The 56814-nt window shown below is 58.6% G+C and carries 57 protein-coding genes and 2 pseudogenes (2 of these 59 cut by a window edge); 33 read left to right on the top strand and 26 right to left on the bottom strand.

From position 1 onward, the window contains the following. On the top strand, nucleotides 1-669 hold the 3' portion of the coding sequence (locus C5748_RS10905; protein ID WP_342588355.1) for a GDSL-type esterase/lipase family protein. Its footprint begins 234 nt before the window's first position; the window shows 669 of its 903 coding nt (coding positions 235-903); its start codon lies beyond the left edge, outside the window; its stop codon occupies nucleotides 667-669. Nucleotides 670-695: 26 nt separating this feature from the next. On the opposite strand, the gene C5748_RS10900 is transcribed toward C5748_RS10905, so the two are convergent. The 7 genes and pseudogenes from C5748_RS10900 to C5748_RS10870 form a co-directional block, all read right to left on the bottom strand. Beyond that, nucleotides 696-1427, bottom strand: coding sequence for a spermidine synthase family protein (locus C5748_RS10900; RefSeq protein WP_105741983.1), 732 nt, complete (start codon nucleotides 1425-1427; stop codon nucleotides 696-698). 260 nt (nucleotides 1428-1687) lie between these two features. Next, nucleotides 1688-2932 carry an MFS transporter gene (locus C5748_RS10895; RefSeq protein ID WP_105741950.1) on the bottom strand — a complete coding sequence of 415 codons (1245 nt, stop codon included), beginning with the start codon at nucleotides 2930-2932 and terminating at the stop codon, nucleotides 1688-1690. Nucleotides 2933-3037: 105 nt separating this feature from the next. Next, on the bottom strand, nucleotides 3038-3769 hold the full coding sequence (locus tag C5748_RS10890) for an RES family NAD+ phosphorylase (protein WP_280953478.1): 732 nt from the start codon (nucleotides 3767-3769) through the stop codon (nucleotides 3038-3040). A gap of 95 nt (nucleotides 3770-3864) precedes the next feature. Continuing rightward, nucleotides 3865-4364 (bottom strand): annotated as a pseudogene (locus tag C5748_RS10885) (type IV secretory system conjugative DNA transfer family protein); the annotation flags it as partial. Between the two features lie 159 nt (nucleotides 4365-4523). After that, nucleotides 4524-5276, bottom strand: coding sequence for an SDR family NAD(P)-dependent oxidoreductase (locus tag C5748_RS10880; protein ID WP_105741948.1), 753 nt, complete (start codon nucleotides 5274-5276; stop codon nucleotides 4524-4526). A gap of 279 nt (nucleotides 5277-5555) precedes the next feature. Further along, nucleotides 5556-6623, bottom strand: coding sequence for an IS110 family RNA-guided transposase (locus C5748_RS10875; protein WP_105741982.1), 1068 nt, complete (start codon nucleotides 6621-6623; stop codon nucleotides 5556-5558). Between the two features lie 139 nt (nucleotides 6624-6762). Further along, nucleotides 6763-7512 (bottom strand): SDR family NAD(P)-dependent oxidoreductase, encoded by a 750-nt coding sequence (locus C5748_RS10870; protein WP_105741947.1) that lies wholly within the window; start codon nucleotides 7510-7512, stop codon nucleotides 6763-6765. A 134-nt stretch (nucleotides 7513-7646) separates the two neighbouring features. On the opposite strand from C5748_RS10870, the gene C5748_RS10865 reads away from it, so the two are divergent. Both C5748_RS10865 and C5748_RS10855 read left to right on the top strand, forming a co-directional pair. After that, complete coding sequence (locus C5748_RS10865) at nucleotides 7647-8546, top strand: LysR family transcriptional regulator (RefSeq protein WP_105741946.1); 900 nt, start codon at nucleotides 7647-7649, stop codon at nucleotides 8544-8546. Between the two features lie 294 nt (nucleotides 8547-8840). After that, a pseudogene (locus C5748_RS10855) lies at nucleotides 8841-9961 on the top strand (IS110 family RNA-guided transposase). A gap of 359 nt (nucleotides 9962-10320) precedes the next feature. Here C5748_RS10855 and C5748_RS10850 read toward each other — a convergent pair. Beyond that, nucleotides 10321-10638, bottom strand: a complete 318-nt coding sequence (locus C5748_RS10850) for a DNA -binding domain-containing protein (RefSeq protein WP_105741944.1) — start codon at nucleotides 10636-10638, stop codon at nucleotides 10321-10323. Nucleotides 10639-10745: 107 nt separating this feature from the next. On the opposite strand from C5748_RS10850, the gene C5748_RS10845 reads away from it, so the two are divergent. Beyond that, entirely contained in the window at nucleotides 10746-10997 is a 252-nt protein-coding gene (locus tag C5748_RS10845; RefSeq protein ID WP_105741981.1) for a helix-turn-helix domain-containing protein, read from the top strand. A 78-nt stretch (nucleotides 10998-11075) separates the two neighbouring features. Here C5748_RS10845 and C5748_RS29310 read toward each other — a convergent pair whose 3' ends face one another. Further along, on the bottom strand, nucleotides 11076-11750 hold the full coding sequence (locus C5748_RS29310; RefSeq protein ID WP_105741943.1) for a LysR family substrate-binding domain-containing protein: 675 nt from the start codon (nucleotides 11748-11750) through the stop codon (nucleotides 11076-11078). Between the two features lie 75 nt (nucleotides 11751-11825). On the opposite strand from C5748_RS29310, the gene C5748_RS10835 reads away from it, so the two are divergent. After that, entirely contained in the window at nucleotides 11826-12671 is an 846-nt protein-coding gene (locus C5748_RS10835) for a helix-turn-helix transcriptional regulator (protein WP_105741942.1), read from the top strand. Nucleotides 12672-12793: 122 nt separating this feature from the next. Here C5748_RS10835 and C5748_RS10830 read toward each other — a convergent pair whose 3' ends face one another. The 4 genes from C5748_RS10830 to C5748_RS10815 form a co-directional block, all read right to left on the bottom strand. Beyond that, entirely contained in the window at nucleotides 12794-13663 is an 870-nt protein-coding gene (locus C5748_RS10830) for an MFS transporter (RefSeq protein WP_245428991.1), read from the bottom strand. 24 nt (nucleotides 13664-13687) lie between these two features. Next, on the bottom strand, nucleotides 13688-14947 hold the full coding sequence (locus C5748_RS10825) for an AAA family ATPase (RefSeq protein WP_245428988.1): 1260 nt from the start codon (nucleotides 14945-14947) through the stop codon (nucleotides 13688-13690). Nucleotides 14948-15359: 412 nt separating this feature from the next. Beyond that, the gene (gene scpB, locus C5748_RS10820; protein WP_105741940.1) at nucleotides 15360-16049 is read right to left on the bottom strand and encodes an SMC-Scp complex subunit ScpB; all 690 of its coding nucleotides are present in this window, start codon (nucleotides 16047-16049) and stop codon (nucleotides 15360-15362) included. Nucleotides 16050-16051: 2 nt separating this feature from the next. Beyond that, nucleotides 16052-17011, bottom strand: coding sequence for a DUF1403 family protein (locus C5748_RS10815; RefSeq protein ID WP_146119505.1), 960 nt, complete (start codon nucleotides 17009-17011; stop codon nucleotides 16052-16054). 110 nt (nucleotides 17012-17121) lie between these two features. On the opposite strand from C5748_RS10815, the gene C5748_RS10810 reads away from it, so the two are divergent. The 4 genes from C5748_RS10810 (at nucleotide 17122) to C5748_RS10795 (ending at nucleotide 20123) form a co-directional block, all read left to right on the top strand. Then, nucleotides 17122-18207, top strand: a complete 1086-nt coding sequence (locus C5748_RS10810) for a tyrosine-type recombinase/integrase (RefSeq protein WP_105741938.1) — start codon at nucleotides 17122-17124, stop codon at nucleotides 18205-18207. A 78-nt stretch (nucleotides 18208-18285) separates the two neighbouring features. Continuing rightward, a complete protein-coding gene (locus tag C5748_RS10805; protein WP_199194765.1) occupies nucleotides 18286-18624 on the top strand; it encodes a type II toxin-antitoxin system RelE/ParE family toxin in 339 nt (112 codons plus the stop codon). After that, nucleotides 18621-18932: a helix-turn-helix domain-containing protein gene (locus C5748_RS10800; protein WP_105741937.1), complete on the top strand. Its 312-nt coding sequence runs from the start codon at nucleotides 18621-18623 to the stop codon at nucleotides 18930-18932. Before C5748_RS10805 ends, C5748_RS10800 begins: the two co-directional genes overlap by 4 nt. Before the next feature lie 93 nt (nucleotides 18933-19025). Then, nucleotides 19026-20123 (top strand): hypothetical protein, encoded by a 1098-nt coding sequence (locus tag C5748_RS10795; protein ID WP_105741936.1) that lies wholly within the window; start codon nucleotides 19026-19028, stop codon nucleotides 20121-20123. Nucleotides 20124-20245: 122 nt separating this feature from the next. Here C5748_RS10795 and C5748_RS10790 read toward each other — a convergent pair whose 3' ends face one another. The 6 genes from C5748_RS10790 to repA all read right to left on the bottom strand — a co-directional run bounded on the left by C5748_RS10790 (nucleotide 20246) and on the right by repA (nucleotide 25662). Then, nucleotides 20246-20725 (bottom strand): RES family NAD+ phosphorylase, encoded by a 480-nt coding sequence (locus C5748_RS10790; RefSeq protein WP_105741935.1) that lies wholly within the window; start codon nucleotides 20723-20725, stop codon nucleotides 20246-20248. Next, entirely contained in the window at nucleotides 20722-21156 is a 435-nt protein-coding gene (locus tag C5748_RS10785) for an antitoxin Xre-like helix-turn-helix domain-containing protein (RefSeq protein WP_105741979.1), read from the bottom strand. The genes C5748_RS10790 and C5748_RS10785 overlap by 4 nt, the downstream gene beginning before the upstream one ends. Nucleotides 21157-21237: 81 nt before the next feature. After that, nucleotides 21238-21873, bottom strand: coding sequence for a hypothetical protein (locus tag C5748_RS10780; protein ID WP_105741934.1), 636 nt, complete (start codon nucleotides 21871-21873; stop codon nucleotides 21238-21240). Beyond that, the gene (gene repC, locus C5748_RS10775; RefSeq protein WP_105741933.1) at nucleotides 21863-23224 is read right to left on the bottom strand and encodes a plasmid replication protein RepC; all 1362 of its coding nucleotides are present in this window, start codon (nucleotides 23222-23224) and stop codon (nucleotides 21863-21865) included. The genes C5748_RS10780 and repC overlap by 11 nt, the downstream gene beginning before the upstream one ends. 172 nt (nucleotides 23225-23396) lie before the next feature. Further along, nucleotides 23397-24380, bottom strand: a complete 984-nt coding sequence (repB, locus tag C5748_RS10770) for a plasmid partitioning protein RepB (protein ID WP_105741932.1) — start codon at nucleotides 24378-24380, stop codon at nucleotides 23397-23399. A 79-nt stretch (nucleotides 24381-24459) separates the two neighbouring features. Next, the gene (gene repA, locus C5748_RS10765; protein WP_105741978.1) at nucleotides 24460-25662 is read right to left on the bottom strand and encodes a plasmid partitioning protein RepA; all 1203 of its coding nucleotides are present in this window, start codon (nucleotides 25660-25662) and stop codon (nucleotides 24460-24462) included. Between the two features lie 453 nt (nucleotides 25663-26115). Here repA and trbB point away from each other — a divergent pair, with 453 nt between their 5' ends. From trbB to trbI, 10 genes are all read left to right on the top strand, one after another. After that, nucleotides 26116-27087, top strand: a complete 972-nt coding sequence (gene trbB, locus C5748_RS10760; RefSeq protein WP_105741931.1) for a P-type conjugative transfer ATPase TrbB — start codon at nucleotides 26116-26118, stop codon at nucleotides 27085-27087. Continuing rightward, on the top strand, nucleotides 27077-27448 hold the full coding sequence (locus C5748_RS10755; RefSeq protein WP_105741930.1) for a TrbC/VirB2 family protein: 372 nt from the start codon (nucleotides 27077-27079) through the stop codon (nucleotides 27446-27448). The genes trbB and C5748_RS10755 overlap by 11 nt, the downstream gene beginning before the upstream one ends. Beyond that, the gene (locus tag C5748_RS10750) at nucleotides 27441-27740 is read left to right on the top strand and encodes a conjugal transfer protein TrbD (RefSeq protein WP_105741929.1); all 300 of its coding nucleotides are present in this window, start codon (nucleotides 27441-27443) and stop codon (nucleotides 27738-27740) included. The genes C5748_RS10755 and C5748_RS10750 overlap by 8 nt, the downstream gene beginning before the upstream one ends. 5 nt (nucleotides 27741-27745) lie before the next feature. Beyond that, a complete protein-coding gene (locus tag C5748_RS10745; protein ID WP_105741977.1) occupies nucleotides 27746-30190 on the top strand; it encodes a conjugal transfer protein TrbE in 2445 nt (814 codons plus the stop codon). Further along, on the top strand, nucleotides 30162-30959 hold the full coding sequence (trbJ, locus tag C5748_RS10740) for a P-type conjugative transfer protein TrbJ (protein ID WP_105741928.1): 798 nt from the start codon (nucleotides 30162-30164) through the stop codon (nucleotides 30957-30959). The genes C5748_RS10745 and trbJ overlap by 29 nt, the downstream gene beginning before the upstream one ends. A 184-nt stretch (nucleotides 30960-31143) precedes the next feature. Continuing rightward, nucleotides 31144-32307, top strand: coding sequence for a P-type conjugative transfer protein TrbL (gene trbL / locus C5748_RS10730; RefSeq protein ID WP_105741926.1), 1164 nt, complete (start codon nucleotides 31144-31146; stop codon nucleotides 32305-32307). A gap of 9 nt (nucleotides 32308-32316) precedes the next feature. Further along, nucleotides 32317-32979, top strand: coding sequence for a conjugal transfer protein TrbF (locus C5748_RS10725; RefSeq protein ID WP_105741925.1), 663 nt, complete (start codon nucleotides 32317-32319; stop codon nucleotides 32977-32979). A 20-nt stretch (nucleotides 32980-32999) separates the two neighbouring features. Then, the gene (gene trbG / locus C5748_RS10720) at nucleotides 33000-33830 is read left to right on the top strand and encodes a P-type conjugative transfer protein TrbG (protein ID WP_199194764.1); all 831 of its coding nucleotides are present in this window, start codon (nucleotides 33000-33002) and stop codon (nucleotides 33828-33830) included. Nucleotides 33831-33832: 2 nt separating this feature from the next. Further along, nucleotides 33833-34294 carry a conjugal transfer protein TrbH gene (trbH, locus tag C5748_RS10715; RefSeq protein ID WP_105741923.1) on the top strand — a complete coding sequence of 154 codons (462 nt, stop codon included), beginning with the start codon at nucleotides 33833-33835 and terminating at the stop codon, nucleotides 34292-34294. Between the two features lies 1 nt (nucleotide 34295). Then, on the top strand, nucleotides 34296-35606 hold the full coding sequence (trbI, locus tag C5748_RS10710; RefSeq protein ID WP_105741922.1) for an IncP-type conjugal transfer protein TrbI: 1311 nt from the start codon (nucleotides 34296-34298) through the stop codon (nucleotides 35604-35606). A 200-nt stretch (nucleotides 35607-35806) separates the two neighbouring features. Here trbI and C5748_RS10705 read toward each other — a convergent pair whose 3' ends face one another. Continuing rightward, nucleotides 35807-36685, bottom strand: a complete 879-nt coding sequence (locus C5748_RS10705) for a LysR family transcriptional regulator (protein ID WP_158259844.1) — start codon at nucleotides 36683-36685, stop codon at nucleotides 35807-35809. A gap of 248 nt (nucleotides 36686-36933) precedes the next feature. On the opposite strand from C5748_RS10705, the gene C5748_RS10700 reads away from it, so the two are divergent. The 8 genes from C5748_RS10700 to C5748_RS10665 all read left to right on the top strand — a co-directional run bounded on the left by C5748_RS10700 (nucleotide 36934) and on the right by C5748_RS10665 (nucleotide 45770). After that, nucleotides 36934-38151: a sedoheptulose 7-phosphate cyclase gene (locus C5748_RS10700; RefSeq protein ID WP_105741920.1), complete on the top strand. Its 1218-nt coding sequence runs from the start codon at nucleotides 36934-36936 to the stop codon at nucleotides 38149-38151. A gap of 5 nt (nucleotides 38152-38156) precedes the next feature. Next, nucleotides 38157-39170, top strand: coding sequence for an ROK family protein (locus tag C5748_RS10695; protein WP_105741919.1), 1014 nt, complete (start codon nucleotides 38157-38159; stop codon nucleotides 39168-39170). Between the two features lie 44 nt (nucleotides 39171-39214). After that, on the top strand, nucleotides 39215-40309 hold the full coding sequence (locus C5748_RS10690; RefSeq protein WP_158259843.1) for an alcohol dehydrogenase catalytic domain-containing protein: 1095 nt from the start codon (nucleotides 39215-39217) through the stop codon (nucleotides 40307-40309). Continuing rightward, nucleotides 40306-41052 (top strand): SDR family NAD(P)-dependent oxidoreductase, encoded by a 747-nt coding sequence (locus tag C5748_RS10685; RefSeq protein WP_105741917.1) that lies wholly within the window; start codon nucleotides 40306-40308, stop codon nucleotides 41050-41052. Before C5748_RS10690 ends, C5748_RS10685 begins: the two co-directional genes overlap by 4 nt. Then, nucleotides 41049-41864, top strand: coding sequence for a sugar phosphate isomerase/epimerase family protein (locus C5748_RS10680; protein ID WP_105741916.1), 816 nt, complete (start codon nucleotides 41049-41051; stop codon nucleotides 41862-41864). The genes C5748_RS10685 and C5748_RS10680 overlap by 4 nt, the downstream gene beginning before the upstream one ends. Before the next feature lie 48 nt (nucleotides 41865-41912). Beyond that, nucleotides 41913-43217: an MFS transporter gene (locus C5748_RS10675; RefSeq protein ID WP_105741915.1), complete on the top strand. Its 1305-nt coding sequence runs from the start codon at nucleotides 41913-41915 to the stop codon at nucleotides 43215-43217. Nucleotides 43218-43302: 85 nt separating this feature from the next. Continuing rightward, nucleotides 43303-44403: a zinc-dependent alcohol dehydrogenase gene (locus tag C5748_RS10670; protein WP_105741914.1), complete on the top strand. Its 1101-nt coding sequence runs from the start codon at nucleotides 43303-43305 to the stop codon at nucleotides 44401-44403. A 602-nt stretch (nucleotides 44404-45005) separates the two neighbouring features. Further along, nucleotides 45006-45770, top strand: coding sequence for an alanyl-tRNA editing protein (locus C5748_RS10665; RefSeq protein ID WP_105741913.1), 765 nt, complete (start codon nucleotides 45006-45008; stop codon nucleotides 45768-45770). 4 nt (nucleotides 45771-45774) lie between these two features. Here C5748_RS10665 and C5748_RS10660 read toward each other — a convergent pair whose 3' ends face one another. Next, nucleotides 45775-46272 carry a hypothetical protein gene (locus C5748_RS10660; protein ID WP_146119504.1) on the bottom strand — a complete coding sequence of 166 codons (498 nt, stop codon included), beginning with the start codon at nucleotides 46270-46272 and terminating at the stop codon, nucleotides 45775-45777. A 48-nt stretch (nucleotides 46273-46320) separates the two neighbouring features. After that, nucleotides 46321-47034, bottom strand: coding sequence for a GntR family transcriptional regulator (locus C5748_RS10655; RefSeq protein ID WP_158259842.1), 714 nt, complete (start codon nucleotides 47032-47034; stop codon nucleotides 46321-46323). Nucleotides 47035-47294: 260 nt separating this feature from the next. Here C5748_RS10655 and aepX point away from each other — a divergent pair, with 260 nt between their 5' ends. Genes aepX through C5748_RS10625 form a run of 6 tightly spaced genes read left to right on the top strand, consistent with a single transcriptional unit; the run spans nucleotide 47295 to nucleotide 53020 of the window. Continuing rightward, complete coding sequence (gene aepX / locus C5748_RS10650; protein WP_105741910.1) at nucleotides 47295-48293, top strand: phosphoenolpyruvate mutase; 999 nt, start codon at nucleotides 47295-47297, stop codon at nucleotides 48291-48293. 56 nt (nucleotides 48294-48349) lie between these two features. Next, the gene (locus tag C5748_RS10645) at nucleotides 48350-49591 is read left to right on the top strand and encodes an aminotransferase class I/II-fold pyridoxal phosphate-dependent enzyme (RefSeq protein ID WP_105741909.1); all 1242 of its coding nucleotides are present in this window, start codon (nucleotides 48350-48352) and stop codon (nucleotides 49589-49591) included. Next, the gene (locus C5748_RS10640; RefSeq protein WP_105741908.1) at nucleotides 49588-50367 is read left to right on the top strand and encodes a phosphocholine cytidylyltransferase family protein; all 780 of its coding nucleotides are present in this window, start codon (nucleotides 49588-49590) and stop codon (nucleotides 50365-50367) included. The genes C5748_RS10645 and C5748_RS10640 overlap by 4 nt, the downstream gene beginning before the upstream one ends. Before the next feature lie 23 nt (nucleotides 50368-50390). Then, on the top strand, nucleotides 50391-50999 hold the full coding sequence (locus C5748_RS10635) for a CDP-alcohol phosphatidyltransferase family protein (protein WP_105741907.1): 609 nt from the start codon (nucleotides 50391-50393) through the stop codon (nucleotides 50997-50999). A 53-nt stretch (nucleotides 51000-51052) separates the two neighbouring features. Next, nucleotides 51053-52147 (top strand): aminotransferase-like domain-containing protein, encoded by a 1095-nt coding sequence (locus C5748_RS10630; protein ID WP_105741906.1) that lies wholly within the window; start codon nucleotides 51053-51055, stop codon nucleotides 52145-52147. Between the two features lie 12 nt (nucleotides 52148-52159). Then, nucleotides 52160-53020 (top strand): DMT family transporter, encoded by an 861-nt coding sequence (locus C5748_RS10625; protein ID WP_105741905.1) that lies wholly within the window; start codon nucleotides 52160-52162, stop codon nucleotides 53018-53020. On the opposite strand, the gene C5748_RS10620 is transcribed toward C5748_RS10625, so the two are convergent. The 4 genes from C5748_RS10620 to C5748_RS10605 all read right to left on the bottom strand — a co-directional run. Next, complete coding sequence (locus C5748_RS10620; RefSeq protein WP_105741904.1) at nucleotides 52961-54097, bottom strand: aminotransferase-like domain-containing protein; 1137 nt, start codon at nucleotides 54095-54097, stop codon at nucleotides 52961-52963. The two genes, C5748_RS10625 and C5748_RS10620, sit on opposite strands and share 60 nt — an antisense overlap. Nucleotides 54098-54206: 109 nt before the next feature. Next, entirely contained in the window at nucleotides 54207-55427 is a 1221-nt protein-coding gene (locus tag C5748_RS10615) for an extracellular solute-binding protein (RefSeq protein ID WP_105741903.1), read from the bottom strand. 28 nt (nucleotides 55428-55455) lie between these two features. Next, nucleotides 55456-56292 (bottom strand): carbohydrate ABC transporter permease, encoded by an 837-nt coding sequence (locus tag C5748_RS10610; protein ID WP_105741902.1) that lies wholly within the window; start codon nucleotides 56290-56292, stop codon nucleotides 55456-55458. Next, a protein-coding gene (locus C5748_RS10605; RefSeq protein WP_105741901.1) for a carbohydrate ABC transporter permease crosses the window boundary here: on the bottom strand, nucleotides 56289-56814 show its 3' portion. The gene runs 434 nt beyond the window's last position; only the last 526 of its 960 coding nucleotides appear in the window; its start codon lies beyond the right edge, outside the window; its stop codon occupies nucleotides 56289-56291. Before C5748_RS10605 ends, C5748_RS10610 begins: the two co-directional genes overlap by 4 nt.

Raw genomic sequence — 56814 nt, 5'->3', positions numbered from 1 at the left:
AGATTTGACCACGATGCGGTTATCTGGATGATCCTGCCTGCAAATGATTTTGCGGATGATACGCCGACTGCATCAAGGCTGGAAGAAGGCGCGCGTTGGCGTCCGTATCTCGTCAGGAATGACAAATCCGATACGTACGATGTCGTTTATCCCGCCGGGGGTTTTGAAGAGGCGACGCGCTGGGCTATTTTCCGCAGGAATATCTCAGTCGAGTTTTGGATGACCGCGCGCGCCTATTATTATTATCGTGGCCTTTTTGACTGGCTTAGTCACGAAACTGAGGTGACGCGAACGCCTTCCACAAAGACGCCATCGAATTATTTCGACTTTGACGATGAACAGTTCGGCAGGCTGGCATTCGCTGCGCGGAAAATACGACAAGCGGCGGGCGATCGCAGGATAATGGTTGTGACCATACCTCGCTCGGCCGATATAATGCGCTCCAATGAAGAAAGGGGGCTGTCGCCTCTTAATCGGCGCATCACCCAGCTATCGAAAGAACTTGGCTTTGATCATATCGATCTACTTGCAAGTATAAGAAGCACCAAATGGGATAACTATTATATCCCATGCGACGGTCACTGGACATATCAAGGTCACTTGTTTGCTGCCAACCATCTTTATCAAACGCAGTATTATAATTCTGTTCGATCTGGTGTGAAGAAATAGTGGCGATGCGGCAACGTCGGAGAGACTTAACCAGCGCCTCCGGCCTTGCGAGCGAGATAGATGCACTGCCGCGCCTCGCGACCTTGCAGAGGATTGTCGAACACCACGGCTTCGGCGCGCGCTTCGCCGAACGCGGCCCCCAGCACGGCGGTGAAGGCGGCGTCTTCCTGATTGTTGGACCAGAGCGCAAAGACACCGCCGGCAAGCAGGTGCTCGCTAAGTTTCTTCAGGCCCTCAAAGGTATAGAGCGCCGCGTTCGACGGCTTGAGCACTTCGTGTGGCGAGTGGTCGATATCGAGCAGGATGGCATCAAACCGCGAACCGGGATTCAGCGGGTCGAAACCGGTCTCGGGGGACGCCGCCATCGCGAAGAAATCGCCTTGAACAAGCCGGCATCGTTTGTCTGCGGCGAGCACTTTTCCCAGAGGCAGCAGCCCTGACTGGTGCCATTCGATGACCGGCCCCAGAGCATCGATGACGAGCATCGAGCGCACCTTCGGATTTTCGAGCGCGGCGACCGCCGTGTAGCCGAGCCCAAGCCCGCCGACGGCGATCCGCAGGTCATTCCCCGGCAGGCCCTCCAGTGCGACCCTGCCGAGCACCTGCTCGGACGCGGTGAACTTGGATGACATCAGGAACTCGTCGTTCAGCTTGATCTCGTAGATGTCGTCACCGGTGGTGAGATCGCGGCGGCGGCGCAGCACGAGCGTCCCGAATGGGGTAACCTGGTAGTCGAGTTCTGCGAAAAGCGGGCTCAAGCGATAGCTTTCTTTGTTGGGGAGCAGCGAATTGGAGCGATCGGTATGCTCGTGATTGCCATCGGCCGCGAACCGGCCGTGGTTCCGAGGGTTCCGGTGGAAATCGTCCGATGGTCTCCCACAGATCCTCGCGAAAAGCCAGCAACGGCATTTCCTTCCGATCGACGTCGAGCACTTCCGCAAGCTTTCGGCTGAGATTCGCAGCTCACTTAAGGCTGCACCGATTCCGTCGGCTTTCTATATCGTCCGTTCCTCCATCCTCACTTGACCACCACGTGGCCGACCGTAGGACCGTCATCGGCAATTCGATTCAAGCGTGGGAGCAGCAACCAGAGGCACACAGCCGAGATCACCGCATAAGCAACCATCCCCGAGTATTGGGTTTCGATGCTAACGTCGAGATCGAGCAGCAGCCCCATCAGCCCAGGGGCCAGGGCGGAAGCGAAGACCTGGCCGGCGAACGCAACGGAGCGGATCGCTCCCAGATGCCGCGTGCCGAATAACTCTGCCCAAAGCGCGCCAAGCAACGTGGACGCGCTCCCGTTGGTGATCGCACAAAGCAACATGAACGCGGGAACCACATAGGGCGAACTTGAAAAGGCGAGAACACTGATCCCCAATGCCATCGGGATCAAAAAGAATGGAAGGAACCGGCGCGCCGCGTACCGGTCAACCAGCCACCCGGTCAGCAGCGCCATGAGAACGCTCGCCCCGGCATAGACCGGAAACCAGCCGGCGAACCAGGCGAGGCTCCAGCCTTTCACCTCGACCAGATGCGCCTGATGAAAGAAGATGCCTGTCATGGCGAAGGACGGAACGACGATCCCCGAAACGACAGCGAAGAACTCCGGCTTGCGGATAACCTCTGCCCGGGTCCATTCCCGCCGCGCTTCGAATGCGGAAGCATCCGTCGCCTCGCCCGCCGCGACCGCCGGTTCCCGCCGCAGCAGGAAGACGACAAGCGGTATCGACACCAAAACAAGGATTCCCGCCGCGGCAAGCCAGGTCTCCCGCCAGCCATACGCGCCAATCATCGTTACGGCCGCAAACGGCATCACGGCCTCGCTGGCAGGAAAGCCGAGAACGGCAAGCGACATCATCTTGCCGCGCCTGAGATGGTACCAGCGACCCACACCGGTTATTGCGAGTTGGCCCATCGAACCCTGTCCGAAGAGCCGCAGACCGAACAGCACCGGCAACAGCATCCAGGCTGCAGACACGCCGGACATGGCCACGCACATGCCTGCGAGCGCCAGGATCGCGAGGACGGCCAGCCATCGGATACGATAGCGGTCCGCGATCTTGCCGCCCCAGATCAAGATCGCCGCGCTGGCGATCGTAGCGATTGCGTAGAGGCTTCCGAAACCGCCGTCCGTCAGACCGAGCTCGGCCTTCAACTGCGGGGCGAAGATGGCTATGAAATAGGTCTGGCCGAATGCCGACGACATCGTCATCACCACGGCCGCGATCACCAAGCCTGACGGCGCAGGCGGGCGTTCTGTCATTGTATTCTTTCCTTTTGGGAGCAGCTATACGCGGAACCACCGGTGCTGCTTGCAATGCGAGATCAAGCTCTCCGCGGGGTTTACGGACCGTTGAACATGGCAATCTCAGCCATCGATCTCCTTGAACGAGAATTTGGCGCTTTCGACCTGGAACAGCGACGATTCAATCTGTTCCGCACATGAGAGATCGAAGAACGCGACGTTGTAGCCTTCAGCCGAGAAGGCGCTCTTGTAGACGACACCGTCGAAGTCCTGCTTCTGGAACACTTCCGCAAGGATCTGCGTGGCTGCGTACTCGGCGGTGTTGTCGCTCCGGGTGACAGGACGAGAAAAGGCATGATCGATGTTCGCCCATACGATCCGTTCGATTTCGTCTGGTGATAGGTCACCGCTGCGCTCCAGTTCAGCGCCATGAAGCACCGAGCAATCCACCGCCGCCACATCGCGGACCGTCCGGAAGCGGGCAACCGAGACCACCGAGCCGATCCACGGCCTCACTTCCGACATGGCAGCCTCGCGCGTCGTGGCGAAATAGAGGCACGGGATTCCCTTCGGATTGACCCGACCCTCGTAGGCTCGATCCTGCAGCGGCTTCATGCGGCTTTCCGAATGTGGACCGCGAACGCGCCCTCCTTGTTCCGGATCGACAACCCAGTCATGACCGACCTGCGCGCGCCAGAATATGGTCCCTTTGTCGATCAACCTTCTGCGGCCGTGACACGTCCGCGCCACGGCGTTCAGAAAATTCTCAACGTCGGCCGAGCGAAGATATCTGCTTTGGAGCGCGATCTCCTGTGTGAAGCTCCAGAAGGCGTCGGCTGTGCTGAACTGACTCATCATATCGATATGGCCATCGCTCTCATTTTGCCATCCCCACGAGAGCGGGTCCTCCGGCGGGCACGATTGGCGTTCTTGCACTCAGCCGGCGCGATTGGTGTCCGTGAGCCGACGCCCTTGCCGCTTCGGGTCGGCGCAAAGCACAGCACATGCTCCGGGCCATCATGGCGCAGATAGTCGCGGTCGTATCGACCGAGCACGACACCATCGGGACCGACCAGGCCAGCAGCACGGATTTCCCTGTCCTCAGCCCATCGCGCCGATCCGTAGGTGGCAACGTTACGGGCTTCCCGCGCCCGGATGATCGACATCATGATGGCGGCCGCGATGGCGATGAAGCCACCCGATGCCGCGATGATTGCGCCTTCGACGAAGATCGCGGGCGCATAGGCGTCGAAGGAAAACCACCACCAGAAGAAGGCCGGCGGATAGTAGACCGGCCAGCCAGCCAGCTCGAACCACGGATTACCAAGCTGGGGCTGGAAGCCGAGCCGCCACGCCGTCCATTGCGTCGCGACGTCGCGACCCACACCATCACCAGAACAATGGTGAAGACGACGGCAATCTGACCCCAGAGTATTCGGCCTCCACGCATACAGGCTCCCAATCGGCAAAAGAGACGGAGCCGATCAGAGAACAGGCAGTTGTGCGAGAGGCAACAGGAAAGATGAAGCCGGAGGGCTGCCGGACACTATAGCGTATAAATAGGATGGATCACGTCAGTGCAGGCGCTTGGCGCGCTCTTCCGCAACTTTCAACCGTAGAAGCCGCCGGACGCCACAAGCCGGTCGCCGGTAATCCATGCCGCGTCGTCCGAGGCGAGAAAGGCTGCGGCCTTGGCGATGTCCTGCGGCTGGCCAAGCCTGCCGAGCGGTGTCTTCTCGATCATGTCCTTCTCGAAGGGGCTCCCGATGAAGCCGACGCTCTCGATGCCTTCGGTATGCGTGCCTCCCGGCGCGAGGGTGTTGACGCGAATGCCGCGAGATCCAAGTTCGGCCGCAAAGGCACGCGTCAGGCAGTCCAGTGCACCCTTGGTGGCGGAATAGACCGCCATGCCCGGAACCGCGCGGACGCTGTCGATGGAGCCGATGTTGACAATGCTGCCGCCGGACGGTCCGAAGTGCCGGGCCGCCTCCTGGATGGTCTGGATGACACCGAGAACGTTGGTGTCGAACTGGCGGCGAAACTCCTCGACGGTGATGGCGTCGAGCGCCGTCTGGCCGTAGACGGCGGCGTTGTTCACGAGGATATCGAGCCGACCGAAGGCCGACAAAGTCTCCGCAAACAAGCGCTTCACGTCCTCGCCGTTTGCGACGCTTGCCTGGACGGCAATGGCCTGTCCTCCAGCCTCGGTGATCGCCGCCACGACATCGTCGGCCCCCTTGCGGCTGGAGGCGTAGTTGACCACTACCCGTGCGCCCTCTGCCGCCAGTTCTCTGGCGATCCCTGCGCCGATCCCTTTCGACGCACCGGTGACGATGGCCGTCTTGCCTTCAAGTCTCTTCATGTCCGTCTCCAATGAAAGAACTCAAGGGGCAAAAAACGCCTTCATTTGGCGGCTTTTCCCTGGGTTCGGTTATGTTTTGACCGGCATTGGCGCCGGTCGGCAAAGTCTCTCTTTCCGTCGGACAGATCGCGTTTGGCTGTCCTTCGGTTCTTGAACCAGTCTCCAATGCGTGACCCTGATGCCGCTTTCCGGCTTCGGTCACAGAGTGGCGTTCGGCTCCCGGTTTCCCATTCTCCTTGAGGAGCGCAGCCCAGTCTTGCCGGGCTCGCTAGACGCACATCAGGACAACCGGGATATCGTCGACGCGCCTTCCATGGTGGTGGTGCCGCGCGGCTCATAGGCGCGCTGGTCACGCAGGATCTGGAAGGCGATCGTCAAAAGCTTGCGCGCGATGGCCACGCGCGCCTTGTTGGTTCCTTTGATCTTCAGATGCTCGTACTGGGCGTGCAACTGCGGGTCCGAGGCGATGGCGGGGCTGACCGCTTCCACGAAGGCCCAGCGCAGCCACTTGTTGCCCTGTTTGATGATCTTGCCGTGATAAGTCTTGCCGCCGCTCGAATAGGTCGATGGCACAAGCCCGGCATAGGCGGCTAGCTTCTTCGGCGTGCGGAACCGCGCTATGTCATCGATCTCCGCGTCGATCAGCCGGGCAAAGAATTCGCCGAGGCCGGGGATCGTCTTCAACAGCTTCACATTGGCATTGGCTCTGGTCATCGCCCGGATCGTCGCTTCCGACTGCTTGATGCGCACATCGATGTCGCCGATGAAGGCGAGGCCCCGATCGATCTGGATGCGGTCGATCGGCGAGACGTTGACCTGCGCAAGCTGGACACGACCGGCCTTGCCGAACAGATCACCGAGCCTCTTCAACTGTGCCGTCTGCTCCGGATAACGATCGAATACCGTGACGACCCGGTTCTTGGTCATCGTGCGCAGCCGGACATAAAACATCCGCTCCCGAAGCGCGACGCGAAGGTCTCGCGATCTCTCGCTGGGTGCCCAGGCCTCCGGCACCAGGTCGGTTCGGAGCAGATGCGCCAGAACCGTCGCGTCAATCTTGTCGGTCTTGATCTTGGCGTCGGCGATCGCCTTGACCTTCAGCGGATGGGCGAGAACGACATCATCACAAATGTCGTCGAGCCAGTCGTACATCACCATCCAGTTGCGCGTCGCCTCGACAACCGCATGCGCGTTCTCGCGATACCGCTCGAGAAAGCCGCCCAGCGACTGTCGGTCGTTCTTCACTCGGCCCGAGCGTAGCGTCTTGCCGCTCGAATCCTGAACCACCAGATGGCTGTAGGATTTGTGGTAATCGACGCCGATATGGTAATCATAAGAGGCAGTCATGCTTCCAACTCCCTTGTTGAGATCTTCGAAACCCCAATAAGGTAAGCCGAAAGGCTGGAAGTGTGACTGTCCCTCGATCATCGACTGCATCTCAGTGATCCGTTCTCTCAGCGGGTGCGGCCTCTTTCATGCCACCTCCTTAAAGCTGCGTCATTCCGCCATCGACGACGAGGTCTGTTCCGGTCGAGAAGCTGCTCTCGTCCGATGCCAGGAAGAGCGCCGCGGCCGCGAGTTCCTCCGGGCGTCCGATGCGACCGAGCGGCACGACAGAGGCCGCCTGCTTGCGGAATTCCTCTGCTGCCTCCGGCGATCCGACCTGACATTCGATGATGGGTGTGTCGACCGGGCCGGGGCTCAGCGTGTTGACGCGGATGCCCGATGCCAACAATTCCGCTGCGGCTGTGCGGACGAGCGATCGGATGGCTGCCTTCGTGGCGTTGTAAACGCTGTGGCCCGGCAGGCCCTTGGTCGCCAGGCAGGACGAAACGAGGATGATCGATCCGCCGTTGCCCATCAGCGGAATCGCCTTTTGCAAGGTGAAGTAGGTTCCCTTGACGTTGATGTCGAACATGCTGTCGAAGTGTTCTTCCGCAGCGTCGCGGATCTGGCTGGATGCGATCACGCCGGCGTTGGCGACAAGGATGTCGAGCCGCCCTTCCGCTTCCCGCACTGTCGCGAACAGCTTGTCGAGGCTGCCAAGGTCGGAAACATCGCTCTGTATCGCTTTCGCCTTTTCGCCGAGCTTGTTGGCGGCAGCATCGAGTTCGGCCGGGCGGCGGCCGGTGATGTAGACCGTCGCGCCTTCTCTGATGAAGCGTTCGGCAATCGCGAAACCGATGCCGCTGGAGCCGCCCGTCACGACGGCGATTTTTGAATCAAGCTTGCTCATGAAGTCCTCTGTTGACCATTTAGCAGGGAGGCGTGTGCGATATTGCACAAGTTTTGCCTCCCATTTAAATATGAGGAAAGAAAAATGCGTTTTAAACTGGCGATGAACGCACACCACTTGTGAGAAAACGCACCATGGATCATTGGGATGAAGTTCGGATGTTCCTCGCTGTCGCCGAGGGCGGCACAGTCCGCGCTGCTGCGGAAGCGCTGAAGGTCAACCATGCTACAATCATCCGCGGAGTGGGCCGGCTCGAAGAGAAGCTCAACACGAAGCTGTTCGAGAAACTGGCGACCGGATACCGGCTGACGGATGCCGGAAGTGATATCGTGGAACTTGCCGGACAGATGGCGACGGCGTCGTCACAGATAGAGGCGCGCATCTTCGGGCGCGACCAGGACGTCTCCGGGCCCCTGAGGTTCACGCTTCCCATCTCGTTCGCCACCGATCTGCTGATGCCGACGCTGACGGCGTTCAGGGCGAACTACCCGGACATTGCGCTGGAGATCCTGAGTTCGGGATCGGTCGTGAACCTTGGCAACCGGGAGGCGGACGTCGCGCTGCGCGTGGTGGTCGGCGGAGCGTCGCCGCCCGAAAACCTCTACGGAACGGAACTCTGCGAATTCCATATGGGGTTCTACATCGCCCGCGATCTGGCATGCTCTCGTTCACTAACTCCCGCTTGGCTGCTCGGGGCGAACGAGGCCGTTCCGACGGACTGGGCGCCGGACGCCGGGATCAAGATGGCCTCCGTGCCGATCCGCTTCGCCGAAATGCGCTCACAGTTAGAGGCCGTCCGCGCCGGCATGGGCATCTCCGCCCTGCCTTGTTTCCTCGGCGACGCCGACCCGCTGCTTGCCCGCGTCCCCGGCGGCCCGGTGACACACATTGGCGATATATGGCTGCTGACCCATGGCGACACACGGCGGACGAAGCGCGTGCGGCTCCTCTGCGACGATATCCGCAGCGCGATGCAAGGATTTGCAGGACGCCTTGCGGGGCGATTCGAAGGCGGCGCTTCCGAATTCCTGTGACGTTGAAGGGCGGTCTTTCTGGCGGCCCGACACTTTTCATCGCCTACGTCAGACCGGGGGCTGCGGCGTGTAGCCTTCTGGCGCGAAGCTGCCGCTGGCTGCTGGTAATCGGCACAACCGCTCTCCACCCGACCCGGCGATTCAGAAACTGCCCAAAACCGCTGATGAACTGCGCCAATGAGTCTGGAAGTCGCACCGCGTGCGGCGTTAGAGACCCTATGATGGTCACTTGCCTCGCGGCGTAAGGCTTCTGGATGTTGCGCATTGGAAAATGTGCAATGGAAGGAAGAAGCCATGACCATTTCAACGAAATACATCGGCCTTGATGTTCATCGGGACACGATATCGATTGCCGTCGCCGATGAAGGTAGGGACCCGGAAATCCGGTTCTTTGGGACTGTCGCCAATGATTGCGCAGTGCTGCACAAAGCGCTGGCGAGCATCGGCAAGAACGGTGCGACGCTGAAGGTCTGCTACGAATCCGGCCCGTGCGGGTTTGTGATCTATCGTTTCCTGAAGAGTCTCGGGATCGACTGCGTCGTGATCTCGCCGTCCTCGATGCCGCGTCGGCCGAATGACCGGGTGAAGACCGACCGCCGTGATGCGCAGACGCTGGCCAGGCTCTTGCGTGCCGGTGAACTTACCGCCGTCTGGGTGCCCGACGAGGCGCATGAGGCGATCCGCGATGTGGTGCGGGCACGCCGGCAGGCAAAGCAGATCTGGTTTCGGCGAAGAACACGCTGAAGAGCTTCCTGTTGCGGCACGACCGCCGGTATCAGGGAAAGGCCATATGGAGTCGGATGCACTGGCGCTGGCTCTCGGACCAGCGTTTTGCCTTTGCGCACCAGCAGTTCGTCTATGAAGAATACAAGCGCCGCATCCATGAACTGGAGGAGCGCTGCGCGCGGCTGGAGCAGGTTCTTGAGGAAGCGGTCCTGGATTGGCCGCTGGCCCCGGTCGTCACCGCGCTTCAGGCGCTGCGTGGGATCAGGTTCATCGCGGCCATCACGCTGGTCGCGGAGATTGGCGATCTGCATCGCTTCGACAGCCCGAAAAAACTGATGGCCTGGCTGGGCCTCGTTCCGGCCGAGCATTCCAGTGGAACGCGGACGCGGCGCGGCGAACTCACCCGTACTGGCAACGCCGCCGCCCGCGCCATGCTGATCGAATCCGCGTGGCAGTACCGCTATCCTGCACGGGAGGGGCGAGCGCTGCGGGAACGCAATGCCGGACTGCCCGATCACATCCGGGCCATCGCCTGGAAGGCGCAGACCCGCCTGTGCGCGAAGTTCCGCCATCTGGCCGGAACCGGAAAGCATGCGGCGAAGATCGTGGCGGCGGTCGCGCGCGAACTGGCGGGCTTCATCTGGGACATCGCCCGCCATACGCCGGCGCCGGCCTCAAGGTTGGCCTGACACTCACTTTAACCACTCACGGACGAACGGAAAGGAGAAGATCGGATCGTTGACATCGCGACCTGGCTGGCGTGCTGCGCGCCCTGATTGACGCGGACAATCCTCGATATAGCCCTTGGGCAGTATCTTACGACGCCCGATTTGGAGCTGGAGGAAGGTCCACGACGGAAAAGGGTCGTGCGGTAGCCAATCCGCGGATGAGAGTTTGATCAATCGTCGTCAGAAACAGGCGCGCGCAGCACACCCGCCAGGCCGTTCAATCTCCATCTTGCATCGGATTTTGTTCCGGTGGCAGAATAGCCGTGCGCTCATCCAGACGTGACCATCATGAGAGGGCTATAGCGTAGACGTAGTGCTCATCATCGTCGAGCGTGGCCCGCCATCCTGATTCGCTCTTCGTCCGCAACGGCCTGTTCGAGAAGCCGCCGATAGCCTTTCTTCGTCATCCATTGCGCGCGGGCGAGATGGCTTTCCCAGCAATGGCGCGTGCGGGTTTCCTCCGCGACGGGATCGCGATGAAGAACAATCTGCGCCACCTCCTTCCAGTCCGCCCCGTCCGTCTCCGCGTCCAGTAGACGGAGGTAGGTCACGAAATGCTCTTCGTCGTAAATGGTGATGTCGGCGCCGGTTGGCGCCTCATCGTCAACATCAGGGTCAAGCTTAGGTCTGACACGCATCAGACGCCCTCCTTTTTGGGCTCGCGACATACATAATCTCGAACTGGGATAATCCCAGAACAGGATTAGTGGAACGGCTCCCTTTCATCAATGGAGCGACGTTCCGAATGCAGAAGTCTTTGCGCACGCCCCGACAGCAGCTTCTCCTGTCCCTGCTTATCGAGGCTCGCAAGGCGAAGGGACTTACCCAAGCGGACGTTGCCGCCGCACTTGGCAAGCCGCAATCCTTCGTCGCCAAATATGAGAACGCAGAGCGACGGATTGATGTCATCGAGCTTGTGGATATTGCTGCGGCGCTGGGCGTTTCGACAGCCGCTATACTGGAAAAGATCGAATCGTCTTCCAAAAATGGCGCATGAAGCCCATCAGGCAAATAGCATGCGGCATTGATGCGAGGCGCGCCGTCCGCGCGTCAGTGTGACCGAACCGGCGATAAGCTAGATGGGTTGTGCCGACCGGCTCATCTCGCGTGCAAGAGCAAGCAGGTTTCGCAGCACTGCGTCTCGATTGTAGGGCGACCAGACAGCCGAGAATGCAACGGGCTCGGGCTCGTCGGTTATCGGGAGGAAAACCACGCCGCATGTCGGCGACAGCGAGGTAGCCGCGCCAACGAGGGTGACACCAAAGCCCTGTCCGACCATCGATAGCAGCGAGCTGCGCTCTACATCGAAACGGAGGATCGAAGGCCCGGGCCAACGGCTGGCAAGGCGCAGGACGATATGGTCATGAACCTGTGGCCCGGTGCCGCCACGCCGGACAAGGAAGGCTTCTGCTGCAAGATCGGCCCAGGTGACGCTTGCACGCTCGGCGAGTGAATGGTTCTCCGGCAGGGCGACCAAGAGCGGTTCGCCGAGACGGCCGCCCGCGATCAGCAGCACCCCGAAGGCCAGTTCATAGCCGGCGATGACGAAGCCGATCTGTGCGAAGTCCGCGCCGAGATCAGCCTGCATGGAGGGGATGGCGACATTGACCACGAACAGGTCGAAGACAGTGATGAAGCCACCGAGCAGCAGGATGGCCAGTGCGAGCGGAGAAGAGTTGGGAATGTCGGCGCTGCTCGATGGTGACGAGGATGGCGATGCTTTGGTTGCTGGAATGCAGTTATCGGACATAGCGGTTCCTGTGGTTGAAACCACCGGATAAACTGCATACAGTCCTGTTACTATGGAGGAAGTTATACGGTTACTATGAGCAACACCCTGGAAAGCCGTCTCGATCGTACACGCACGGAACTGGCGGATTTTCTGCGTCGGCGCCGCGAAAGTCTCTCGCCACTCGATGTCGGGCTCCCGCCGGGCAAAAGGCGTCGGACCCCGGGACTGCGGCGAGAAGAAGTGGCGGCGCTCGCGGGCGTCGGCCTCAGTTGGTATACGTGGCTGGAGCAGGGTCGCGACATCAACGTCTCGGCCGCCTTTCTCGATAATGTGTCGCGGGTGCTGAAGCTTGACGAGACGGAACGGCGGCATCTCTTCCTTCTGGCGCACCACCGGCCTCCAGCGATCAACGGGCGGGCTTGGTGCGCGCTGCCGCCGCTGGTTCGTCGTCTGATCGACGATCTGGAGTTGCGTCCTGCTTACGTCATGAACCTGCGCTGGGACGTGATCGGCTGGAACACGGCTGCGGAGCTTCTCTTCGGCTTCGATGGCCGCGATCCCGCGGAACGGAACATGCTGTGGATGCTGTTCGGCGACGACAGCCTGTCGGATCGGATCGTCGAGTGGGACAACCAAGCCCCGCAGATACTGGCCAGTTTCCGGCGGGATTTCGCTCAGGCACCCGAAGACGAGGACATGATCGGGCTGGTTGAAGCGCTTGAGCAGCGGTCGCCCGCGTTTCGCGATCTCTGGCGGCGGCATGACGTGCATGGCCGCTGCCAAGGACGTCGCAGCTTCCTTGTCGTCGGCATCGGTGCGGTCGCGTTCGACCATTCCACCCTCATCGTCGACGAGGAGAAGCACCTGCGTCTCGTGGCCTATGCCGCACTTGCCGGCGAGGACGCCAGCGAGCGGTTCGAGCGGTTGCTTACCTCGTAGCTTCCGTAGACTGCTTGGAGTTTGACTCGCGCCGTCGATCCCATTCGGTCGTGTCCCGATACGGGATAGGCTGCTGCATCGGCAGCCTATGTACGTTGAAGCAACCGCCGCACGTCCCACAATCATTTGCCTCGTTGCAACGTCAGCACGACAATGCCAATGATTGCCGCGCCTGCTCCGAAAATCGCCGTAGCGGTCAGCCCGAACGCGCCGATCACACCGCCGCCAACGAGCGAGCCGAGCGCGATGCCGGAATTGAACCCGGCGATGTTGAGGCCGGCGGCAGCGGCCAGTGCCTTCGGCGCATGGCGCTCGGCAATGCCGATGACACGGGCCTGCATGGCGGGCACTGCCGCATAGGTAAGCGCGCCCAAGGCCGCGATTAGCACCACCATGGCCGGGACGGAATGTACGGCGGGCCAGATCGCCGCCAGCACGATGGCGAGACCGATCAGGACGATCATCACCGCCTTGTCGGGGCCGAGCCGGTCGGTTATGCGCCCACCAACGATATTGCCGATCGCGGCCGCGACGCCATAGACCAGCATCATCGTGCTGACGAAAGCGGCGTTCATGCCCGTCACTTCGATCAGCAGCGGTGAGATATAGGAGAACAGGCAGAACGAGCCTGTATAAGCCAGCACAGTGATGAGCGCTGCGCCGAGCAACCGCCGGTCCAGCAATGCCATCAGATTGTGAAGCGCATCCTTTGGTTCGCCGCCATCTCTGGCGTTAGGCATGAGAAAGGCGAGGCCAAGCACGCCGATCGCGCCACAGATGGCGACACCCATGAAAATTGTCTGCCAGCTCCAGATACCACCGAGGTGGGTGCCGATCGGCACGCCAAAAGCAAGCGCGAGTGTCAACCCGCCAAAGACGACGGCGACCGCGCTGCCCGCCCGCTCCGGGGCCACCAGTCGCGTCGCCGCGCTGGACGCGACCGCGAGAAAGACGCCATGCCCGAGGCCCGAACCGAAACGGGCGGCGAGCATCGACGTCAGATCACTGGCGTCTTCTCATCCGATCTGAGGCACTGCGCCATATGCCCCTCCAAGATATTTCTTGTAGAGGTTGTCGTTTCGGCGGACGGATTGAACGTCCATCAGGCTATAAACATTCGACCGACCAAGTTGATCCTTTTCGGTGAAGACGACCTCCTCCTTGCTGAGATCATCGAGCAGGGATGCCGAGTGACACGACATCCACAACTGGGCACCTGCCGGATTGCGGTCGGGATCATAAAACCAACGGACGATCTCCGGCAGGATTAACGGGTGGATCGACAGATCCAACTCGTCAATGACCGCAACGCCCCCCTTCTGTAGCGCCAACAACAGAAGTGGAAAAATGCGGATGAACGATCGCGTTCCTTGACTTTCCAGAGTCCATGGCATCGGGGCGTGCAAACCTTCGTGCTTAAACAACGCCGTCGGCCCAGACGCTGTCTGGACAATTTCCATCTGCTCGACACCAACATCGATGCGCTGAAGCTCTCTGTTAAGGCTCTCAACCGCTGCCGGATTTTGCGCAAGGAACTGGATAATATCCCTATCCGAAAACTCCGTTCGCTCCATAAGTATGTTGCGGAAGACCGCGCTTGCTGCTTCGGCTAGCACCTTGGACGGCTCGTGCTCGAAGAGCGCAAGGGTGGACACCACGCTGGCGTCGTCCCGCACCTTGTCAATGACTTGGCTGTAGCCGGTCAGGGAAAACGCCCGCGAACCGCGCACGTCCTTGTCGGCACCACGCTCGAACACTCGTTGCCACTTCCCCTGTCCGTGAGGCTTGTGACGGAGGACCTCCCGCCGGACCGTTTTGATAACCCCGTCTTTCGTAAGAAGCTCCAATTCGTAGCGGTAGAGGCCGAAATCGCTATTCCGGTGCGTGGGAGAATTGACAGCCTCGAATGATAATTCCGTCAACCCGCCCATCTCGAGCGCCAGACGAACGGGGCGGTTCATCGATTCCTCGTCGTTGAACCGCTCACACGGCAATGCGCCTTGATTCTGAAAGCTGTCTTTCAGAAACCACGACAGAAACGTGAGCGCCTTGAGAACCGAGGATTTACCGGACCCGTTAGCGCCGAATAGTGCGACGATCTTCGGAGCGCGCTCCTCCGCGCCGGGAAACAGCGGTGAAAACCGCTCTGGATACTCGGGGACATTCCGCGGAATCCGCAGATCGAGGATCTGGGGATCACGGAACGAGTAAAAGTTCTCAATTTCCAGACGATATATCATAGCAACCAATATAGTCACCTGTTCCTGCGATTTCAACGAATTTCTGTCAAACTTCTGATTTTACCACGGCACCCGGCCCTATCAAGACGAGCAGGCGGGGTGAGGCAGAACTGCGGTCCAGCAAGCTGCTACCCCATGCGCAGCTTTCGTTAACGTCAAAAATCGCGTGGCGCTGTTCAGCTGTGCGGAGCCCTCTGTTCAACGAAACGCATGCGAAACCGGCCGCACAGCATGTTTCTCTTAAAGGCGAAGCGTTCGCCGGCATTGCTTTGCTGGCGGATGGGCCAGGGAGACCGTCATCGCCCGTAACGAAGGAACGTTTGCGTCCCTTGCCACCTTCAATAAGAACGACTGTGTCACTAACGAGCTGCCTTACTCAAGCAGACGTTCCTAGCGCTGCGCGCGCGAAAGCACGTCACCCGGTTCCGAGCCTCCCCCATACCATCCGTCAGAGTCCTTCCTCCTCGGAAAGGTCCGGCGACACATTATTGTCCGTCCCAGGATCAGCACCTGCCACCGGGATGCCGCCCGCGAGCAGCTTCTCCTTGCTGAGTAGCCCCGCGTCCTCGAGCGCCTCCATGTCCGGCAAATCGCGCAGGCTGTCCAGGCCGAAATGCGACAGGAACTCCTTCGTCGTCACATAGGTGTAGGGGGCGCCCGGTTGCGGGCTCCTGGGACCGGAGGCGATGAAGCCGACACTGCGAAGGCGGCCGATTAGATCGCGGGAGATCTCGCGCCCGAAGAAGGTCGAGAGCTCCGCCCGCGTGATCGGCTGGTAATAGGCGATGGTGGTCAGCACCAGGGATTCGGACTCCGACAGCGCGACGGCTTTGTCGCTGACGCCGACGGCCGCCCGGATCGCATCGCCAAAGGCCAGACGCGTCCGGTGCTGCCAGCCACCGGCCACCGACACCAGCTCATAGGGTCGGCCGCGCAACTCCTCACGAATATCGTCGATGATCAGGTCGAGATTACACGACTTCCCGATCACGCGCGCCAGTATCTCGCGGCCGACCGGCTCGGCCGAGGCAAAAATCACCGCCTCGACGCGGCCCATCCATTCGCGCCAGCGCAGATCGGGCGGCAAATGCTCGAGATCGGCATCGAAGATCTCCGGCTGTTTAGGAGCGCGCGCCATTGTCACAGGCCATAGAGCCGGAAGGTCGAACGACCGGTGAGCTCGCGCACGGCGCCGAGCGTCTCGAGGCGTTCGAACAATCGGCGGGCGGAGCGCTCGCTGATGGCGTCGGTAGCCGAGCGAGCGGTCTGTGCATCCTCCATCAGCAGAACAAGCAGCACTGTGTCGGCATGCTTGTTGCGCAGTTTCGGCGCCACCTCGAGCAATCGAGCGGCTTTGCGGCATAGATCGGCGTGGAGATCCGAGGCACGCGCCGCCGCCCGCGCATAGGCGGCAGCGCAGGTGATTGGCCAGCGGCCATCGCCGTTGAGGTGATCGGGCGCGCTACGCAAGTCCTTGCGTTTGATCTCGGCGGCGAGCAGCGGCACTGGCCGCAGCCATTTGAGGCGTGAGGCGACGATCGCATCGGCCAGCCACAGCGCCAGCAGCTCGGCATCCGGCCGGAATTTCATCGTCACGGCGACGATCTCAGCTGCCGCCGCCACCGGATTGCCCTCGCCCTTGGCCAGGCGCTCTGCGACGGCATAGACGTCGTGCAGCCGATCATCGATCGGGAGTTGCAGCACCGCCGAGGCGGTCAGCCACCGATCGTCGGCGAGCAGAGTGCGCCGTTCGACCAGCCGGCGCCAGCCGATCAACACCTTCCCACCCGGACCGGGATCGTCGCCCGGCCGGGTCAGTTTGACCGCATCGCGCAACGCGGCCTCGTCTTCCGTGCGACCGAGAAAACCCATCAATGCCGCAGCACTGGTCAGCGCCAGGCGATCGCGCCACAGGCTGCCGATCGGGTGTTCGTCGATCGCCATAGCATGCAGGCTGGCCAGCGCCGCGCCGGCAGCAAAACCCGCGTCTGCCGGGCCTTCCGGCAGCGTACGCAGCCGCAGCGCCGGCGGCATAGCGGGGTAGGTTGGTGGTGCGGGAATCAGCATTCGGGGTGATTTGGCCATACCTGACGCTAGCACAGCACGGCGGTTTAAGCTACTATGTTGAGCACTAACCGCCGCGCCTGTCGAGCTGATTTTGCGTCCAATAAGCTTCCATTATTGGACGTATTCTGATAGGCTTCAAAACCATGGCAAATCCCCCGGAAAACACGCCCAAAATCAACTTTTCGAGTGCCGACGATCTCCCCGAAGTCGTCGATCTGGTCATGGAAATGGGCGCCACACCGCCGCCGTCACGCCTCGAAGCACTCGTCGAGACGGCGACGGCCTACGCCAAAGCCGCCAGCTCCGAGAACACCCGCGAAGCCTATGCCGGCGACTGGCGGCATTTCACCTCGTGGTGCCGCCGCGAAGGCCTTGAGGCAATGCCGCCATCTACCCAGGTGATCGGGCTCTATATCAGCGCCTGCGCCGCCGGCGATCCCAAACGCGGCCTCCCTCCCCTCTCGGTCGCCACCATCGAGCGCCGACTTTCCGGCCTCGCCTGGAACTTCACCCAGCGCGGCCAGCCGATGGACCGTGACGACCGCCACATCGCTACGGTGCTGGCCGGCATTCGCCGCAAGCACGCCAGGCCGCCGCGGCAGAAGGAAGCGGTCCTCGGCGACGACGTCAAGGCCATGGTCGCCACCCTCGGGCACGATCTCAGGGGCCTGCGCGACCGCGCCATCCTGCTGCTCGGCTTTGCCGGCGGCCTGCGGCGCTCCGAGATCGTCGGCCTCGATGTCGTCCGCGACGATCACAGCGACGGCGCCGGCTGGATCGAGATCCTCGACAAAGGCCTGCTGGTGACGCTGCGCGGCAAGACCGGCTGGCGCGAGGTCGAAGTCGGCCGCGGCGCCTCCGACCGGACGTGCCCGGTCGCAGCACTCGAGACCTGGCTCCGCTTCGGCCGCATTGCGCGCGGCCCCCTCTTCCGCCGCATTTTCAAGGACAATAAGACGGTCGATGTCGAGCGGCTCTCCAGCAAGCATGTCGTCCGCCTGGTCAAGCAGACGGTGCTTGCTGCCGGGGTCCGCTCCGACCTTCCGGAAGACGAGCGGGTGCTGCTGTTCGCCGGGCACTCGCTACGCGCCGGCCTCGCCTCCTCGGCCGAGATCGAGGAGCGCTACGTGCAAAAGCAGCTTGGGCATGCCTCGGCCGAGATGACGCGCAAATATCAGCGCCGGCGCGACAGGTTTCGCACCAACCTCACCAAGGCGAGCGGTCTGTAGAAGTCCCCTCCCCTACTGCTGCCTAGCGATCAGGGTTCGACTGCGCTTGTGTGGTGTTATCAAATTTGATAATGTCTGATGATGAGAGAGATCGCCTGGATCAAGGCCGCGCAGAAGGATTTTCGGAAATTCCCCAAGGCCGTCCAGGACACCATGCTGGATGCGGTTACGATCGCAAGCTTTGGGCAGAAGGCGGATTTGGCAAAACCGATGAAGCATCTGGGTTCGGGGGTGATGGAAATCGCCCTGCCCTTCCGCTCCGACGCCTACCGGGTGATCTACACCGTCCAGATTGGCGATGCCCTTTGGGTTGTTCATGCCTTTCAGAAGAAGTCGACCAAGGGCATCGCAACGCCAAAGAAGGAGATCGACCTCATCAAGGCGCGGCTAAAGCAAATACGGGAGATGGAGTCATGAGTGAAGACAAGATCGAGATCGTCAGAGGCAGCGGCAACGTCTACGCCGACATGGGTGATCCCGACGCCGATACCAAGCAGATGAAGGCTTTCCTGGCAGCCGAGATTATCGCTGTCCTGAACAGGCGGCACCTCACTGTCAGAGCTGCGGCGGAACTGACCGGTGTTACACCGTCAGACATCTCGAACGTCCGCAACGCCCATCTCGGCAAGTTCACGATCGACCGGCTTGTGCGGGTTCTGAACCGGCTGGATCGAAAGGTGACAGTCACCGTCGAGAAGACCGGGCGCGGAACTGTCGCTGCCTGATGGGGCCAGGTTGCTCCGTCGGCGGTGCCCTGCCTGGTCAGGACAGCGACACATGAAAGCAGCTTCTTCGCCGCGTACAAAAGGGTACCCGGAATGATCGACCAAGGCCCCATCCGCCTGCTGGACGCCGCCTCGGTGGAGGCCGTGCTCGCAAGCCTCGATCCGGCGTCGGCTGACAGGGACCTGGTTCCCGCCATGACGAAAGCCTTTCCCGGATTCTCGATCACGGCCTCTGCGGTCGACGATTTCTACTGGCGTGGCGATACCCGCACCGTCTTGTCCGACGACGGCACGCGCCTCGGCGACCATCGCGCCTGGGTGGAAAATGAGCTGGCCGCGCTTGGCGGCGACCTGACAGCCTTCTGGAACCGCTACCGATCGGGCGCAAACAAATTCACCGAATGGCGCGGCACCAGTGTATTTGCCTTCGCACCGACAGGCCGCGGCGTCGCCGACTTCGTCCAGATCTCCCTCGGCCGTGAGGTCGAGGTTCTGGCCGGGCCGGTCGTCGATCCCGATTACCGCCCCTACAGCGCAGATGATCTTATCGACCCGTCCTGGGTGCCGCGCGAGCCCGCCACGAACGCCCAATTGCTTTCTGGACCCGTATACCGGCCGCGCGGCCGCACAGGTGGCGGCATCGTCCACATGAAGAGCTTCCTCGGGCGCCGGGCCCGCGTCGAACGCGAACTGCGGGCGGCGCGCCGGCCCGAGCTCGAGAACCGGATGATTCACGAGGTTGGACCCGCCGGAATGCGAGACATCCCGTTCCTGCAGGCCAATCCTGGTTGGTTCGATTTCGTGCCGCGCGAGAACCGCTTCTTTGCCGACTGGGACCGCTCGAGCGCCGCCGCGGACCGCATTTTTGACCACTGGGCCTTCGACATCCACGACTTCGAAGAGCGCGGCCGACGGGAGATCGGCTTCAATCCGCGACCGCTCAATATGCCGTCGGAGCGGCTCCTTGCAGACGAGGCCGTATCGGTCCACCGATTGATGGAGCGGATCGAGACGATCGATGAGGAAGTCGGGCTTCCCTTCGCCTGGTTTTTCCTGATGACGCACGGCCACTGGGGCGATCCGGACGTCGGCCATGCGATCGCCAACGGGGTGCGTGCGGCTCGCGTGCGCCTGCCCGACCGCGACGCCGCGGTGTTGCTAGCCTGGGGCGACAAGCCCTATCTGTTCTGAGCGGGCGTCTTCCGGTATGATTTCACCCTCTCCCCGGAAACGACGCTCGATCTTGAGCGTGCTCCTGGCCGGGCGTGGGACCGCCTCCGCGTCAATAGCACGGCGATAAACGCCCCTCCCCTTCATCCAAACAGGCGACGGTCCCAATAGACCGGCTGGTGCAGGGTGGTCTGAATGGCTCCGAACTCGGGATGAGCGGGGTTGATCAAGACATTGCGATCGAGCCGCGCAACGACACTGGGCACCAGGAGGATAAGACTACGCCGGTCGAGGCACCACGTTTCGCCGAAATCCTTGGTCACCGTCGCCGGCATCGCGTCCCAGCCGGGCAGTGACGGCGGCAAAAAGATCTCATAGCTCAGTCCGCGCGGTACAGTGATTTCGATGAAATGCTGGTTGGGCGGCAGCCTGCCGCTGCCGTGGACCAGTTTCTCCAGAAGAGCCGTCGAATAATGCTCGCTGGTATAGATGATCGGACTGCCCCGCGTATTCCACCGTCCAGGAGCAATCGTCGACCCGGTCGCATTAAAGATGGGATAGGCCCCGGCAGGATCCCCGATCCGAAAGCATTGTAGGGTGCGATCGAGAACCTGCGCTGTCACGCAGCGCTGCCGTATTTCAGACCTGCGAGTATTTCGAGCACCAGTTCAGCGCCAATCTCGTTTTGGATGACCACATCAATTGGGCGCCGGTCTTCCAGCATGGGATGAACCCGGAACAGAAAGTCGCGTGCCTCATCCTCGGTCTGCCAGACATCGAGAGCAAGGTTCCAGACGCGCGCCACCCGCGCAACACGCATGCCCTCATCCGACGACAGCTTCAGCGCACCGCGCTTCCGCCTCTCATAAGTAGCCTTGGGAACGAGGCGGTACTTGAATTGAGCGTCACCCGGTGCCAACAAGCGCGCCACGCGTTCCAGTGCGATCATAGGCAGCCCGTTCTCGATCGACGTCATCAGACCGAATGGCGACCGTGCGGCTGTCCCCTTGGGCGGCAGGCCGAGCACGTCAGCGATGTTTCCAATTGCCAGCATCATCGAACTCCACTTCACATGATGACAAATATAGCCTCATGTGAGGCTCCGTGCAAGGTCGATTGGAGTGGGCGCGAAGATTTATAAGCTGAGCTTGGCCCTCTTCCCAATGACAGATAACGTCGTCGCCTTTTCGGCTCCTGAACGCATTCGTACAACCTCATCCTGCAAACTATTGACGAGGTCGTGGCTGCTGACACCTACCGAAAACGCGGCAAGCGCCGCCAACCTCAGGCCCGCGATCATTGCTGCCTCGGCCGTCGTGCCGGGCGAGACTGGCTCTCTCCATGCACTGGCGTCGTTCACTACTGCCGTTGCGGCCCGGAAGACAGCGTCCGAGTATGTCTCCACGAGTTCGGAGAACTCCTGCAGCTGTCGATCATCCTCGAAGAACCGATCTACGGGAGCTGCCGGCGGAAGCTTGTTCACGGCGGAAGACACCTCACGGGCAACGACTTCGACAAGATCGGCCAGTTCATCCGCGCGCTGATCGAGGTCGGACCACTTTACCAGCCGACTGCCGATCCCCTCCTGAACCGCCAATTCATCATCGGATAGGGCAGCGATGCGAGCGGAAATGCGGAGTCCCCCACCCTCCTCTTCTGAGATCGGCGCCAAGCGAATCCTGAGTTTGCGCGTCGATGCCTCTTCCAGAGCCCTCGCCCGCCTCAAGGCGTCCGCAATGCCTTTCCCAACGGCGCTTTGATCATCCGTCATTTCGAGGTCCTCCTCCAAACCCTGGGGTGCGACGACCTCCAGACAGTGTCCGCCGCAGGGCGTCGCTGATCTCGAGACCAGCTCCTCCTGCGGCTCCGCCATTGTCTGATGAGTTCAGCGGATTGGATTCCTGTTCCATCGGCTTTTTCGCATCCAGCTCGGACCGTAAGAGAGCCATGACCATAGGCCAGGTCGAGAATTTCCCCTCGCGGGCACGGTCGGTTAGACTACGCAGATAACCGCCGGCATTGTTGATCTGCTCGGTACGCTGGTAGATCGCCGCCAGGGTGATCGCCGCGTGCTGCTCGCCCATGACGTCGCAGGCTTCACGCCAGGCGCTGGGACTGATTGCCAGCATCGGCCGGGCCAACTCTACCGTCGCGAGAAAGTCACGCCAGTGCCGGATTTCTCCGCCCTGCGCCAGGTCGCGCAGATTTGGGCAAGCGTCCAGTACGATTCCCAAGGGCAGCTCCCGCTTCGGTAGGCTCCGTACGTTGTCGGTTTCCGCGGCGGTGCCGCCTGCTTCTTTCTTTTCTCGAAAGCTCCCTTTAGATTCAATTTGGGAGTCTGGGTTTGAATTCTGTATGTGGCGACCAGAATGGGACTCATTGGCGTCCATATCCTGTGTTTTTGCGAATGTTTCCAAGACCTCACGTATCTCGGTGTAGAGGCTGTGCAGGTCGGTACAGATGTCATCCACGAGCTGTCTAGACGCGGTGCGCGGCAGACGGCCGATGATGGCCTGATAGGTTTGCTGCACCCTACCCCAATTGCCCGGCACCCTCTCTTCGATGCCCGTGTCGATCAGCTTGACGACATCGCGCCGCAGCAGCGTCAGGCGCTCTTTAGCGACCCGAAATGCGTTCTTCTCAGATTTGACAGCGTCCGCAAGCTCGGCGAACTCCTCGGCCCGCGCCACGATCGGGGACAGATCAAATCCGTAGGCCTGCTCGATCTGGCCTCCCCTGCCCTTTCGGGCGAAGCGCTTGCCATTGGGACTGTCGCGCCGAATGACCAGCCCACATTCGACGAGCACGGCCAGGTGCCGGCGCAGCGTGGTCGGGGGCATGCCGTTCGCCCGCGCGGCCAACTGCTCGTTCGAAGGCCAGACGATCAGATCGCCAGCGGCCGACAACTCTGTCTCGCGATGGAAGGACAGGAGTGCGTTGAGGATTGCCAGCGATCGATCGGTGGCGCCCAGGAGATCTTTCGCTTCGCGGATATGCTGGAACACCTGCCACTTCTGGACGGCAGCATCCTTCGGCATCTCTCGTGCGGTAGCCTGGTTTAGAATCTGGCCGAGCGATATCGACCGCCGCCCGAAGGGCGTCGTTGTGGTATGTGTCTGCATTGTCTTTCACCTATCACTAGGCAAAAGAAGCCAACCCGTCGAAATCGACGTCTTTGTCCTGTTGGGACGCTTGACTGTGATTCGCGGAAATGCGATTCTCTAGGTGCTTAAACTCGAGAAGGGCTTCCGGATCTTATTTCGGGGGCCTTTTTCTTTTGCGATTGCTCCTTGTCTAGTTTCCTTCTGACTCCAAAAACTCCTGGTACAGCCTCTCCAGGTTGGCGGAGAGGAAGTCGCCGAACTTTGGTGCGTCTTTAGCTTTAAGCTCGAGCGTAAAGGCTCTAGCGCCACCTTTTGCGGCCACCTTCACGGCTTCCCCGGCCAGAGACCATTCTCGTCGCTGTGGTGTCGCACCTGCAGCCCTGCGTTTCTTAGGCTGCTTGAGGGATGAGCAGAGAAGCGAAAAGCGCGTTTCAAGTGGATCCGCTTTGAACTGTTCGGACCGCACGATTTCGCTCGCGAACGTTGCCATTTCCGGGTTCAGAACAAGTTTCTTGAGTTCCTCCCAGCGATCACGCCCAATGCCCGTGGCCGGCACGAGCGCATCGAGCACGTCGGCAGGGACATGCTCGACAACAGAGAGCATCCGCGACAGCAGCGTGTCGTCGATCGTGAGAGACTCCTTGATGATGTCCTTGCCAATTCCTGCTTGATGCAGGCGGTTTGCAAACAGGGCCTTTTCAATGAATGTCTGATTCAGGCGGGCATTGTTCTCATGACCTTGAGCGATGATCTGCTCCTCGAGGTCGTTGAGAGGCTTCACCACAGCGCGAACCTTGATCCCAAGTTGCCGCGCTGCCCTTGTGCGCCGGTGCCCGAAAACAATGATGAACCGCCCAGGTTGATCTGGATGCGGTCGCACGAGAATAGGGGAGGACTGTCCCGCCTTCCGGATCGCCTCAACGAACTGCAGAAAATCGGGGTCGTCTCCGGCACGGTCCGCAAAGGGAGACTCGTCGAGGACGTCCGGATCGAGCGAGACAATTGCATCCCCTTCGAGAATCCGCATCGAGTTCTCGGCTATTTCGTCGAGTGACTGCGTCATCAATCGGGATGCACCCTTGCGGGCATAGTCCGCCCGACTCTCCGTTGGCTTCGGCGCCCGCGCTTCGCCCGGAGTTGCTCCAATGGAGGTCAGCAGATGCTTTCGAGCCACGGGTCCCTCCCTCTTTCTACCGCTAAATGTTTGCACTCACTTGCTTTTTTGCCGTTCTGCACGGCTGTCAAAAACATCTTCATTTCCGCCCCCAAGCCTTATGGATCAGCGAAACGATCTCGGCATTGACAGCGTTGAGTGACTCGATGGCGCGATCGTAGGTGGAGCGCGTGAATTGACTGCGCTCCACTTCATAAAGGGTCTGCTTGGTAATCCCAGCGTCAGAGACCGCCGTGGACTTCAGCATCTGGTTTTCGAGGACACGTTTCCCGAACATCGCTTGCATGAAGCCTACCATCTGGGACTGCGGCCCATCTGTTGGTTCATAGCGTGTGACAAGATATCGGAACCACTTCAGACGCACTCTGGCACCCGCGTCCTTTATCGACTGAAGGATCCCACCGAGCATCAACAGGAACTGGCTCATGGACATTACATCCAGCATCTGCGGATGGACCGTGATTAGGACCGATGTTGAAGCCGTAAGAGCAGTCAACGTGAGATAGCCCAGTTGAGGAGGGCAGTCGATCACGACGACGTCGTATCGGTCCTCCACCTCCCTGAGGGCCTGAGAGATGCGCGTAAAGAAGAGCCGACCTTCGGGAGAGCTCTTGCTGGTGGCTGCTAACGGGGTCTCGTATTCATATTCCTGCAGTTCCAGATTCGCAGGCACGATATCGAGGCCGGGAAAGTTCGTGGGCTGAATGATCTCTTTGATCGACCGCCGCTTCTCGTCGTAGCGTATCGCCTCGAAGAGTGAGGGGTTCTTGTCAAGCTCGGGCTGGATGCCGTGAAGTGCAGTGAGCGACGCCTGCGGGTCGAGATCGATCGCTAGAACGCGGTGCCCGGTCAGCGCGAGATATTGCGCCAAGTGCGCCGCGGTCGTCGTCTTGCCGCTGCCACCTTTGAAGTTCACGATCGACACCACCTGCAGCTCCTCGCCGGCACGGCGCCGAGGAACGTAGCGTCTGATGTCCGTGCGGCCGTGTTTGTCGAGGAACTGTCGAAGCTCAAGCATCTGCTCTGCCGTATATGATCGCCTTCCTGAGACAGAAACTTGTGGGGCCGGGCCCTTGCCCTCCAGGTGCAGCTTCTTGATATGGTTTTGCGTCACGCCAAGAAACTCGGCAACTTCTCCCAGCGAAAAAAGGCGCAGCCCCTTCTCGCCGTCCGGAGCATATTGCTCTAAACGCAGCATATTGAGCTTGTCGGAGATCAGTTCCCCTTGCTCAAGAATTTCCTCGTCGAAATCGAGGTCTGTGCCGATAAGTTGCGTCACAATCGTCCTAACCGCTCTCTGAATAACGCTTTTACCCACTCAATGAACGAGAAAGCGTTATTACTATGGGCGATTCCCTCGGACCCGCAAGTTCTTTTTGGTTAACAGCATCTTAATCGGCTTGGACGACTTTCACACCTACCGGCCAACTCTTAAGGCAGCCACCAACGTTTTCAAATGGTTAGCAAAGCTTCCTTGGTTTCCGACCGTCAACTGGCACCTATCAGTTTTGACAGGGTGCCAAGGGGTTCAGGCGGCCCATTTCGTCGCCCGGACCATCGCTCGTCGGCGACTCGGGCCGACTCACCCTGTCAGATTCGATAGGGTGACGATCATCCCTCACGCTGAAATCTTCCCTCCCATTGTTGCAGGGGGAGTTCGAAATGATGACGGGATCCAAGTTTCGCTCGATTTGTGAAGCGCGGTCGAGAGCAGTTCGGCACGAGGGACGAGGCAATGGCTGACCGCCGCTCTCACGCCAGGCTCGTGCGCAAACTCGAAGAGTCGTTCGGCGACGTTATCTGCGCAGCGCTCGCCGACGCGAGCGTGGTCGAAATCATGCTCAACCCGAATGGCCGGCTGTTCATCGAAAGGCTCGGGCAGGGGATCGCGCCAGCGGGCAACATGACACCGGGCGCGGCCGAGATCGTCATCGGCAGTGTCGCTCACGCGCTTGGCTCGGAGGTCGATGACCACCGACCGATCGTATCAGGCGAGTTGCCGATCGACGGTCACCGCTTTGAGGGTCTTTTGCCTCCCGTCGTCGCCGCTCCAGCCTTCACGATCCGGCGGCGGGCGTCTCGCCTCATTCCACTTGGCGACTATGTGCACGATGGGATTATGACTGGCGAGCAGGCGCGTACCATTCAGAATGCAGTGTCATCCCGTCTCAACATCGTTGTTTCCGGCGGAACCGGGTCGGGTAAGACCACCCTCGCCAATGCGATCTTGCAGGAAATCGCACACGAAGGACCAAACCAGAGGCTGGTGATCCTCGAGGACACGGCCGAGCTCCAGTGTGTGGCCGAGAACGCTGTGGCGCTGCACACCTCCGACAGTGTCGACATGGCACGCCTCCTCAAATCCACCATGCGCCTTCGTCCTGACCGGATTATTGTAGGCGAAGTCCGCGACGGCGCCGCGCTCACGCTCATCAAGGGCTGGAATACCGGCCATCCGGGTGGGCTGACCACCATCCACGCCAACAGTGCTCAGTCGGCGCTGCGCCGTCTCGAGCAGCTGACCGCGGAAGCCAGCCAGCAGCCGATGCGCGAAGTGATCGGCGAAGCAATCGATCTGGTCGTCGCCATCGAGCGTACGCCGCGTGGCCGGATCGTGCGCGACATCATCCATGTCGAGCGGTTCGCCCACGGCGAATACCAAATCGAACCGGTTGCGAGCGAGGAGGGGGATCATCATGTCGCGTAATGTGCTGGGGCCGGTCGCACTGATTGCGGTCAGCTTTATTGTCCTGGCGAGTCAGCCCGCACTTGCGGGCGGCGGAGGTGGTTTGCCCTGGGAAGGGCCGTTGCAGCAGATCCAGCAGTCGATTACCGGACCGGTCGCCGGGTTCATTGCCTTGGCGGCCGTCGCGGTCGCCGGCGGCATGCTGATCTTCGGCGGCGAACTGAACGATTTCGCGCGGCGGCTGATGTATGTTGTGCTGGTTGCCGGCATCTTGCTCGGCGCCACCCAGATTGTTGGTCTGTTCGGAGCATCGGGTGCTTCGGTCGGCAATATCGAAAGCACGATTCCATCGACTCCGGAGGTGGGGCGGGGGCATGGCTGAGACGTCGTCCCCTCTCGCCGTCTCGATGATCCATCGCGCTTTGTCGCGACCGAACCTGCTTATGGGCGCGGATCGCGAACTCGTGTTGCTGACCGGTCTGGCTGCGGTGATCCTGATCTTCGTCGTGCTGACCTGGTTTTCGGCGCTGTTCGGTGCCGCGATCTGGATCGGCGTGGTGGCCGCACTGCGCATGATGGCCAAGGCCGATCCTCTCATGCGGAAAGTCTACATCCGACACATCCATTATCGGCCGATCTATCGCCCGACATCAACGCCTTGGCGAAAGGCGTAGTGTTCATGGTCGCGCTTCGATCCTTCCGCCACAAAGGCCCTTCTTTTTCCGACCTGCTTCCGTATGCCGGGTTGGTCGATAACGGCATCATGTTGCTTAAGGACGGAAGCTTGATGGCGGGATGGTATTTTGCCGGCCCCGACAGCGAGAGCTCGACCAACCTCGAACGCAACGAAGTCGTGCGTCAGATCAACTCGATCTTTGCACGGCTCGGCTCCGGCTGGATGATCCAGGTAGAGGCGGTGCGTGTTCCGAGCACCGCCTACCCCCCTGAGGAAGACTGTCACTTCCCCGATCCGGTCACACGCGCGATCGACAGAGAACGCAGGGATCATTTTGAGCGGGAGAGGGGGCACTACGAAAGCGAGCACGCGCTGATCCTCACCTATCGGCCGCCGGAGAGGCGCCGGGCAGGTCTGGTCCGCTACATCTATTCGGACGATGAAAGCCGCGGCGCGGATTACGCCGATACTGTGCTGGATAGCTTCCGGACCTCGATCCGAGAGATCGAGCAGTATCTTGGCAACGTCATGTCGATCCGACGCATGGTCACACGGGAGACGGAGGACGAGGGCGGTTTTCGGGTCGCCCGCTATGACGAACTCTTCCAGTTCATCCAGTTCTGCATCACAGGCGAGAACCATCCTGTACGGCTACCCGACGTGCCGATGTATCTCGACTGGCTGGCGACGGCCCAATACCAGCATGGCCTGTCGCCAATGGTCGACGGGAGGTTTCTTGCCATCGTCGCGATTGACGGGTTTCCGGCGGCAAGCTGGCCAGGAATCCTCAATTCGCTCGATCTCATGCCGCTCACCTATCGCTGGTCGAGCCGATTTATCTTCCTCGACGAACAGGAGGCGCGGCAAAAGCTCGAGCGCACGCGCAAGAAGTGGCAACAGAAGGTCAGACCGTTCTTCGACCAGCTGTTCCAGACGCAAAGCCGATCGCTCGATCAGGATGCGATGGCCATGGTCGCGGAGACAGAGGATGCGATCGCGCAGGCGGCTTCGCAACTTGTCGCTTATGGCTATTACACCCCGGTCATCGTTCTGTTTGACGAGGATCATGCACGTTTGCAGGACAAGGCAGAGGCCGTCCGCCGGCTGATTCAGGCCGAAGGATTCGGCGCCCGTATCGAAACGCTCAACACCACCGAAGCCTATCTCGGCTCGATGCCGGGCAACTGGTACGCGAACATTCGCGAGCCGCTGATCAATACGCGCAACCTCGCCGATCTCGTCCCGCTCAATTCCGTCTGGTCCGGAAGCCCCACAGCGCCGTGCCCCTACTACCCGCCCGCCACGCCGCCCCTTATGCAGGTTGCCTCCGGCTCAACCCCTTTCCGGCTGAATCTCCATGTCGATGACGTCGGACACACATTGGTGTTCGGCCCGACAGGATCGGGGAAGTCCACGCTTCTGTCGCTGATCGTCGCCCAGTTCCGACGCTATCGAGACGCGCAGATCTTCGTCTTCGACAAGGGAGCGGCGATGCTGCCGCTGACGCTTGCAACGGGTGGAGATCACTATGATGTCGGCGGGGAGGGGACTTCGCTGGCCTTCTGCCCTCTGGGCGAACTCGAAACCGAAGGCGACCGAGCCTGGGCGAGCGGGTGGATCGAAACCCTGGTGGCCATGCAGGGCACGCAGGTCACACCCGATCATCGCAACGCGATCTCCCGGCAGATTGGCCTGCTCTCCCAGTCGCGGGGCCGGTCACTTTCCGACTTCGTGTCGGGCGTGCAATTGCGGGAGATCAAAACCGCACTGCATCATTATACCGTCGACGGCCCGATGGGGCAGCTGCTCGACGCGGAAGAAGACGGTCTGTCGCTCAGTTCGTTTCAGACCTTCGAGATCGAACAGCTCATGAATATGGGCGAGCGCAATCTCGTGCCGGTCCTCCTTTATCTCTTCCGCAGGATCGAAAAGCGCCTCACCGGCGCGCCGAGCCTCATTGTCCTCGACGAGGCGTGGTTGATGTTGGGCCATCCGACGTTCCGCGACAAGATCCGCGAATGGCTCAAGGTGCTCCGCAAGGCCAACTGCGCCGTGGTGCTTGCCACCCAATCGATTTCCGACGCGGAACGCTCCGGCATTATCGACGTGCTCAAGGAGAGCTGTCCGACAAAGATTTGTCTGCCGAACGGGGCGGCGCGCGATTCGGACACGCGCACGTTCTACGAACGCATCGGCTTTAACGAGAGACAGATCGAGATTGTCGCATCCGCCACGCCCAAGCGTGAATACTACGTTGCAAGTCCAGAAGGCAGGCGTCTGTTCGACATGGCGCTTGGTCCGGTCACGCTGTCATTCGTCGGGGCATCAGGAAAAGAGGACCTCAAGCGCATCCGGGCGCTCGCGGACCAGTTCGACGGTGAATGGCCCGTCCATTGGCTTCATGAAAGGGGGATCGGCAATGCCTCTCACATTCTCATCCAGGCTTAAAGTGGCGGTGGGTGCGCTCATCAGCATTACCCTGCTTCCGGCACAGATTCAGGCCGGCGCGGTAACGGGCCAGGCGACCGAGTGGACCCAGTTGCTCAACAACAGCGAACTGATCGCACTCACCGGCCAGTCGGCCGAGCAGATCCAGAATCAGGTGACCCAGATCACCCAACTGGCTGAACAGATCCAGAACCAGCTCCGGATCTATGAGAACATGCTTCAAAACACGGCCCAGCTGCCAAACCATATCTGGGGACAGGTCGAGAACGACCTCAACCGATTGCGCGGACTTGTGCAGCAAGGGCAGGGCATGGCGTTTTCGATGGGCAACATCGATGACGTGCTCAAATCCCGCTTTGAGAGCTTTTCCGATTTCAAGACAGGCCTAGCCAATGGCAAAAGCTTTTCGACCAGCTATCAGAGCTGGTCGGACACCAACCGCGACACCATTGCCTCGACCCTGCGGGCGGCGGGTCTCACCGCCGACCAGTTTTCCAGCGAGGAAGCGACCATGGACCAACTGCGGTCCATGTCGCAATCAGCGGATGGGCAGATGAAAGCTCTTCAGGTCGGCCATCAGATTGCGGCCCAACAAGTCGCACAATCACAAAAGCTGCGCGGTCTCGTATCCCAGCAAGTAACGATGATGGCCACCTGGCACCAATCCGAACAAGCCGCGCGCGATCTCGCCCAGACCCAGCGTGAGCGGTTCTTCAATTCATCCGCGCCTTCGACATCGGGCGGTCAAGTCATGGAGCCGCGCTGGTGAACAGGAATCTGCTCGTCTTCATCGCTCTCGCGTTTGTAGTCGCGATCAGTGTGGTGATCTGGCTCATCCGGGATGTACCTTTGCCATACACGCCCGCCCCGCAGGCACCGGCGCGACAGCCCCTTGACACGACAGGTGGCCAGCAGATGCAGCCACGTTGGTCCGATCCGGCCGGGGAGGGGGAATGACCCGCCATTCCGGTATTTTCCTTGTCGCGCTAACGACGGCCCTTATCGTTGCCGCTCCGGCGCTTGCCCAGGATGGCTCCCTTCTGACCTCGCTTGAAAATGAGGTTTCCGCAGCGACGCAAGGCTGGGAAACCACAATCATGCAGGCGGCACGCTCCTTATTCTGGATTCTCGCGGGCATCGAGGTGGGTATCGCGGCGGTGTGGCTGGCGCTTGGCGCAGCCTCCCTCGACACATGGTTCGCTGAGTTGATTCGCAGAATCTTGTTCATTGGCCTGTTTGTTTTCATTCTCGAGCAGGGTCCGGGCTTTGCGCGGGCCGTCGTCGACAGCCTGTACCAGATCGGTGCGGATGGCGGCTCGGCTTCGCCGGCAAACGTCTTCAACGCTGGAATCAACGTTGCCGCGTCGATGTCGGAGAAAGCCAAGTTTGGCATATGGGAAGACAATGCGCTGGCGATCGCGGCCGTATTTGCGATGGTGATCGTTGTCATCTGCTTTTCGCTCGTCGCCGCGATCTTCGTTTCGGTTATGGTCGAGATGTATGTGGGCCTGCTGGCCGGCATGATCATGCTCGGCCTCGGCGGCAGCAGTTTCACCAAGGACTTCGCAGTTCGCTATCTCGTCTATGCCTTCAGCGTCGGCATGAAATTGATGGCGTTGGTGATGATCGCGCGGATCGGATCCGAGGTTCTAATCAATCTCGCCAACTCGACGCCGGACAATGAGGAATTTCTCACAACGCTTGCGATCGGCGGAATATCTGTCGTGGTGTTCGTCATCGCAATGTACGTCCCCAATATAGTTCAGGGTGTGGTGCAGGGCGTCTCCGTGACAGGCGGAATGGAAACCATCCGGCACGGCGCTCAGGCGGCAAGCTTTGCAACAGGCGGCGCGGCGTTGGCAGTGGGCGGCGCGAGGGCAGGGGCCTCGGCCTATTCGGATGCGCGCGCCGCCGGAAGCTCGTTCGGAGCCGCGGCGCTCAAGGGCATGGCCGCTGGCGTCGGAGCCGCGGGCGGAGCGGCAGCGTCGGCCGCGCGGGACAAGGCTATCGGCGTGCCAGGCACGTGGGGCGCATCGACCCTCGGACTGGCCAATGCAAAACTGGATGCAAGCCAGGGGAGGCCTACCAGCAAACCCTCAAAAGACGACAAGGCATAGGGGGAGAGCGTGGCTAAGCACAAGGCACCGGAGAACCCGTATCTTGCAGCGCGCCAGGAGTGGAACGAGCGGTACGGCTCGGCGATCCACGCCGCGCGCTCATGGAAGATCGTCGGCATTACCGGGATGCTGATGGCGGTAATCGGGTTCACCTACGCGCTCTATCTGAGCACCCAGGTCAAACTCGTACCCTACATCGTGGAGGTCGACCGGCTCGGCACAGCAGCCAATGCCGGCTTTCCGCAACAAATCGAATATGCCGATCCTCGTGTGGTGCGCGCCACGCTGGGAAGCTTTGTTTCGAACTTCCGGTCCGTCACACCCGACGCCGTGGTGCAAAAGCAGTATATCGACCGCACATACGCGATGCTGCGCACCTCCGATCCGGCGACTGAGAAGATCAACAATTGGTTCCGCAGCAGTTCGCCGTTTGATCGCGCACGCACAATGACCGTGTCGGTCGAGGTAACCAACATCGTGCCGCTGTCGAACCAGAGTTATCAGGTGGACTGGACCGAATTCGAACGGGATCGGCAGGGCAGGGAACGGGCAACACGGCGGTTTCGCGGGATTGCAACAGTGACCCTGACGCCGCCGCAGGACGAAGCCGTCATTCGGCTCAACCCACTCGGGTTTTATTTGACCGACTTCGAGTGGACGGCCCAATTGTAATGGAGTGGAGGGCAACATCAATGGCGGCTGGAACAAGCCGAGGGGCGCTGCTTGCCCTGATCGTCGCGGCGGGTGGGCTGGCCCTCTGCGATACAGCGATCGCGCAGCAGCTGACGGCCAATGAGACGCGCGGCACCTCGCTTTCCACGCATTGGCAGCAAAGCATCGGCGTCGTGACACGCGGCCCAGACGGTAAGGTCGTATTCCTGTTCGGGCAGGTGCAGCCTTCTATCGTGTGCTCGCCACTGCAAGTTTGCGATATCGAGCTTCAAGCAGGCGAAGTCGTCCGCGACGTGCTGGTTGGGGATACCGTCAGATGGAAGGTTGAGCCCGCCACATCCGGCGCGCCAGGCGGGCAGGCGGTCCATCTGATCGTAAAACCGGCAGAGTCCGGCCTTGTGACCTCGATGGTGGTGACCACGTCGCGGCGAACCTACCACATCCAGCTCAAGTCCCATCACAGTCAGTATATGGCGCGTGCGGGGTTTGAATATCCAGAGGACGTGAACGCGCGCCTTGCTGAGATCAATGCACGCATGGAGGCGAGCATCGTGCCGGGTGCCAGCGTGCCGGCCGATCAGTTGAACTTCAATTTCTCGGTCAGCGGCAGCGCTGGTTGGAGGCCGACGCGCATCTACTCCGACGGCCTCAAGACCTACATTCAGTTTCCGAGTTCGCTGACAGGCCGGGCCGCGCCGGTGCTGTTTGTCGTTTCGGGAGGTGAGAACCGCATTGTCAACTACCGGATCACCGGGACGATGATGGTGGTCGACTACCACATCGATCACGCGATCCTGGTTTCAGGCGTCGGCCGCTCCCAGGAAAAGATCACCATCAGGCGGAGGAGCTGATCATGGGGCTCTTCGGATTCAGCAGGCAGCTCATCGGCGCGCTTTTTTGCATGATGGCTCTTGCCGGCTGCCAGACGCTTGGCGGCTCCGGACTGATCGCCAGCTCGGCCTATAGCGGTCTTTCGCCGGAAGCTGCCAATGCGATCGCCGGCGACATGGTTGGCCGATTGGCCGAGCATGTCGGGCCGGGAACGACCACGATCCAATTGACACCCGATGGTTCGATCTTTGGCCAAACCCTCGAGCACTCGCTGAAAGGGTGGGGATATGCTGTGGTGACCGATCAGCAAGCCGAAGGAACCAATATCGTCCCGCTCGCCTATGTCGTGGACACATTCGACAACGACCTCCTGGCCCGTTTGTCGACCGAAAGTCTGACGCTAACACGCATCTATACGATCACCTCTACCGGGGCGACGCCATCGAGCCCATTGTCGGTTATGACGACGGGGCAGGGGGGCTGATGTGAACGAAGCCCTCAAGCTCGGTGGAGAACCGTCGTCAGCAAAGAGCCCGAATATTCGCCGTCTGAACCGGCTGCCGATCTTCGGCGCGATTGCGCTCGTGGTGTTGTTCTTCGCCGTCATCATCTATGGCTTGGCCAATCGCGGGCTTGTTTTTGGCAATCGACAAGGCGAAGACGTCAATCCGGGCTCGCGGCCGGCGTCAACCTATGCCGATCAGTTGAAGCAGGGTGTGTCGGACGGGATTATTGGTGAGCCAGTACGGGCAACCCCACTCCAGCCGACGCCGGTCGAGCCGCGCGTCATCGAAGACACGGCGCCGTCATCAATGACGGAGCAACAGAGCCAAGTTCGCGAAGAGGGCACTGGTCTTGAGCCGGAAGCCGTCTGGCGGGCGCGTATCGAGCGCGAGCAGCAAGAACAGATATTGCGTGAACTTCATCGCCAGCACATGGCGAGCATCCAGGCTGATGAGGCGGCTTTCAATTCGCCAATCGCCGTCAGTCTGCAGGACCTGAACGCTCAGGGCGAGAACCCGAAGACAGAAGGGATGCCGTCTTCAGGCAATGCTGCCCGACCTGCCGGCGCGCTGGATCTTTATGCTGCCGCGATGCAGTCGGGCAGGCTGGGGCAAACCAGAGATCCGAACGGGCAGGCGGCCAAGGAGAATTTCTTCAATCAGGACATCCGCGATCTTGGCTACCTGCCGAACCAGGTCGTTGCACAACAATCGCCCTATGAGCTCAAGCGCGGGTCGGTCATCCCGGCAACGCTCGTCACCGGCATCAACTCGGACCTTCCTGGCCGCATCACCGCGCAGGTTTCCCAGAATGTCTATGACAGCGCCACGGGCCACCACGTTCTGATCCCGCAAGGATCGAAGCTTCTCGGCCGCTATGACTCCAAGGTCGTGTTCGGCCAGAGCCGTGTTCTGGTGATCTGGACTGACCTCATTTTCCCCAATGGCGCGACACTGCAGATTGGCGGTATGCCCGGCGTGGACGCCGCCGGCTATGGCGGCTTCAGTGATCGGGTCGACAACCATTATCTGCGCACCTTTGGCTCGGCGATCCTGGTCGCGCTGATCGGCGCGGGAACCGAAATGCTGATCCCGCAAGACCGCAACGCCTTCGGTCAATCCAACAGCGCCGAGGATGCGGCCCGCAGGAGTTTCGCGGAGACATTTGGCCAGATGGCGGAACAAACCGTCTCCCGAAATCTCAATGTTCAGCCAACCTTGGAGATCCGGCCCGGCTACCGCTTCAACGTCCTTGTCGAGCAGGACATGATTTTCCCGGGAGCGTCGCGCTAGGTAGGCCGGTCCGCGCTTCCATCTTCAGCACGGCTACCCGAAGAAGGAGATTGATATGAAAGACGTCACGAATTTCGTCAGCATGGACGGGGAGAGGTTGTCTGGAAATGTCGCAACACTTGCCTTCTACTATACATTATTGGTATGCTAAAAATTGACGATACTCGCAAGAAGAACTATACTTCATCACAGCTAATCACCTAAATACTTATACCCTTAAGATAATCAATTAACAGGCGCTGGCGCAGCGAGTAACGGTGAGCGTAAGGCCATACCGCATGAATAGGCATACTTGCGTCTACGATACGATCAGTGAGAATCGCACAAAGATCACCGGAATCTAGATGCTCCCTAATCGAAACGATAGGCAGGTAAGCTACTCCAGCGCCCTGGATCGCAAGCTTGATGCGGGTGTCTATGTCGTTGCAGATGATTGAATGAGGAAGAGCAAGTGATCTTATGTTTGACAGGGGCCAAGGCTGAATCAGCCCGGAATTCCTTGAGCGATAATGAATTAATGTATGGGATAATAAATCCGCCGCCTCCTGAATGTGACCACTAGATTTCAGATATATTGGGCTTGCAACGAGCGCACTGACCATCTCTCCGAGATAATGGGAGCGCATATTTCCATCTGGATTATGGCCTATGCGCAATGCAGCATCAAAATTTTCACCTACCAGATCAACGAACCTGTCAGAAAAATCAAACTCAATCTCAATTCCCTCATATTTCTCCAAAAATACATAAAACTTATCAATAAATAAATTAGGAATTGGCGCTATACTTATTCTTAGTTTTCCATTCGGATCTTCATTTGAAGAATGCATTGCATTCTGCATTTCTTCTATTTCTTCAAGTATGCGCCGTGCGTGACCAAGAAAGCGTTCCCCCTCATACGTCAACGAAATCCGTCGAGTATTGCGCTGTAACAACCGAGCCCCGACAGCGCTCTCAAGGCTCGTTACACGCTTTCCCACTGCGGACGCGCTCAAACCCAAAGCGCGACCTGCCGACACAAAACTTCCCATCTGCGCGACCTTCACAAACACAGAAATCGCGGAAAGTGATTCTATCATACATGCCCCCAGCTTATGGATTACATCCACATTAGGCATCAGAGACCGGACCGGAAGCCCAGTTATGCTGCGCCGCAATACGTTGTAAATATCATCCGACTTACGGGGCGAGCAACCAACGTGGGTGCGTTTTAAGCCAAAAACTGAAAAATGAATCCTGAAGCGATAAACAGCAGAACTTCGATGATCTGCCCGTAAGCTATGGGCGCTGCCTTATTGTTATTCAACCGTGCTTCAAGAGGTGGAAAATGAACATTCAAACGCTTTATTCAACTTCCGCTCCGCTACACACACCTCTTGCCAAACATTCAGATATTACATGGCGTATGCATGCCACCCAAGACGTCAAATACAACGTATCTATAGTGAATGGTCTTTTGAACCCTGAAAATTCCTCGCTCGCCAACGCATGCGGCAAGTACAATAACAATAATGATAAAACTAAAAGACTAGTCGTCATCGACAGTATGGTTTTCGACTTGTATGGAGATAAACTTAAGATTTACTTTGGCTCATGGAATTTCGACATCTCTTGGAAGATACTATCTGGCGATGAAATTAACAAGAACATGGAATCAGCGATAGAAGTCACTAAGTCGATGGCTGATGCAGGCCTTCTGCGCCGTGGTGAGGTAGTAGTCGGCATTGGGGGCGGGGTGCTGCTGGATGTTGTAGGCTTCGCATCCAGCCTCTACCGGCGCGGCGTACCCTATATCCGAATCCCGACGACGCTGATGGGGCAGATTGATGCTGGCATCGGGATCAAAACGGGCGTCAACCATGGCGATCACAAAAACCGACTTGGCAGTTATTTCGCACCATCTTCTGCGCTTATCGATACGAGCTTCTTAGGCAGCTTGAATCAGCGTCATATCTCGAATGGTGTCGCAGAAATCATAAAAATGGCGCTCATCAAAGACCGCGCTTTGTTTGAGTTGCTCGATTCTATCTCATCTCATCTCACGCCGGGAGCATTTGCTTCTGACGATCTCACCATTAGAGAAATTATGTCTCGCGCCATTGCTGGCATGCTGGCCGAACTCGAACCCAACCTTTGGGAAGCCGAATTGGCTCGTTGCGTGGATTACGGTCACACTTTCAGCCCATCACTTGAGCTACTGGCCACCCCGACACTACTGCACGGGGAGGCCGTGGCGGTGGACATGGCCCTGTGCGTCGCATTAGCCAAAGGCCGAGCGTTGCTCACCGATGAGGAAGCTGATCGGGCGATCGCACTTATAGGCAAATCCGGATTGCCCATAACCCACCCTATTTTCGAGCAGGACTTGCTTGAAAAGGCGCTAGCCGACACAGTGAAACATCGCGATGGTCTACAGCGGATACCGTTGACCAATGGCATCGGTGCGGCAACTTTCGTCAACGACCTCACGTCTGGAGAGTTGACGAAGGCCCTTGATTTCATAGCTGAGCGTCAGCACTTGCGCGAACAGGCGACAGTGTTGTGACGTCCATGTTCACAGTGATCGACGTAGGCGGGACACATCTGCGATGGGCGAGATGGACTCGTGAGAACGGCGTGCGCGACCGGTGCAGTTCACACACCCCCAACTTTCGTCGTCATCCGGAACTGCCGGCTCCCCAATTACGAAAGCGCCTAGTTGACGCGATTTGCAAGCTTGTACCTGATGAGCCCGACGCAGTGGTCGGCGTTTCCTTTGGCGCAGCATTAAATCAGCTCAACGGCACAGTATATGCCTCCGCACCATTATGGGGTGCATATGATGTGCCGTTCGACCTTTTGGACGTGCTTTCTCGCAGAAGGACGGATGTTGACTGGCACATAGTCAACGATGTGACGGCAGCGCTGCTGGATGTTGCATCGTCGCCGCTTTGTGCGCAGGATCGAAAGGTTATGCTGGTGACCATCAGTACCGGCATCGCTGCCCGTACGATTGATCGTAGCACGATGCGGATTCCTGTGGATGCCAGCGGATTGCAGGGTGAGATCGGCCACCTGCCAGCGTCTGCCGTTCTCTTCGGCGAACCGCTCGTCCTAAACTGCGATTGTGGAAAACCAGGCCATTTATCTGCTTACTCGTCGGGCCCTGGCATCGCGCAGATGGCTCAGAGTCTGCGGGTGAAACGTCCGCAAGACTGGGCCACATCATTGCTTGGCCTTGCGCTCGCAGAAGGGTTGTCCTTGGAGGAGGCGTTCAAATCTGCGGTGGTTGCGCAAGACAGTTTGGCTACGAAATTGCTTGACGCGGTGACTGCTCCTATCGCCGACATATTGCGAACCGCGCTGTGCCTAGACCCCGACCTGGACCGGATTGTTCTAACTGGCGGTGTCGCGATAGCGCTCGGCGTGCAGTACAGAGATGCGATCCTGCAACATCTAAGTAGCCACGGCCTCTACCTAACCAGCAAATACAATCCGAATTGGGCTGCAGACCGGATCGTGGTCTATGAGACTGACTGCCTCGTCGGCGCGGGCATCGCAGCACTGATGGCGAGGGCGAAATGAGAGCCTCGCATCGCGCAGTGGTCCGGGCGAATAGAACGATCTCTGTGTTAAAACGCCCGACACCGATACCAAATGACTACGAACTGCTGGTGGCTCCCCTCTATGCGGGGCTGTGCGGCACTGACATCCAGATATTGCGCGGGTTGCGTTCCGACCCGACTCCTATCATCGGGCACGAGGGTGTCGCCCGAGTGGTCAGCGCCGGTAGTGGTGTACCCGAGAGGCTAACGCCGGGCACCCTAGTCTGCATCAACCCTACTCACCGCGATGATCCATCCTTTCTGCTCGGCCACAATGTTGACGGGTTGTTGCAGGAGCGCGTGCTTATCCCTCGCTCCGCAGTGTGCAACGGGTTGGTGCTTCCGCTATGTGAGATCGTTAACACGGAAATTTCAACGTTGCTGGAACCCTTGGCGGTGGTCCAGTACGGACTCCGCCTGCTGGCCGAGCATCGTCCGCACACGCTAGTGGTATTCGGTGACGGCGTGATTGGGCATATCGCGGTACGTGCCGCCGTCGAACTGCTGGGCGTGACTACTCGAATCGTGCACATGCACCATACCAAGCGAGGTATGGATTGGAGCAGCAACCATCCGGTGCCGGCTGTTCACTGCGTTCTACACGATACAAAAGGTGCGCAGTTCCTGTCTGAGCTGCCTGCGGATGAGCGAGTCGCTGTACTGTTAGCCACTCCACGCGATGCGACCTTGTTGTGCTTGGATACTGCGCTACACAACCTCCGCGGAGAACTTGTAATCGACCTGCTCGGCGGCCTGTCGCCAGATGCTGTGAGCCCACTACTGCCGGATGTCAACCTGCCCCAGATCCGTGCCGCGAACTGCGCAGGCTCCCCTAATCCCGCCGTACAAGTCACCGTTTCAACGATCACCGGGACGAAGGTATGTCTAATGGGCCACCGCGGTGTTGCCAATAAGCATCTAAGCGATGCAGCCGCAGAATTGACAAAGCATCCACTGCGCTATCGAGAACTGATTACTCACGTGGTTTCCCTGGACGAGGCAGCCAATATTATGCGCCAACTGGCCGCCTCCCGGGACCGCGTCATTGACGATCGCCGACTTATTAAACTCGCGGTGCAGATCGCACCGGAACATAACCTCGTAGGAGGTGCCGGATGACTTCGTTAATAGGGCGTCGAGGCCTCGTGGTGGGTGGCTCGACCGGTATTGGCCGGGCAGTCGCTGAGGCTTGGTCGCAAGCTGGCATGGACGTATTGGTGCTTAGCCGGTCGCAACCGACAGGTCAAAGTGGGCTGCGTTGGTCAGCTGTCGACATGGCCGATCAGACCTCTGCCATGTCAGTACTGGCCGAAGCGAGCAGCGAGCCGCTGCACGCCGTGAGCTTCGCAGCTGTGCATTACGGCGACCGGCGTGCAAAATTTTCCGAAACGCCACTATCCCAGTGGCGCCAACAGCTCGAAGTGAACCTCAATGGCATGTGGCTAACCTTGGCCGCCACGTTACCCGCACTGCGCAGGGCGCGGCCGGGATTGTTCCTAAATGTCTCCTCGGAGGTAGTATTCAACGGTGGTCCAGGGCGCGCTGGTTACGCCGCTACTAAGGCGGGATGCGCGTCGTTGCTTGAATCGATCTACCAAGAAGAGAACCCCAACGAGGTCCGTATCGTATCCGTGTTGCCGGCTGGCATGGTCGATTCACCGGGCATCCGCCGACGCCGACCAGCCGATTTTGACTACTCCAGCTATATGCGTCCAGACAACTTCGGCTCAATCGCCGTTGAGTTGGTCAAAACTGCGGGCGCACAGTACAATGGAGATAGCCTAACCGTACATAGCGATGGCAGCTGGAGTTCTGTGCGTAACGGCACCCCGACATCACAAAGTGACCGGAGCCGGATGTGAGCGCCGTTCGAATTGGTTTGGTCGACTGGCGATTGCCGGTGAGCGGACCACATGCCGTGCTGCTCGCCGCACGGCTAGGCGCGGAAGGCATCCAACTGGATTTGGGTGGTCCGGGCCGAGCTCCATGGCTGGATGGAACAGAGCGGCTGAGTAAGCTCCACGTAGCATTGTCCGGCTCGGGAGTGATGCCACTGGCTGTGGCTGCCAACATGCTCAATGACCTCGGCTTGACAGCAAAGGATGGCACTGCATTAGCCGACCAAGTGCGACGAGTGATCATCCGTACACTGAATGTTGCCGTCGAACTCGGCGCCGCCCTGGTATTTCTTCCAAGTTTCCGATGCAGCACCATCAATAGTCCATCGGCGCTAGCGAGGACGGTAGAGGTATTGCGATGGGCCTGCGCAGAGGCACAGCAGAAGAAACTGTTGTTGGCCACCGAAAACGTACTGGCACCACAACAACTGCAGCAGCTGGTGGAGTTGGTGGACTCGCCGAATTTGCGAATTGTGCTGGACACCGGCAATACCTCGACCGAAGGGCTGGATCCAGTGGCCGTTTTGCAGACAGCCGGTCGAGTACTAGCCAACCAGGTGCACATAAAAAACTCCAACGATCACGAACCACTTAGTGTCGAGGACTCCGCCGTCCTAGACACGCTCACCGAACTCAGTCGGGCAAGCTTCACCGTCGACGCGCTGGTGCTGGAAAACGACTATCGCGATGGCGAATTGAACCGCGTCAAAGCCGATCTCAAATGGCTACGGAACCATCTCGCCGCTTACCCGATCAATCACCACGATGCACTCTAGACACGCTCCCTCAGAATATTGGGGCATAATTTTAACCGCAAAGCCAAGATGAGAATTGCCGATTGGCGATCTAAGCAGAGTTGTATTTCGTATTTGAAACAAGTGAGTTTCGTTAAACTTGAGGAAATGCCGATGCCTATAATTCTTTTTGCACTAATGCTGGGCGTGTTCTGCGTCGGTACCGCAGAGATTGTAGTCTCCGGGCTGCTGCCTATTGTGGCCAGTGATCTCTCCGTGTCGGTGCCCGAGGCTGGTCTGCTTGTTACTGGCTACGCCCTCGGAGTCACCATCGTCGGCCCGTTTGTCACTCTGTTGACCACTCGCGTGCCACGCAAAACGTTGGTGTTGGGGCTAATGGGACTGTTCGTTCTGGGAAACATCTGGGCTGTGTTTGCCCCCGACTATCAGATGTTGATGGCTGCGCGGGTGTTCACCTCACTGAGCCACGGCACGTTCGTCGCTGTCGCTTTTAATCTGGCCGCGAGGCTATCGCCCGCTAATAAACAAGGCTCCGCGATGGCCAAGATTGCCCTAGGCTTCAACATGGCTAACGCCTTGGGTGCACCGCTGGGAGCATTTATCGGTCAGAATCTCGGATGGCGCGCGACGTTCGTGGCCATTGTCGTGATTGCCGTGTTCACTATCGCCTTGATCGCGGCGTTTATGCCCTCGATCTCGCCGCGCTCTGAGCAGGCGAGAACTGGTACGCTGCGTCGTGAACTCAGTGTGTTAACTCATTCAAACCTCCAGTTTGCAGTGGTAACCACAGTGTTGGCGCAAGGTGCGGTCTTCACTGCATCCACGTATGTGGTGCCATTGATGATGGACGTGAGTCAGTTCAGCCCCAGCGCGATTGCGGCACTGCTAGTCGTCTTCGGCATCGGTGCAGTGATTGGCAACTTCGCTGGCGGCCGCCTCGCGGATGGGCATGTCATGCGTGGGATCACCACGGTGTTGAGTAGCTTGGTTGTGGTTCTCGCCGTATTCTGGATGACCAGCATCGTGCCCCTGCTATCCGCCATTACCCTGTTCTTCTTCGGCGCTGTCGGGTTCTCCATTATCCCATCCCTACAGGCCCGCATTCAATCCGTCGCGGTGGCTGCGCCGACACTGGCCCTTTCGGTTAACGTGTCGGCGTTCAATCTCGGAAACGGTCTCGGTGCCTGGCTGGGCGGGGCGGTGATCGAGAATGGATTCGGTGTACGCGCCGTGCTCCTGGCCGGGGCCGCATTGGCTGCGATAAGCCTAGCTATCACACTATTGTCTTGGCGTCTGGACAGTCGAAAGACACCCAGTACTCGCGAAATGGAACTGGGCGATAAGTGCCCGGCAGTCAGCTCTGAAAAGCAGTAAGCCGTTTCCGCTCCGAATAACGGTTTGCAGGCAGACTATCGAAGCATAGCAGAACAAACTGATTCTTTGCCACTTAGGTGTTCAAATGACAGAATTTCCATATACATATACAACGGCGGAGTTAGTCAGCGGCACAGTTAAGGTCATAGGCAAGACTTTCCCTCGAGAAACGCTCGGTGAGGATACCGTCGTGATACGGCCTGATTACATAGGAATTTGTCGCGCCGACATCAAAGAAATCATTGGTTCTCGTGACATTCCAACGGATCGTGGCCCCTTATTCGGACATGAGTTTGTAGGCTCTGTGGCTTTTGCGGGTATCCAAAGTGGATTTAGAAAAGGCGACCTCGTAACCTTCAATCCGAATATTACACCGGTTCGCACAACCGGTTTCGCCGAGTATGTTTTCGTACACGGCTCCTCAGAACAATTGGACCAAGCGGTGGTGCGAGTACCGGAAGCTGGCATCCTTGACAGCATCTGGATGCCCGAACCGTTCGCCTGCATTGTCCACGCAACCAAGAAATTGCTTGAGCTAGCAAAGCTTCGCTCCCTTGACGGAAAGAGGGTGGGAATTATAGGCGCCGGCTGCTCAGGCATCATGTTTGCTATGTACGCGAAGCATCTGGGCGCGTCAGTAATTGTGTTCAACCGCGGTGAATCGCGGCTCAATTTCGCGCGAGACCAGAAGCTTCTGACCGAGGAAGAGATATGCACGCTCGTGGGCGTAGAGTGTCACCGAGATGCGTTTGATGTCGTAATCGTAGTGCCGACTATCGTCACGTCTGAACTTCTGCAGAACGCTGCCAACATAGCCACCAGTGAGGGGATTCTACACATTTACGGCGGTACGCGCGCGGGCGATCGATTTCCCAAAACCCAAGTGGATATCGACACGATTCGAAGGCACGAACAACTTGAGTTGGTGGAGCACCAAGGAAAGAGATTAAGAATTACTGGTGCCTACGGATGTTTTAAGGAAGACTATGAGGAAAGTTTCCGGCTACACGCAAAGCATTCTGACAGCTTCTCTCTCGAAAAATTGGTATCGACGGAGATCGAATTAAATGAGTTTCCACGTTTTATTATGGAAGTTGCGGCTGGCACGAAAGATTATCCAGGAAAAGTTGTCATAAAAACTAACCCTACAGAGCCACGTGCAACAGCATTGAATCAGCAACCATAGACAACACTGGCGTTCGGCAACCTGTCCATCCGCAAACCGCGGGATGGCACCCATGGGTAACATGCAAAATGTTTATTTGGGCGACACAAGAGCCGGCATCTTGTGTCAGGACGACGCCGGAGCGTTGAATTATGCGTATGCCTCCCTACGAGACATGAAAGACCCTGCGATACGCATCACCGGGCGGAGGGGACGGAAAGCAAGGCGGCGAGCCGGAGACAGAGTTTATGATCATGTTAGGCTCCTTGACGGGTCGGAATGAGGACTAACCGGCAAACCGGCCCATGGCGAGATCGGCCGCAAGTAGTTTGTCAATCTGTGAAAAACCACAGGTTGTCCTACAGCTCTCTCGTAAGCTACTCTGCCCCGACGGGGCTCAGTGCGGCGATCAGAAATGAGTCAGGCGCCATGGCCGCGCCGATTCCTATCACAATCATGTGAGAAAGGTGCTGGGAACCGGACTTGTTCGAAGGCGGATTGATGCCTTAGCGTGGTAGGTCTGACTGAATGCCGTCATACGAGTCCGGATCGTTTCCTTGTTATCGGAAAGCGTCCTGTGGACGCGGTGGAGCATTGTGGTCGGGTGCCGGGAGGGGGACAGGATGGCCACGGAGTTGCGATTTCTCACAGATGCCTATCAAGTTGAGATTCGCGGGACGATAAAAGCGATCAATGGCAATCTCGTCGTCCTTGACCGAACAGTCTACTATCCCGGGATTGGCGTAACGCCCCGCGATTGTGCGTCGCTAACCCGATTTGACGGCAATTCATTTTCCATTGTCCGTGGGGTTTGGATTGGGTCCGTTGCCCCCGAATTGGGCCACGTTCTTTCGGATGACGGGCACGGTCTGGCTCATGGGGACAGTGTGGTTGTCAGAATCGATCGGGCGCGGCGTCACACGTTGATGCGGACGCATACAGCCCTTCATGCCGTTTCGGCAGCGTTTCCGTTCAGAGTTGTCGGAGGACGGGTTGGGCTTGGCGAAGGCAGCATCGATTTCCTGGTCGACAGCACGGCTATGAGCACGTCGCTGTTGCAGCACCAAGTGCAACGATTGGTGGAGAAGCACCTTCCGGTCGAGAGCAGCTGGGCCGCTGCCAACGAAATCGATTTCGATGAGCGATCGCAGCCCTTTTCATGGCCCGGGCGGCCAGGATTCTATAGAACCGTGCAGATCGGCAGTCTCGGTAGGCTGACCTGCGACGGTCTTCATGTGCGGAACACAAGGGAGATAGGCTCTGTCGTGATAAAAGGCATCGTTCCGGTCGGCGACAACATCTACAGAATACCCATATCGCTGAACGAGCGTCGAGCTTTTCCGTTTCTTGCTCACGTAAACAGCCTCGCCCCCACAGCCGAACTATAATATGTCAGGCGTGCATGGCTTCGGGGGGTGACAATTTGTGGGCGATTTCCTCGACAAGATCATACCGTCGGTTCTGGCAATGTGCGAGGGATCTGATTGCGGCCGACCTATCCTGATCAAAAAGGGCGTTCACGAGGTTCGCCAGTTGGTCCAGAACTTCCCGAGCAGCTTCAGGTATCGTCAACTCAAGTTCGCGGAACTCTCGCGTGGCTTCATTGAAACGCCAAATCTCCTGCAGCATTTTCCGATTGCAGGAAAGTGCTGCGATTCTATCCCCAAGGTGCTCCTGGTAGATGGCGACCTCGAGTGCAAACTCGTCCGCAGGGGGCAATTCTGAGCCCGGCCGCCAAGTCTGGAGGATGCGTGGTATCTTTAGCCCGGATAACGTGAAACCGGCAATATTCTCGCGGAGACTGTATTCGAGGATTGCCCGCGCCATTCCGAACTCGTCTCGAAGAGAGTTGGCCACTGGTCTGGACATCGGGTCAGATTCTCTGTTCATCGAGATAGAAGATCCTTGTATTGTCTTTTTTGGGGGCTGAATTCACGGTTATTCGGCAAACAAATTAACGCTCTCCAGAGCAGCGAGATTCCCTTCTCTTACGAGTGTTGGGATCAATTCATGCTTCCTACGGAACTGCTGTTTGAGATTGGCGATAGCTGATTGTGCGTCTCCTGCCTCAAGCAACGTGACTAGCTCATTCATTGCTACCGCTGTTTCCTGGTGCCGTTTCTCGTTACGCATGTCGAGCTGCCTTACGTAGTGCGTACGATCGTTGAACTCCAGCATTTGCCGCTCCAACCGCTCATTGCCGATGAGCCCGGCGATGCGCTCATAGAGCAATTCGATGGTCTGGCATATTGAGCGCAACCGATCGGACACGCCCCATTGTGAGGTCGCCTGCGCACTGCCAACCCGCAGGCCAGTCGCCTCGAAGTGCGCTGTGCGGTTCTCTATGCAGTAGCAGGCTGTCATGAACGCAGCTTCATAGTCGTCCCGGACCTCCTGGGCCACCAACGGACGCGTCACGTAGCTTCTGTTGGAGTCCTTTGCGATAATTCTCTCGTTGGCCAGCAGGATCAGCGCTTCCCGAACCGGCGTGATGCTGACCCCGAACCGCTTTGCGACGCTCGCCATTTCCAAACGTGTGCCTGGAGGAAGCTTCTGAAGAACGAACAACGACTTCAGCTGCCCATATAGCTGACCGGCTTTACTGTTGTGTCCGGTGTCACTATCGCGTGCATCAGGTCCTTCCTCAAGCATACAAAAGCCTCCTCGCATCTTGCGCTGCGCCCGCCTGCGCCATCGCGAGAACAGTGCTTAACACGCGGAGAATGCCATTCTGGAATATATCTATAAATATATTCCTACTTATATTTATAGATGCATACTCTTTACTGAACGTTTGCAGCCACATCACACTTACGCTCACACTTCACGGAATACATTTTCCGATATATTCCGATACCACTTGATTACCTCAACTTTTTATTAGAACATTTCTCTATGAAGGAGGTGTGACAATGCTGAATTCTTCAACAGGAGAGATTCCGTCACAGGGAACAAAGCTCGCGCATGCCGATGAGGAACGACATGCGCGAGCGGCATCGGGGATCGCTGCGTTCATTCCGAAGAGCATCGGCCGCGTGGACGATCCGACCGATGCGTTGCGTCGGCTGATTACATCACCAGACCTGTCATTCCTGATGGAAGCGCATGATGGCCTGTCGGCCGCCATTGCACGACAGGCGGGATTTGCAGGGCTCTGGGCTTCAGGGCTCTCGATTTCGGCGAGCCTTGGCTATCGGGACGCCAACGAGGCGAGTTGGACCGATGTCGTCGAGGTGGTCGGCCGCATGGCCGATGCCAGTGGGCTGCCGATCCTGGTCGACGGCGACAGCGGCTTCGGCAATTTCAACAATGCCCGTTTGCTGGCTGCTAAGCTCCTGCAACGGGGAGCGGCCGGCGTCTGCCTGGAAGACAAAGGCTTCCCAAAGATGAATTCGTTCGTCGGCGATCGCCATCCCCTCGCTGACATTGATGAATTTTCGGGGCGCCTCAAGGCCGTGAAGGATACGACCGGAGACGATCTCATACTGGTTGCCCGGATCGAGGCGCTGATAGCGGGCTACGGCCTCGAGGAAGCGCTCATGCGCGCCGAAGCCTATGCGGCAGCCGGCGCGGATGCGATCCTGATCCATTCCCGCAAAAGCGTCCCCGACGAGATCCTGGCCTTTGCGGACCAATGGCAGAACAAGCTGCCAGTCGTGATCGTCCCGACGAAATATTACAAGACGCCGGTTGCAGCTTATCGCGACGCCGGCATCTCGACGGTTATCTGGGCGAACCATGCCATGCGCGCGGCCGTCGCCGGCATGCGTCAGATTTGCGGCCGGATTATCGCCGAGGAAAGCATCGCAGGCATCGAACCGGATGTTGCAACGCTCGACGAGGTTTTCCGCCTTCTCGGATATGACGAGCTGGCGGCCGCAGAAGAGCGATATCTGCCCAAACACGGCTGAACTGGCCGAACAGGCCAGCTCATTTCGACACAACGATAAACTAGCAGGAGGCGCACATGCTTGCGCAACGGACAGCCATGCTCAAAGGGTCGGGAACGGCGGCAGCGCGCGCCGCCGCAAAAGAGGCCTCTGACGCCGGTATTCAAGTGGTCGATCTGACAGCTGGCGAAATATGGACCGGCCTGGCGCCGACAATCCGTGATGGCGCGATTGCCGCAATCGACAAGGGCATCAACCGCTACACCGACACGATCGGGGTGATGGAATTGCGTGAGGCGCTTGCCCGCAAGCTGACCGCTGAAACCGGCCAGAACTGGGGAGCAAGCGAGATTGCGGTGACGACCGGCGCCAAGCAAGCTTTGTTTAATGCCGCCATGGTGCTGCTCAATCCGGGCGACGAGGTCATTATTCCCGCGCCCTACTGGACGACCTTTCCGGCACAGGTGCAGATCGCGGGCGGTGTGCCCGTTCATGTCGATACACGGGCCAACGGTTTCGTGCCTCGCATCGAAGATATTTCGGCCGCCGTCACCGCGCGGACACGGGCGATCGTCGTCAACACGCCGAACAATCCGACCGGTACGGTCTATGATGCGGCGCTCTTGCGCGCGCTTGGCGAGCTCGCGATTGAGCGCGACCTCTGGATCATCTTCGATGAGTGTTATCGGGATTTCATCCATACGGATGTTGGCCACCATCCGATCGTTTCGGTCATTCCAGAGGTGCGCTCTCGCACGGTGATCGTCAATGCCTTCAGCAAGGCACTCGCTCTGACCGGATGGCGGATCGGTTATCTCGCCGGACCGGACTATCTCGTTAGCGCCGTGAAGGCCCTGCAATCCCATACCACGTCGAATCCAAACGTGATCGCACAGCACGCGGCGTTGCACCATTTGCAGAACACAGACGGGTCATTCGAAGCGGGGCTGCAGAAGCAACTCTCCTCCGCCCGTGAGATCGGTATCAGGGTGCTTTCAGGGCTGTCTCGCATCCCGGTGCCGACAGCGATGGGTGGCTTCTATTTCTATCTCGACGTCAAGAACCTGGTCGCGCCTGAGCCGTGGAACCTCGTGATCGGCGATCGCGACGTCGATCTGCTGGTTCGCGAGCTGATCGCCAAGGCGGGCGTGGCGACGGTTTCCGGAACTGCCTTCGGGGATCCCTACGGCATGCGCCTTTCCTACGGCATTCCGCCGGATCGATTGCCGGAAGGCCTCGACCGCCTGGTCGAGTTTCTCAACGCCTGGAGCTATGGGGCTCCGCCCGAAGCCGAAATAAAAGAAAGGGAATTGTTATGACGATGCATTTTCCGACCAAGGCCGTGATATTGGCCGCTGGCTTCGGGTCCCGGCTTCGGCCGCTCACCGATCTGCGGCCCAAGCCGCTTGTTGAAGTGAATGGGACACCGATCCTGCACAACGCGTTGCGTAATCTCGAAGCGCTCGGTGTCGACGACGTCACGATCGTCGTTGGCTACCGGAAGGACGCCATCCAGTATTCCTGTGGCAGCCGGTTCGGCAATATTGCGATCAGCTATGTGGAGTCGAACGTCTTCGACAAGACGGGCAGTGCCTATTCGCTGTGGCTGGCCCGCCACGCGCTTCTATCGGGCGACACCTACCTGCTCGAAGGCGATGTCTTCTTCGAAATCGACGCACTGCGCAAACTGTCCCTCTATGAGACGGGCAACGTCGCGGCCGTGGCGCCATTCGACCGATCGATGGAAGGTTCAGCGGTAATTCTGAGCGACACCGGCAACATCGTCGAGGTGCGGATGAAGCAAACAGCGGAGAACCTCGTGGAAGGGCTCCCTCAGCTCTTCAAGACGATGAATCTCATCCGCTTTTCCGGCGATGATCTGCGCAAGATGATCGTTCCGTATCTGGACGATCTCATCAGTTGCGGCGCCGTGACATCCTATACTGAAGAGCTTCTTTCGCATCTGGTCGAGCGCAAGGGCCTCCAGATCGCGGCAGCCCGTTGCGATGACGTGCGGTGGTACGAGATCGACAGCGAGGCGGACCTTCGCATCGCCGAAGCGATGTTCATCACCGCCCGTGAGTTGGCCTGCTAGCGGATTTGCCAGGGAGGACGAGCATGCTTCGTTATTTGGTCGATCCGGCAAATGCCATCACGACGGCCGGGCTGATTTGCTCATCGCTGAGCCTGTACCTGGCTCTCGATGGTCAGATTGAACTGGCAGTCGCCGTCGCACTGTGGGCGGTCCTCGCCGACCACCTCGACGGCGTCGTGGCCGGTCGGACAGCGAACCGGCACCCGGACATGGCGAAGATGGGAAAGAGCCTCGATGGCTTCGGCGACCTGATCTATGGGGCGATCCTGCCGGCGGTTCTAATCCTGCAGCTGAACAGTGTCTCGCTGCTGTCGCTGTTTATAGCATCGGCGCTGCTGCTCGCCGGCGCCGTTCGATTGAGCTATTTCGCGAACTTCGGAAAGTCGGAGGATGGACGGTTTTTCGGCGTGCCACTCTCCTACGATATCCCGCTGCTGGCCGCCCTCGTCCTCATTCAGCCCATCGTACCGCAGGAGACGTTTCTGCCGATGATGAACTTCGTGTTCGCGGCGCTTGCCGTCGCCCATATCGCTCGAATTCGTGTGCCGTCGCCTAATCGCGTGATGTACGTAGCGATCACATCATTTGCTGTCGTCGCATCCACCCTCCTCCTGCAACGCGGAGCTTTTTAAACGGCCTGCCATACTATCCTCATGCCCCATCGGTTAATATCGGAGGTTATAAGATGAACGACAGGATTATTGATCTCTCACGGGCTGTTCCACCAGTAATACACGAACTCGAGACATCCCTTGCCGATCGTATTGCTTCCCGGCTCGTATTGCCGGGTGCTAACGGTCTTTTACGAACAAACCGTCCTCGAGGAACAGAAGAGGATCGCGTTACGGGATCAAAATGGTTATCGCAGCGTCTCGGAAGTGAACCTTCACCAGACAGGATTCTGGTAACAAACGGGACACTTAACATTCTTTTTCTACTGCTTAACCAACTCGTGGGGAAAGACGGAACACTGCTGACAGAAGAAATGACATATCCGAACATGCAAGCGTTGTCAGGAATGTTGGGCTTCCCAATTGTGGGCATACCGATGGACGAGCAAGGACTCGACCCCGTGGCTCTCGAGGAGGTTTGCCAACGCATCAACACACCAAAGGTACTCTACACCATTCCTACAATGCAGAACCCTACTGCTACTGTGATGCCTATTGGCCGTCGGGAACAGGTCGTAGGCATCGCAAGAAAATACGACGTAAAGATCATCGAAGACGACGCTCAGGCATTGATGATCGAGGACGCGCCACTCCCCCTCGCCACCTTCGCTCCTGAGCGGACGTGGTATGTTATGGGGCTTGCGAAGACTGTCGTGATGGGGCTGCGAGTCGCCTACTTGGCGACCCCGGATGTGTCCGGTACCGAGGCACTCATGTCGCGGTTCGGAAAGATGTCCATGTGGTTTGTTGCGGCATTGCAAGCGGAACTCGCGCACGCGTTGATTTCAAGTGGCGTAGCCGGACGAGCTACTGCAGCAATACGGGATATAGCAACCGAGCGGCGAAGAATTGTAGCAGAGATATTGGACCGCCCAGGTCTTCTTGCATTCCCGCGTGGGTTGCATGTTTGGGTACCGACTAGTCGAGATGCGGTCGATATCGCACAGCAAGCGCGGTCAGAAGGCGTCCTTGTCCGCCCTGGGAAGGAGTTTGCAGCCAAACCAGGCGAGAGCTCCACTATGAATGGCTTAAGGATTTCTTTCTGCGAAACCCGCGAGGAGAGAGATCTCCGTCAAGGGCTTGCCATAGTTGCCGCTCTACTCGATTGATGGCCCAGCAGCATGGCGGATCGTGAACTTCCCGGCATCCTCCTGCTGATCGCATCAGGCGTCGCATTCGTGACAATGGCGGCTATGATAAAAGCCGTCTCCTCCGATATGCCGATTTTTCAGATTGTATTCCTGCGGAGCTTACTAAGCCTGCCATTTTTTGTGCACTTTCTCTGGCCTGGATCGAAACGTATTCGCACTATTCTCACCTCTAAAGCACATTTTCTTCGCTCGTTCTTCGGATACACAAGCTTTCTATGTTATGCGGTCTGCTTAACAAACCTGCCCCTGTCCGTAACCGTCGCGCTTTTCTACACAACGCCGGTTTGGGCGTTGGTTTTGGGTGGTGCCCTCTTGCGCGAGCAGGTGACTAGCACTTTACTAAGTGTTGTATTGATCGGCATAGCAGGAGTGGTTTTGATAGTACAACCTACGATCGGAGACTCCAACATCTGGATTATACTTGGCCTTGTGGGGGCTGCTCTTGGAGCACTCGCCACGATGTCAGTTCGGATGCTAGCTCATGCAGATAGTCCAGTGAATGTCGCAGCAGGGTTCTTTGTCTGGAGTTCCGTCCTCGGGCTTCCTTTAGCTGTACTAGAGTGGACGTGGCCATCTCCTCGCGTTCTTGTTGTTTTGGTTTGCATTGGTGCATTGGCAGCGTTGGCGCAGCTATTCCTCTCGACGGGGTATTCTCTCACGAGACTAGCTCGCGGTGCTACTTTTGACTTTGTGCGTCTTCCTGCGAGCTTGGCCATTGGGATTCTATTGATAGGTGAGCGCCCCGACGTGCCAGCCATTATCGGGACGGTTCTAATTCTCCTCGGATCGTGGCTTTCGTTCATTTATGGAGCCGAGCAAGACCGTCGATGAATTCAATCGCTCAAATGCGAGAGAAAGGTCTTCCATGCAGACATCAGCGAGCGATGCACGGATGCCACGCTGTTGTTGATTTTGATTAACGGCATACTCGGAGGCACTCCTCACAAGAACGCCATACTGCGCAGCTTCTTCTCTCAAATCATTGCCTGTTCGCTCGGGATTATCGATCCACAAATGCAGGCCATTGCCTCGTACGAGTTCAGAACCGAGAAGCAATCTGTCCGCAAGTTCTTGTCGTCGGACCGCTTCCTCGCGAACACGCTCTAGCATCAGTTCAGCAGCACCGGACGCGATGATTTCATTCGTCAGTGAAGCAGCTACTGCTGACGAGTACCAGAAGGCCATATCGGAGTGGTCCTTTAGCGTATTGCGAATAGCGTCCGCACTAGGCGCAACAACATATGCTATGCGAAGACCAACAAAGAGGCATTTTGATAGCCCGGTCACTGTCCACGTTATATCGGGAGCCATTTCACTTAAGGGCGGAGGCGCAGCAAGCGGAATTAGTCCTTGCGCTTCGTCCTCAATGATTGGAACTCCGCCGCTGCGAGCTATCTGAATGATAGCTGTACGCCTACCTTCGGGCATGATGGTTGCGGTTGGGTTGTGGACTGTGGGTGTACAGTAGAGGATGCTTTTGGGGTGTTCCCTAGTCCTGTCTTCCAACGATCGAGGGACAATCCCGTCGGCGTCAGTCTCGACTCCGACTAGCCGCATACCGAGGATAGCTGCGACTTCTCGAATTTGGCGGTAGGCGAGTTCTTCGACAATAATCGTTGAACGTTCGGGGCGCATCGCGGACAGAAGTAGGAACAGAGCGTTTTGCGTTCCGCTGACGAGAAATACACGCTCTTCATCAACGGGTTCCACATATCGGCGCGAAAGAAAGTGGGATGCAAAGCGCCTGTCGTTTACTGTCCCCAGTTTGCGGTGCTGCCGCAGTTCGTCTGACGGCGACCAGGAGCGTTGGAGCCTATGCAACGCCTTCGCTATTTCCTGGTCGATATGCGGAATGACGGGTGAGGTGACGCGCCTTAAATCAATTCCTGCTTTCACTATGTTGCTCATCACTTTTGGACTGCCGTCTGCCTCCGCGCCGTTAAACGTCAGCAGCGCAGGCAGGCAAGCGGTTGATCTTTAAAGTTTGGGTATTGGTGTGTACTCTCCGTACGGTAGATCACATCTGTCGAATCTCACGTACAATTCTTTCGAGCGTGTCCTGTGGCGTGGCTTGGAGGCTGGCTTGGAAATCCAATTGATCCCGTACAACTTTATCTGCACGAGCTGGATTACTCACAGGGAAGCTCACCCATGGACCGAGGACTGCGAGTAGTGGCTCGATTGCATCGAAATGCGGTGTTGCTTCGAGTTCGGGAAGAAGGTCTGAATTCGCTCCCGATACTGCTGCACCCGGAATGAATCCAGTCTCCTTTAGGATCAACGATTGCACGTTCGGCTGCATTAGCGCGGCAATCATAGCCCACGCATGCTCTTGCAGTTGCGACTCAGATGCCATGATCGTTAAGGACCCACCGGAAGGTGGAATTCTCGCCGCCGGGACATTCCTGATTGGAAACGGCACTACTGCCATCTTGAAGTTGCCCTCGGCATGTTGTTCGAAGTACCGGAGGCGGCTGGTGGTATCTATGTGAATGCCAATCGCGCCGGCTGCGAACGCTTGGCGCGCATGCGACGGAGAAAGCGCGGCGCCCTTCCTAACTCTTGCAAACGAGCCTAGGATCTCCATTGCCTCCAGGCCTTCTTGCGTGTCAAAGGCAATATCTGTCCCATCCTCGTTGAGGATCCGACCTCCCAAACTTTCGATTAATGCCATGAACGTCCAGCTTCCATCAGTCGAATAGTTAAAATAGGCACCACCGCTCGGTGCATCTATTGCATCTGCATTCGAAATTATCTCATCCCAGGTCGATGGGAGACTATCTGGCCGTCCAAGCAAATCACAGTTGACGTAAACAACCGGTACCGAGAGAGAGAACGGGACACCATATTGTTTTCCATTGAATGAGCCGATCGGCGACGAGCTGCCAGATTCGGCGCTTGGCATAAAGGGATCAAGCGGGAAGATGTCACCCCTTGCAGCGAGCATTGCAATGTTGTTATGCGCATGAAGGGCAACAGTCGGCGACACTCCGACTATTTTGTTCCGTAATGATTTTTGAAGTGTATCCGTATAGTTTTCAGTCCAAATCGTTTCTATACTTGCACCGCTGTCCACTGTCCCAAGTGTGTCTAGACCTTGTTGCACTATGTTTTCATATAAACTCCGCGAGTCGATCATCATACTCAGTGGTTGATTAGCCCCCCGCGCTTGAGAAGTGAGTGAGCTGGCAAACAGCATAGAAGAACCGGCAATGAACGTGCGGCGATTGATTTTCATTTAGAAGACTCCTGGTCAGTTTATAAAGTCATTTGATCGCGCCAGTCGTTAACCCGCCGATGAACCAGCGTTGAGCTGTTAGAAACACCAGTGTAAGTGGGAATATAACGATGACGGTTGCGGCCATTAATGGGCCAAAGTCGATGCCTACTTCTTCATTTCGAAATGTGAGTATGCCGAGAGGTGGTGGCATTAGGTTCGCATCGCTGACTGCGATTAACGGCCAAAAGAGGCTGTTCCAGTGACTGACGACAGAGAAGATACCGAAAGCTATAGCCGCAGGCAGCGCCATGGGGATCATGATCTTCCAGACGATGCCGATTTCCGAATACCCGTCGAGCCGAGCAGCATGAACGACGTCGTCCGGGATCGTCTTGAAAAACTGCCGGAACAGAAAGATGCCAAAGGGCGAAACGACATACGGGAAGATCAAAGCCGCATAGGTGTTGAGGATTCCAATTTTGGCGCCAAAAATAAACAACGGCAGGGCCAGCACCTCGTGCGGTAGAAGCAGAGCAATCAACACCAGGGCGAAGAGCAGATCCCGGCCGGCGAACTCGAGCTTGGCGAGCGCATAAGCCGCCGGCGCACACACAGCAATTTGAAGCGCCAAGATGCTCGCGCAGACAATCACTCCGTTGAGCATGTAGCGGGGCAAGGGCGCCTGTGTGATCGCCTTGGTGTAATTTTCGATCCCATAGAACTGCTCCGGCCAGAACGAGAAGGAGGCGCGGAAGATCTCGCCGGGCGGCTTGATCGAAAGAGACACCATCCACACGAATGGAGCCAGGATCAGCGCAGCTGTAACGAGCAGAGCCGCATGACGGAGAATGGCAGCAGGAGCGGGAAAGATTCGGGTCATCATTGATAGTGAACCCTCCTGTCCATAACGCGCGCTTGGATCAGCGTCAGCGCGACGACGATGATGAGGAAGACGACCGCAACCGAAGCGCCGTAGCCGGTGCGCAAATATTGGAAGCTCTCGCGATAGAGAGTGAACAGCAGCATCTCGGACGCGTGCCCTGGCCCGCCTTGGGTCAGCACCTGCACGGTATCGAAAGTCTCGAACGCTTTCAGTGCCACGACGATGAAGACGAACATGAAGACCGGGCCGAGCATCGGCAGCGTGACGGTCCGCAGGCGGTCGAGCCAAAGATCGGCGCCGTCGACTTCAGCGGCATGGTAGAGGTCCTGCGGTATCGACTTCAGCCCCGCCAAAAACAGCACCATCGCGAAGCCAAGGTTCTGCCAGATGCCGATGGCGGCGAGGACGGGCAGCACAGTGCTTTCGTCACGTAGCCAGTTAGCCGTGGGCAGACCGAGGCCAGTAAGCGTCTGATTGACCAGGCCGATGGTCGGGTGGAGCAGGGCCTCCCAGGCGATCGCC

It is taken from the genome of Phyllobacterium phragmitis, assembly GCF_002980495.1.
Lineage (GTDB): Bacteria > Pseudomonadota > Alphaproteobacteria > Rhizobiales > Rhizobiaceae > Paramesorhizobium > Paramesorhizobium phragmitis.
This window is presented reverse-complemented; position numbering and strand designations above follow the sequence as displayed.

Excerpts from the sequence above, each read along its gene's own strand:
- C5748_RS10850 (WP_105741944.1), bottom strand. The coding sequence starts at position 10,638 with ATGCGTGTCAGACCTAAGCTTGACCCTGATGTTGACGATGAGGCGCCA.
- C5748_RS10780 (WP_105741934.1), bottom strand. The coding sequence starts at position 21,873 with ATGACGGATGATCAAAGCGCCGTTGGGAAAGGCATTGCGGACGCCTTG.
- trbL (WP_105741926.1), top strand. The coding sequence starts at position 31,144 with ATGACCCGCCATTCCGGTATTTTCCTTGTCGCGCTAACGACGGCCCTT.
- C5748_RS10875 (WP_105741982.1), bottom strand. The coding sequence starts at position 6,623 with ATGACTGCCTCTTATGATTACCATATCGGCGTCGATTACCACAAATCC.
- repC (WP_105741933.1), bottom strand. The coding sequence starts at position 23,224 with ATGCAGACACATACCACAACGACGCCCTTCGGGCGGCGGTCGATATCG.
- C5748_RS10865 (WP_105741946.1), top strand. The coding sequence starts at position 7,647 with ATGGATCATTGGGATGAAGTTCGGATGTTCCTCGCTGTCGCCGAGGGC.
- C5748_RS10625 (WP_105741905.1), top strand. The coding sequence starts at position 52,160 with ATGGCGGATCGTGAACTTCCCGGCATCCTCCTGCTGATCGCATCAGGC.
- C5748_RS10655 (WP_158259842.1), bottom strand. The coding sequence starts at position 47,034 with ATGCTTGAGGAAGGACCTGATGCACGCGATAGTGACACCGGACACAAC.
- trbG (WP_199194764.1), top strand. The coding sequence starts at position 33,000 with ATGGCGGCTGGAACAAGCCGAGGGGCGCTGCTTGCCCTGATCGTCGCG.
- C5748_RS10880 (WP_105741948.1), bottom strand. The coding sequence starts at position 5,276 with ATGAAGAGACTTGAAGGCAAGACGGCCATCGTCACCGGTGCGTCGAAA.
- C5748_RS10700 (WP_105741920.1), top strand. The coding sequence starts at position 36,934 with ATGAACATTCAAACGCTTTATTCAACTTCCGCTCCGCTACACACACCT.
- scpB (WP_105741940.1), bottom strand. The coding sequence starts at position 16,049 with ATGGCGCGCGCTCCTAAACAGCCGGAGATCTTCGATGCCGATCTCGAG.
- C5748_RS10870 (WP_105741947.1), bottom strand. The coding sequence starts at position 7,512 with ATGAGCAAGCTTGATTCAAAAATCGCCGTCGTGACGGGCGGCTCCAGC.
- C5748_RS10890 (WP_280953478.1), bottom strand. The coding sequence starts at position 3,769 with ATGAGTCAGTTCAGCACAGCCGACGCCTTCTGGAGCTTCACACAGGAG.
- C5748_RS10785 (WP_105741979.1), bottom strand. The coding sequence starts at position 21,156 with ATGCTGGCAATTGGAAACATCGCTGACGTGCTCGGCCTGCCGCCCAAG.
- C5748_RS10695 (WP_105741919.1), top strand. The coding sequence starts at position 38,157 with ATGTTCACAGTGATCGACGTAGGCGGGACACATCTGCGATGGGCGAGA.
- C5748_RS10670 (WP_105741914.1), top strand. The coding sequence starts at position 43,303 with ATGACAGAATTTCCATATACATATACAACGGCGGAGTTAGTCAGCGGC.
- C5748_RS29310 (WP_105741943.1), bottom strand. The coding sequence starts at position 11,750 with ATGTCCGATAACTGCATTCCAGCAACCAAAGCATCGCCATCCTCGTCA.
- C5748_RS10685 (WP_105741917.1), top strand. The coding sequence starts at position 40,306 with ATGACTTCGTTAATAGGGCGTCGAGGCCTCGTGGTGGGTGGCTCGACC.
- C5748_RS10615 (WP_105741903.1), bottom strand. The coding sequence starts at position 55,427 with ATGAAAATCAATCGCCGCACGTTCATTGCCGGTTCTTCTATGCTGTTT.
- C5748_RS10830 (WP_245428991.1), bottom strand. The coding sequence starts at position 13,663 with ATGCTCGCCGCCCGTTTCGGTTCGGGCCTCGGGCATGGCGTCTTTCTC.
- aepX (WP_105741910.1), top strand. The coding sequence starts at position 47,295 with ATGCTGAATTCTTCAACAGGAGAGATTCCGTCACAGGGAACAAAGCTC.
- C5748_RS10895 (WP_105741950.1), bottom strand. The coding sequence starts at position 2,932 with ATGACAGAACGCCCGCCTGCGCCGTCAGGCTTGGTGATCGCGGCCGTG.
- C5748_RS10665 (WP_105741913.1), top strand. The coding sequence starts at position 45,006 with ATGGCCACGGAGTTGCGATTTCTCACAGATGCCTATCAAGTTGAGATT.
- C5748_RS10610 (WP_105741902.1), bottom strand. The coding sequence starts at position 56,292 with ATGATGACCCGAATCTTTCCCGCTCCTGCTGCCATTCTCCGTCATGCG.
- C5748_RS10645 (WP_105741909.1), top strand. The coding sequence starts at position 48,350 with ATGCTTGCGCAACGGACAGCCATGCTCAAAGGGTCGGGAACGGCGGCA.
- C5748_RS10810 (WP_105741938.1), top strand. The coding sequence starts at position 17,122 with ATGGCAAATCCCCCGGAAAACACGCCCAAAATCAACTTTTCGAGTGCC.
- trbH (WP_105741923.1), top strand. The coding sequence starts at position 33,833 with ATGGGGCTCTTCGGATTCAGCAGGCAGCTCATCGGCGCGCTTTTTTGC.
- C5748_RS10750 (WP_105741929.1), top strand. The coding sequence starts at position 27,441 with ATGGCTGAGACGTCGTCCCCTCTCGCCGTCTCGATGATCCATCGCGCT.
- C5748_RS10675 (WP_105741915.1), top strand. The coding sequence starts at position 41,913 with ATGAGAATTGCCGATTGGCGATCTAAGCAGAGTTGTATTTCGTATTTG.
- C5748_RS10835 (WP_105741942.1), top strand. The coding sequence starts at position 11,826 with ATGAGCAACACCCTGGAAAGCCGTCTCGATCGTACACGCACGGAACTG.
- C5748_RS10795 (WP_105741936.1), top strand. The coding sequence starts at position 19,026 with ATGATCGACCAAGGCCCCATCCGCCTGCTGGACGCCGCCTCGGTGGAG.
- C5748_RS10620 (WP_105741904.1), bottom strand. The coding sequence starts at position 54,097 with ATGAGCAACATAGTGAAAGCAGGAATTGATTTAAGGCGCGTCACCTCA.
- C5748_RS10705 (WP_158259844.1), bottom strand. The coding sequence starts at position 36,685 with ATGATAGAATCACTTTCCGCGATTTCTGTGTTTGTGAAGGTCGCGCAG.
- C5748_RS10745 (WP_105741977.1), top strand. The coding sequence starts at position 27,746 with ATGGTCGCGCTTCGATCCTTCCGCCACAAAGGCCCTTCTTTTTCCGAC.
- C5748_RS10805 (WP_199194765.1), top strand. The coding sequence starts at position 18,286 with ATGATGAGAGAGATCGCCTGGATCAAGGCCGCGCAGAAGGATTTTCGG.
- C5748_RS10800 (WP_105741937.1), top strand. The coding sequence starts at position 18,621 with ATGAGTGAAGACAAGATCGAGATCGTCAGAGGCAGCGGCAACGTCTAC.
- C5748_RS10845 (WP_105741981.1), top strand. The coding sequence starts at position 10,746 with ATGCAGAAGTCTTTGCGCACGCCCCGACAGCAGCTTCTCCTGTCCCTG.
- C5748_RS10635 (WP_105741907.1), top strand. The coding sequence starts at position 50,391 with ATGCTTCGTTATTTGGTCGATCCGGCAAATGCCATCACGACGGCCGGG.
- C5748_RS10630 (WP_105741906.1), top strand. The coding sequence starts at position 51,053 with ATGAACGACAGGATTATTGATCTCTCACGGGCTGTTCCACCAGTAATA.
- C5748_RS10660 (WP_146119504.1), bottom strand. The coding sequence starts at position 46,272 with ATGAACAGAGAATCTGACCCGATGTCCAGACCAGTGGCCAACTCTCTT.
- trbB (WP_105741931.1), top strand. The coding sequence starts at position 26,116 with ATGGCTGACCGCCGCTCTCACGCCAGGCTCGTGCGCAAACTCGAAGAG.
- C5748_RS10640 (WP_105741908.1), top strand. The coding sequence starts at position 49,588 with ATGACGATGCATTTTCCGACCAAGGCCGTGATATTGGCCGCTGGCTTC.
- trbJ (WP_105741928.1), top strand. The coding sequence starts at position 30,162 with ATGCCTCTCACATTCTCATCCAGGCTTAAAGTGGCGGTGGGTGCGCTC.
- C5748_RS10755 (WP_105741930.1), top strand. The coding sequence starts at position 27,077 with ATGTCGCGTAATGTGCTGGGGCCGGTCGCACTGATTGCGGTCAGCTTT.